The organism is Lysinibacillus sp. BSL11 (genome assembly GCF_052928325.1).
Genome location: NZ_JAVGCX010000011.1, coordinates 115343 through 173013 on the forward strand (window position 1 = coordinate 115343; position 57671 = coordinate 173013).

Consider the following 57671-nt stretch of genomic DNA (forward strand, 5'->3'; position numbering starts at 1 on the left):
CGTTTCACTTTAAGATTCGAAGCTTTCAGAAGCAAGGACCGATTGTGTTAACAGCAACGATCGTTATTGGCGGATTGTTAACAGCACTACAACCTTTTTTAAAAAATCTTTCTGCCACCCATTTCATTATGATTTGCTTTTTGCTTGCAGTTTTAAATCTTATTGCATTTTATAAGCAATGGGGTTTTGTAAAGTTAGAACGCTTAAGTGGTCAATTTGTATTTGATACAACTTTAACAATCTTTGGGGCAAAGATACCACTTTCTGCCTTTGTAGATACTGGAAATCAAGCTATTGAGCCATTATCAGGAAAGCCGGTTCATTTTGTTTCCTATACTGCTTTGAGACCACATTTACCTTCAGCGTTCCGGGAAGCATTAATGGAATGGCAAGAAACAGATCCGTACAATGTATCTATGTTTTCAGAAGATTATCAGCGTTATATACGATTTATTCATGTCAATACAGTACAACAGCAAACCGTTGTCCTTGGTTTTCGCTTTGATGAGTGGCATATAAAGGGGGAGCCTTCGCAAGTGAAAATGAATGAATATATCGTATTAACCAAAAAAGCTAAAAATTTTCCACATAGCACAGCAGCAATTTTACATTTTTCAGCGCTTTCAAATAACTCATAGAGGGGGAGAACTATTGCTTCTTAGGCTACTTGCTAGCTTGAAAAAATTATGGAGTAAGTTTCGGAGTCGTGAAACGTACTATATAGGGGGAAATGATTCATTGCCAGTGCCATTAAGTCGAGAAGAAGAAGTTACAGTCATTGCATCCTTTATGAATGGTGATTTACGAGCTAGAGACACACTAATTGAACGTAATTTACGTCTTGTTGTTTATATTGCTAGACGTTTTGATAATACGGGAACGCCAATCGAAGACTTAATCAGTATTGGCTCCATTGGTTTAATAAAGGCAATTGAGACGTTCAATACGGATAAAAATATTAAGCTTGCAACATACGCATCACGCTGTATTGAAAATGAAATTTTAATGCATTTACGAAAAACAAGTCGTATGAAGGGTGAAGTATCCTTAGATGAGCCACTAAATTCTGATGCAGATGGAAATGAATTATTACTGTCAGATATTTTAGGAACAGAAGAGCACATTATTTTAGATAATGTGGAGAAAAAAATTGAACGTCAGCATATGTTCCACGCTATTAATTTACTAGGTGCGCGTGAACGTTATATTATGGAATGTCGCTTTGGTCTCAATGGAAAAGTTGAAATGACACAAAAAGAAGTTGCAGATCATTTAGGCATATCGCAATCATATATTTCCCGTTTAGAAAAGAAAATTATTCAAGATTTACGTGAAAATTTAAATCAACCAATTTCTTAGAAAGGGAAATTTATCCTACCTAAAATTGGTCGCAGCTTTTGTGCATATTCTTGTTTCTCTCGGACAAACTGATGTCACGGTTTAGTCAGAGAATAACATCCGGAGGAATCGAATATGCGAACAAAAGTAGATCTTTGCGGCTTAGATACATCGACTTTGCCAATTCTAAAGCACGAGGAAATGAAGGAACTCTTCATCCGATTACAAGCTGGAGAAACAGAGATTAGAGAAGAGCTTGTGATGTGCAATTTAAGGTTAGTGCTTAGTATTGTCGGTAGATTTGCCTATAGAGGTGAACAGGCAGATGATTTATTTCAAGTAGGCTGTATTGGCCTCATGAAAGCCATTGATCATTTTGATTTAAAGCATAATGTACGATTTTCGACATATGCTGTACCAATGATTATTGGTGAAATTCGTCGCCATCTGCGTGATCATCATGCATTACGTGTATCTCGCTCTCTAAGAGATATAGCTTATAAGGCAATGCAGGCAAAAGAACAATGGATAACCGATAATTTGCGAGAACCAACGATTGAAGAAATTGCTGAGATGATTGACATGAAAAAGGAAGACGTTTTATTTGCTTTGGATGCCATTCAAGATCCAGTTTCGTTACAGGAACCCATTTATTCAGATGGCGGAGATGCTGTTTATATGATGGACCAATTACGTGATGATGATGTATCAGAGGATCAATGGGTTGCCTATGTGTCGGTAAAGGAAAGCTTGCAAAAGCTAGATGAACGTCAGCAAATGATCGTTGCCAAACGATTTTATTATGGAGAGACCCAAACTGAAATTGCCAAAGAACTTGGGATTTCTCAAGCACAAATTTCACGTCTTGAAAAAAATGCAATTGAAACAATGCAAAAAGATTACAAATAAAAAAATGCGCATCGTATAATTCGGTGCGCATTTTATCTTCATTCAATGAACAAATGATACATAAATATAAAGTAACAGCAAAGTTTGATGGTAGTAGAAATGATTATACGAAAATAAACAATAGAGGAGGTATGTCATTGCGTTTTTCGATGTTACAACAAAAAGAAGTCATAGAAGCAGGAAATGGACGATTTATAGGCTTTGTAATAGATGCTGAAGTATCAAAAGAAACAGGCTATGTGACAGCATTTTTGATTGCAGAGCCTCGCAAATATCTTGGTTTTTTTAAAGGTGAAGAGTCTGTGAGAAAAGTGTATATGAAGGATGTGCTTGTTGTTGGTAAGGATGTCATTTTAGTCAAAGCCCTTTCTTAAGACATCAGCTCATTAAAATTGTGAAATTGTATGCTGACATAGGTCAGGCTATTCATTGATAAATCAAGCATTGCTTGTTACAATAAAAGAAACTATTGTTGTAAAGTTGGGAAAAACAGTGACAAAAATCTTAACAAATTTAAACAAACTAAATGATTTAATAACAGCAGCAGAAAAAAAAGGGAATCGTGAGGGCGAAAAAGTCCAAATAATTGCCGTGACGAAGGAAGTTTCTGTTGAAAGAACACAAGAAGCAATTGAAGCAGGGCTCACTCATTTAGGAGAAAACAGACCTGAGGGCTTACATCGTAAAATTACTGAGATTCATGCTGATGTTCATTGGCATTACATTGGGTCGCTTCAAACACGTAAAGTAAAACAAGTGATTAACAGCATTGATTATTTACACTCCCTAGATCGTTTGAGTTTAGCAGAAGAAATTGAAAAAAGAGCAGAACAACCTGTTAAATGTTTTGTACAAGTAAATGTTTCTGGTGAAGAATCAAAACATGGTTTAACCATCGAAGAAGTCTTGCCTTTTGTAGAAGCATTAAAAGGTTTTACGAAGATTCAAGTTGTAGGTTTAATGACTATGGCACCAAACACCGAAAACGAAGCAATTATTCGCTCTGTTTTCAAGCAATTAAAACAATGTCAACAGCAAATAGCCGAGCAAGGATTCGCACACGCACCTTGTACCGAGTTATCAATGGGCATGTCTAATGACTTTGAAATTGCGGTAGAGGAAGGGGCTACTTTTGTTCGAGTCGGAACGGCTCTTGTTGGAAATGAAAGAGGGGAACAGGATGAGCATGAAAAATAAGATTAAAAACTTCTTTTACCTTGAAGAAGAATTAGAAGAAGAAATCACGCAAGCTCCTATTCAGCAACAACAACCCATACAACAACAGCAACCGATTCATTCAGTTAAGCCAAAAAAAATGATGAAAGAACGCAAAGCACCTATTCATGAAATCATGCCACAAAGCACAGCAACTCCTAATAACATAGTCAGTTTGCAGGCAGCTATGAGTTCTAAGGGAGCAAAAGTTGTTTTAATAGAGCCGAGAGTTTATGCAGAAGCACAAGATATCGCAGAGCATTTAAAAAATAAACGTGCAACAATTGTCAATTTGCAACGTATCGAAAGAGAACAAGGTAAACGCATTATTGATTTTTTAAGTGGCACAGTCTATGCTCTTGCTGGAGATATTCAACGTATCGGTAAAGATATCTTCCTTTGTACGCCAGATAATGTAGAAGTGACTGGTGAAATTACAAACTTTATTTTAGACGATAATTAATAGCGAGGATTGTAGTTTATATGACTTTTTTTATTATACTTGGTTATGTATCATTAGCATTTAAGATTTATTCATTCATGCTAATTGCATATATCTTAATGTCTTGGGTGCCTGCCGCTCAAAATTCAGCCATTGGTCGCATGCTTGAAAAAGTTTGTGAGCCATATTTAGGGATTTTTAGGAAATTCATTCCTCCTCTTGGTATGATTGATATTTCCCCAATTGTGGCCATCTTTATGCTGAATTTTATAGAAAGAGGGCTTTATATAGTCATTCAGAAATTATATTTTATGTTCGCTTAGAAATAAATCCTCACGTTTTGGTGGGGATTTTTTATTTATTTTAATTTTCTCCGCTACTAAAGCGACTAATAAAAAATTTTAAAACAATGACGTCCAAACGTCATTAATTGGGAATACTAAGTTTCCAACTAACAAAGCAAAATGGAACTAGTGAAAGAGGAGACAACAAGATGGAACACTTAATCCAGCATTTTCGAAAAGATGAACAGCCCTTTATTGAACAGGTAATAAGCTGGCAGCGTGAGGTTGAAGATCGTTATGCGCCTAAGCTGACAGATTTTCTTGATCCAAGACAGCGTTTTATTGTGACATCGATTATCGGGCAAGATGATACCCTACAAACTGCATGCACAGGTTTATTTGAAGAGGCAGAGAGGCAGCGTATGCTTATTTTTCCTTCTTATTATGAAGCGATAGAAGAAGACTTTCAGTTAGTGGCATTTACGATTCAATATCCAGTGAAATTTGTCCAATTACGACATCCTGATGTTTTAGGTGCGTTGCTTTCATTAGGCTTAAACCGTGGCAAATTTGGTGATATTCGTGTAAATGATCAGCAGGTGCAATTCGTTGTAGCTCAAGAGGTAGCAGAATATGTTCGGTTACATTTAACAGGTATTGGTAAAGTTAAGGTGCATATTGAGTCTTTAAAAGAAGCGGATTCCCTTATTGTAAATGAGGAAGAATGGTTGGAGGAATCCCATACAGTATCTTCCATGCGCTTAGATGTAATTATTGCAACTGTATTAAATGTATCACGCCAAAAAGCGCAAACTTTAATTACTGGGAAAAAGGTTCGTGTAAATTGGACAGAAAGAGATACAGTTGCTTTTGAATTACAAGAAGGAGATATTTTATCGATACGTGGAAGTGGTCGGGTGAAAATTATTATGACTGAAGGCCGAACTAAAAAAGATAAAATCCGTCTTCAAGTCGGTCGATTGGCCCAAAAAAGCTGAAAGTGAAGTAAATTTCATTAATTTTTACTGCTAAGTTGTCGGAACAATTGTATAATAGGAATTACGAATGTACATGTAAAGGAGAGAAGGATTGTATGCCATTATCACCTATTGATATACATAATAAGGAGTTTACAAAAGCCTTCAGAGGCTATGCTGAAGATGAAGTAAATGAATTTTTAGATCAGATTATTAAAGACTATGAAATTCTGCTTCGTGAAAAAAAGAGGTTGATAAGCAATTAGAGATGGCTTTAGAACAAGCGAGACATTTCAACTCCTTAGAAGAAACTTTGCAGAAATCTATTGTCGTTGCACAAGAAGCGGCTGATGAAGTGAGAAGAAATTCTCAAAAAGAAGCAAAGCTCATCGTAAAAGAAGCTGAAAAAAATGCTGATCGAATTGTCAATGAAGCGTTGACGAAGGCTCGTAAGGTGACGATTGAAATTGATGAGCTTAAAAAGCAATCTAAGGTATTTCGTAATCGTTTCAAGATGCTCGTAGAAGCACAGTTGGATTTACTTAATGCAGATGACTGGGATCATTTGCTGCAATATGATATTGATTTAACAGAAATTCAAGCATCTGTTGATGAAGCACAGGATTCTGAGGATATTTAACTTTTCTTTTTAATTGTTACAATTGACAAATGAAACTTGACGCGATTGTTTGAATTTCATATACTTTGTAATAGTAATTATTTTGAACAGATATGCATAAAAGCAGAGACGAAGACAGTATTTGTTAGGCGTTGTTAAGCGATTTGGGGACAGTGAGAGCCCAAACATACAACTAGCATTGAACATCACTTCTGAGCTAAATAACTGAAAAAAGTAGGTTATTTCGTGATGCACGACGTTAAACGTGCTTTTAAGAGGTAGTGCAATTTTTTGTACTACAATTAGGGTGGTACCGCGAGTAGAAGCTTCTCGTCCCTTAGTGGGATTGAGGGCTTTTTTTGTTTGTTTCCGAATCGTTTTAGATAATTTTGCCAATAACTGTCTTATGAGAATAATGTCTACCTGTTTGTGTAAAATAAAGGAGGAATTTTAATGGTTGAATACAAAGATACTTTATTAATGCCAAAAACAGATTTCCCAATGCGTGGAAATTTACCGGCGAATGAGCCAAAAATGCAAGAAAAATGGAATGGCATGGATATTAACAAATTACAGATGGAACGTACGGAAGGTCGACCAGAATATGTTCTACATGATGGTCCTCCCTATGCAAATGGTGATATCCATATCGGCCATGCTCTAAATAAAGTATTGAAGGATATGATTACACGTCATCGTTCAATGACTGGCTACCATGTCAATTATATTCCAGGTTGGGATACACATGGTTTACCAATTGAGCAAGCATTGACTAACAAAGGTGTAAAACGTAAAGAAATGTCAGTAGCAGCATTCCGCCAGCTTTGTGAAGAGTATGCTTATGAGCAAATTGACAATCAACGTGCCCAATTCCGCCGTCTAGGCATTCGAGGTGATTGGGAAAATCCATATATTACGTTAAAGCCTGAGTTTGAAGCACGTCAAATTGAAGTATTCGGTAAAATGGCGGAAAAAGGATATATCTATAAAGGGTTAAAACCGGTTTATTGGTCTCCATCTTCTGAATCTGCTTTGGCGGAAGCTGAAATTGAATATAAGGACATCAAATCCCCATCCATTTATGTAAGCTTTGCTATCAAGGATGCGAAGGGCATTGTTCCAGCAGATGCTAAATTTATCATTTGGACAACAACACCATGGACATTACCAGCAAACTTAGGGATTTCTTTGAATCCTGAATTTATCTATGTAGTAGTTGCTGTGGCTACTAAAAAATTCATCATTGCCAAAGAGTTATTAGAGTCAGTAGCAACTACGCTTGGATGGGAAGACTATGAGGTTGTACAAGAAGTAAAAGGTGAGGCATTAGATCGTATTGTAGCACAACATCCATTCTATGATCGTGAATCGCTTATCATGGTAGGTGAACACGTAACTGCTGAAGCGGGTACAGGTTGTGTTCATACAGCACCAGGGCACGGTGAAGACGATTATCATATTGGTAAACAGTATGGTTTAGGTATTCTTAGCCCTCTTGATAATAGTGGCTGTTATACAGATGAAGCACCTGGCTTTGAAGGCGTGTTTTATAATGATGCAAATAAACTTGTTACAGAAAAACTAAAAGAAGTAGGAGCTTTAGAAAAGCTTGATTTCTTTACGCACTCCTATCCGCATGACTGGCGTACGAAAAAGCCTGTTATTTACCGTGCGACACCACAATGGTTTGCATCTGTTGAAGCATTCCGTGGGGAGTTATTAGAGGCTGTAAAAGCAACAGCATTTACACCAGCTTGGGGAGAAACTCGTCTTTATAATATGATTCGTGATCGTGGAGACTGGGTAATTTCACGTCAACGTGCGTGGGGTGTGCCGATTCCGATTTTCTATGCTGAAAATGGTGAACCTATTATTACGCCTGAAACAATTAGTCATGTCTCAGCATTATTCCGTGAGAATGGATCAAATATTTGGTTCCAAAAAACAGCAAAAGAGTTATTACCAGAAGGCTTTACACATCCAGGTAGCCCGAACGGCGAATTTACAAAAGAAAATGATATTATGGATGTATGGTTTGATTCCGGTTCATCACACCAAGGTGTACTAGTAGAGCGTGGTATGAAATATCCAGCTGATCTCTATTTAGAGGGCTCTGACCAACATCGTGGTTGGTTTAATTCATCTCTTATTACATCTGTAGCTATTAACGGCTATGCACCATACAAAGGACTTTTAACACATGGTTTTGTTCTTGATGGTGAAGGACGTAAAATGAGTAAATCTTTAGGGAATGTGATTATTCCACAAAAAGTAATGGATCAGTATGGAGCAGACATACTTCGTTTATGGGTTGCTTCTGTTGACTATACAGCAGATGTGCGCATCTCTATGGATATGTTAAAGCAAGTATCTGAAGTGTATCGTAAAATTCGTAATACTTTCCGTTTCTTACACGGCAATATTGCTGATTTCGATCCTAAGAAAGATCGTGTAAGTTATGCTGAGCTTCGTGAAATGGATCAATATGTGTTTATGCGCTTACAGGATGTCTTAAAAACTGTGCGTGCTGCCTATGATCGCTATGATTTTGCTGCTGTCTATCATGTAGTCAATAATTTTGTTGCTGTAGAGTTATCTTCATTCTATCTTGATATTGCCAAAGATGTAGTCTATATCGAGGGTCATGACAATAAGGATCGTCGTGCGATGCAAACAGTTATTTATGATACATTGATGACATTGGTAAAAATCATGACACCAATTATCCCACATACAACGGATGAAATGTGGTCTTATCTACATGCTCAAGGTATTGTAGAAGAAGTTTCTGTGCAATTAACAGATTTCCCAGAGGTAGATGATCAAGCGAATTTTGACAGCCTACGTACAAAATGGGAAAAAATTATTGATGTACGCGATGATATTTTAAAAGCATTAGAGGAATCACGTAATGCGAAAACAATTGGTAAATCACTTGAAGCAAAAGTCACTGTCTATGCGAAAGAAGATGTTGTCGTATTATTGAAAGATGCCAACATTGATTTTGCACAACTTTCCATCGTTTCAGCTTTTGAGGTAGCTACCATCGAAGAGGCACCTGCTGAAGCTTTAACACTTGAGCATGTTTCCATTGTTGTTGAGAAAGCTACAGGTGAGAAATGTGAGCGTTGCTGGTCAATTTCTGAAACAGTTGGTTCAAATGAAGCACAACCTACAGTATGTGCTCGCTGTGCAGAGGTTGTAGAAAAGTATTACGTTTAATCTATAAATAACAAGAATCTGCATTTTAATGTAGAGGATGTGCAAGTCTCCTTGATGGAGGCTTGCTTTTTTCATGGAAGTTTTGCAGATTCTTTTCTATTATTTAAATAAAATTTCTGTCGTATTGCGATAGTCTGTTGGAGAGATACCTACATATTTTTTAAATGTTAAACTATAGTAATTTGGTGTATTGAAGCCACAGATGGAGGAGATTTTTTCTATGGTGTAGTCGTACTTACGTAAAAAAGGTAAGGTTTTGATAATGCGTGTATAAGCAACATAGTCAACAAAATTGCGACCTGTTTCTTTTTTAAATAGTCTACTAAAATGAGTTGGGCTAAAGTTAATATATTTTGCAACATCACGAATGGTCAGTTGTTCGTCGTAATGTTCTTCAATATACTGAATAGCTTTTTGAAGCTGCTCATGCTTTGTTAAATCTTCGTAATATCTGATGTGTATATTATGGATAGGTGGTTTTCTACGGGCTTTTCTAGCCTGGCTATAGGATTCCTTCACTTGCATAGCATCCTGAAATACACCCCCAACCCCCATAAAAAGATGAATAGAACAATCCCTTTTTAGGGTCTCGATAACCTCTAATAAACAGGCTTCACCCTCAGTCCAATGTTTGAAAGAGTTGTACTCACTAGGAATTCGCATAAGAAGTAATAAATAGCGTTCAAAATGTAAAAAGGATAATGAGGCTTTCTCAGCAAAGTGCTGACGAAAAACAGTTGTAATACTACTACTTGCATCCTGTGGGACAGCTTTCTTATTAGCCCCATCAATATAGCCTTGAATTAAAAATACAATATTAGGTATACAGCTTGTAGATAAAAATGAAGCAGATTGTATTATTTCTTGTTCATTGTCAATTTCTCCACGGATCAGGCGTTTTAAAAATGCTTCCCTAAATGGAGAGGTATGTTGTTGGGATACTTGTTGTGATAGCTCAAGCATTGTAAGTGTACTCGCCTTTTTTTCCTGATAGGACGTATACAGCTTTTTTACGATTCGTAAAAATTTTGATTTTTGTAATGGTTTTATGAGAAGTGCAGGTAAAGCTAATTCAATTGCTATACCAGTCGAGTAGGTAAGGTGTTCTGTAACAAACGGGACAATAATACTATTAGGATAATTTCTTTTTAATCGATTAATCTTTACCCAATCAAATAACCGATTGACTTCATAGACAATAATGACCTCATCTTCTGGCTTTGGCACTTTGCATTCCTCTAAAGCGTTTGGTAAAACCCCTTTTAACCATTCACTCATTTGCTGCTTGTCAAATGAGCTTTCCATATACCATACCACCTTTAAAATGCTATCAGCCCCCTACGAATAAAAAGATAAAAATATTTTAACTTAAAATAGCAATTTTTTGTACTAATACAGCAATATTTTATATCTATATTGAAGTGGAAATAGAATAGAATAATTGTAGTGAATAATAATTTGAAATTTCAGACAATTATTCATTTATCAGAAAAGGGGGAGTTAGCTTATGGCAGAAGTAGGCAGTCATGATTATGACTATGTAGAAGCAGGAACAATTGATGTGAAAGATCTACCACCTTTAGATGCAACAACAAACAAAATTATGAAAGATGAATTTACAACAGGTTTAGGTTTATCGATATTTTACTTTATTTTGATTTTTAGTATCCCTGTTATGAATTGGTTTGCGCCAGCATTTGCGTTTAAGAAGATGTGGGGTGGTATGACAGTTACATGGTTTGTGACAACGATTGTAATGATGGCTATGGCATTTATTATTGCATATGTTCATACGGCCATGTACGAGAAACGTCTAAAAAAATACGATATAGCAAATAAGTAGTTGGAATAAAGGGGGAAATGTTGAATGATGGAAGCTCTATTAGAACCAAAGATGTTAATGACCATTGCTTTAATGGGAACAATTGTATACATTACGTATTTAACAAAAAGAAATGCAACAGCATCGGATTTCTTTGTAGGTGGCCGAAGTTTCGGATGGTTTACAAATGGTTCTGCCATTGGTGGGGATTACTTAAGTGCAGCAACATTCCTAGGCATCGCAGGGTTAACATTTCAACTTGGATATGATGGTGCTTATTATGCTTTTTGCTTCTCCATTGGGTTAACATTATTAGCGATTTTTGTGGCAGGTCCTTTAAGACGCTTTGGTGCATTTACCGTTGCAGATTTTTTAGGTTATCGTTTTCATAGTAGACGAGCACGACTTGTAGCGGTAGCGGTGGTTTTAGCAATTTCTGGATTTTATGCAGCTCCCCAATTATTAGGTGCTGCACAAATTTTAAGTATGTTTTTCGGTACTTCTTATGAATTCGGCATTATATTTACTTGTGTTGTTATGATTTTTTATGTAGGTATTGGTGGTATGAAAGGAACAACCATCAACCAAGCATTAGAGTTGTGGATTCGTCTTGGTGCGTTTATCGTGATGTTAATTGCAGCAGTTTATGGCGGTTTACATTATGATAAAATTTTAGCAGCCATCCATTCATTTAGTGGTCCAATCACAGGCACTTCACCATATGCTTTAGATGGCAATGATATCAATTTTGATGGTGCTGCTTGGACAGGCACGGGCTTCTATTTCCCCACGTTCTGGCAAACAATTAGTATGACGATTGGGTTAGCGCTAGGAACAATTGGACTTCCACATATATTATTGCGCTTTTATACAAATCCAAGTGCTAAAGCAGCCCGTAAATCTGCACTCATGGCCATTGGGATTGCAAGTGCGTTCTTCTTGTTAGCTGTTTATTTAGGTGTTGTAGGTCGATCTATTTTCATTTCCGGGACAGCTAGTGAGGAAGTTATGCGTGATTTAGTGCTAGGTGGTAATAATATGGTTATTCCTACTACAGCCCTTGCACTAGGGGGCAAATGGCTACTAGGATTAGTTATAGCGGGAGCATTTGCAGCGATCTTCTCCAATCTTTCAGGGTTGTTTATTACAAGCTCAGGTGCACTAGCTCATGATTTATATGCCAATATCATGAAAAAGGATATTACACAAAAACAACGAGTGATTGCTGGGAAAGTGGCTATTGTATTATTAGGTATTTTATATGGAGCATTGGGTTTACTTGTAAAGGATGCATCCATTGGCCATTTAGTGGCGCTCGCTTTTACTGTCGCTGCAAGTACATTTACACCAATATTCATTTTAGGTATTTGGTGGAGAGGCATGACAGAAAAAGGAGCCATTGCAGGATTATTAATAGGACTTGGCGTGTCTATGTGGATGATCTTTTTACCAGGAACATTACCAAGCTTCTTGCAGTTTAAAATTCCAGGTATTGTGACAGTGCCTGTGGGCTTCTTATCTGTTATTATCGTGTCATTAATAGATCGCAAAGTTCCTGCAGATGTTAATGACTTCATGAAGCGAGTACATTCAAAAGAATCTGAAACTGTCTAATCAATAAGTTATGGCTATTTCTATTGCTTAAACGTAATAGGGATAGCCTTTTTATATTTCTTGGAGAGATTTAGAATCAGCCATATTTAGATATGATATTAGTTATTGTGAATGGTACTGTTATGGTAGAATAGGTAAGATGTTGAGTGAACGGAGGAATGTCTGTGTATAAATATTATGGATTAGCTGCTTTTGTCGTTTTACTGGATCAATGGACAAAATGGCTGATTGTGAAAAATATGGAATATGCTGAACGCATTGCTGTATGGGACCCATGGTTTGGTATTTTGTCTCATCGAAATAGAGGGGCAGCATGGGGGATGCTAGAGGGGCAAATGTGGCTGTTTAGTATTGTCACAGTTGCTGTTATCTGTGCGATTGTCTATTTTTATCATAAAGAAGCAAAGGGAAAGCCTGTTTTTCAAGTTGGCTTAATGCTCTTGCTTGGTGGTGCAGTAGGTAACTTTATTGACCGTCTATTTAGAGGAGAAGTGGTCGATTTTGTAGATGTTTTAATTCCAATTATTAATTATGATTTCCCTATTTTTAATGTGGCAGATGCTGCATTAACAATAGCAGTTGTCGTGCTGATGATTGGCTTAATTATGGAAGATAAAAAAGAGAAGAAACAGGTGAAACAATGACGCAAGTAACATATACAATCGAAGAACAGCAGCAAGGAGAGCGCATTGATAAAGCACTTTCCAGCTTACAATCTGAGTGGTCACGTACGCAAATTGGGAACTGGATTAGTGATGGAGTCATTAAAGTAAACGGTGATGCTGTAAAGGCAAAATATAAGGTTAAAGCTGGTGACATCATCGCTATTGATGTACCAGAAGTGGAAGAATTGGATGTTGTCCCGGAAAATTTAGATTTAGATATTGTTTATGAGGATGCAGATGTTCTTGTTGTGAATAAACCAAAGGGTATGGTGGTACATCCAGCACCGGGCCATATGGGAGGTACACTAGTAAATGGGTTAATGTATCATTGTAAAGACTTATCGGGGATTAATGGTGTACTACGACCTGGGATTGTCCATCGTATCGACAAAGATACATCGGGCTTATTGATGGTTGCTAAAAATGATACGGCTCATGAATCATTAGTCAATCAATTAGTGAATAAAACAGTTACTCGTAAATATATTGCTCTTGTCCACGGGCATATTGCACATGATAAGGGGACAATTGATGCACCAATTGGACGTGACCAAAAAGATCGCCAAAAACAGGCAGTTGTCGATAATGGTAAACATGCTGTCACACACTTCCAAGTTGTTGAACGTTTTGGTGACTATACGCTCGTGGAATGTCGTTTAGAAACAGGACGTACACACCAAATTCGTGTGCATATGAATTATATTGGTTTCCCACTTGTTGGAGATCCAAAATATGGCCCGAAAAAGACAATCGACTTTGGGGGACAAGTGTTACATGCAGCGACTTTAGGATTCGATCATCCTTCATCTGGAGAATATTTGGAGTTTGAAACACCACTTCCAGCTGATTATGAACAATTATTAAATGATTTACGAAATAGGCATTGACGTATACGAAAAGAAAGTCTATACTAACGACAGTGAATGAACAACATAACTAAATATTCACCTTTAATGGCAGTCCAGAGAGGCTGAGAAGGGACATGTGATAGTGTTGTAGAAATTTGTGCTGCAAATTTTTCCAACATGCTTTTTCGACACGTATACAACCCTCTCAGGCTATTCGCCTCGAGAGGTTTTTTTATGGACACATGGCCGATAATAGATTGAAGAGAGGAGGATACGAATATGGCACAAAATGAATTATTAGATGGCCCATCAATGACACGAGCATTAACACGTATAGCCCATGAAATTATTGAACGTAATAAAGGAATCGATGAATGTATTTTAGTTGGCATTAAAACACGAGGTGCCTTTCTAGCCAGACGTTTGGCGCAGCGAATTGAAAAAATTGAAGGTAAACCGATTCGTACAGGGGAACTTGATATTACACTTTACCGAGATGATTTAACAACGAAACATGAAAACGAACAAGCACATGTAGAACAAGTTGATATCGAGTATCAAGTGAAAAATCAAAAAATCATCTTAGTGGATGATGTACTTTATACAGGTCGAACAGTACGTGCAGCTCTAGATGCTGTAATGGATTTAGGAAGACCTGCACAAATTCAACTAGCTGTTCTAGTAGATAGAGGACATCGAGAGCTACCAATTAGAGCAGACTATGTGGGAAAAAACGTTCCAACTTCTGGCTCTGAGCGCATTGTTGTCAATTTACAAGAAGTAGACGGAGAAGATTGCGTCATTATTTACAAAGAAGACGAACAATAAAGTGAGGAAACAGTATGTCAAATGCAGTTTTAGATATTAAGGATAAACCGACTCCGCTCCAGCTAGTGACATTAAGTTTCCAGCATATGTTTGCGATGTTTGGTTCAACGATTTTAGTACCGCAGTTAGTTGGTCTTAGTCCAGCGATTGCCCTTTTAACAAGCGGAATTGCTACATTATTCTTCCTATTAATTACGAAATTTCAGGTACCAGCTTATTTAGGATCATCCTTCGCCTTTATTGCACCAATCTTACTTGCTGCAGGTGGTTTAAATGAAGACGGTTCAAGTGTAAATCCAGGCAATGCCATGATCGGTGCTATGGCTGTCGGCATTACGTACGGAATTGTATCCTTAATCATTTGGAAAAGTGGTTATAAGTGGATTATGAAAATCTTGCCACCGATTGTTGTAGGTCCAGTAATTATGGTAATTGGGCTTGGACTTTCTGGTACGGCTGTGAATATGGCGATGAACGTCAATGGAGAGTATAGCTTTTTACACTTCTCAGCTGCTTTAGTTACGGTCTTTACAGCTATCATCTTTACGATTTTCTTTAAAGGAATTTTAAGCACTATGCCAATTTTGATGGGCCTAATTGTAGGATACATTTACTCCATGCTGATCGACATAGTAGACTATACACCGATTGCCAAAGCAAAATTCTTCGCAATGCCTGATTTCTTAATACCAGGTGTGCATTATGAGTTTGAAATAACAACAAAAATTCTACTTATCATGGTACCAATCGTAATTGTAACAATTTCGGAACATATTGGTCATCAACTGGTATTAGGAAAAGTAGTAGATCGGGATTATATTAAAGAGCCAGGACTACACCGTTCGCTACTAGGTGACGGACTTGGCACATTTGTTAGTGCTTTAATCGGAGGTCCTCCGAAAACAACGTATGGTGAAAATATTGGTGTACTAGCCATTACTAGAGTATACAGTATTTACGTTATTGCAGGTGCAGCAGTGGTTGCTATCTTACTATCATTCTTCGGGAAAGCAATGGCAGTAATTGCAACGATTCCAACCGCAGTACTTGGTGGAGTTTCCATATTACTCTTCGGAATTATCGCAGCAAGTGGCTTACGTATGCTAGTAGATAATCATATTGATTTTGGTAACAGTCGTAACCTAGTAATTGCTTCAGTGATTTTAGTCATTGGTATTGGCGGTGCCAAGTTTGTTATCTCAGAATCATTGAGTGTTGAAGGAATGGCACTAGCGGCGATTATTGGTGTGCTATTGAATGCGATTCTACCAGGTAAAAAAGAAGCTGATATACCCGTACAATACAATCAAAATAAAGATTCATAGTAGTACCTTTTAATGAATTGTCCAGAGAGGCAAAAAAAGGGAAGTTGTGGACAGGCTGAAGTAGGATATATGTCTTGCTGTAGTTTGTCACGCCTCCTCATGCCTCGTTGATGACATCAACGGGGCTTTTACTTTATATAAAGAGAACGTCATATATAGACGTTCACGATTCACAACCTAATGGAGGTCACATGATGAAGAACTTATTATCGATGGAACATTTAACAACAGAAGAGATTAACCAAATCCTAGATCTTGCGCAAGCATTTGAAAATGGTGAAACATCATCGTTATCTCGCACACACAAAGTGGCCAATTTATTTTTTGAACCAAGTACTCGCACAAAAACAAGCTTTGAAATGGCAGAATACAAAATTGGCTGTCATGTTATCCCTTTTGATGCAGGGTTTTCAAGTGTTACGAAAGGGGAAACGATGTACGATACTGTCAAAACGTTGGAAATGATTGGTTTAGATGCTGTCATCATTCGAGCGTCAGAAGATGAGTATTACAATGAGCTGCTGGATGGTATTAATGTAGCGATTATTAATGCAGGGGATGGTGCTGGGCAACACCCTTCACAATCCTTATTGGATCTTTATACCATCAAAAAGGAGTTTGGCTATTTCGAAGGGTTGAATGTCACTATTGCAGGAGATATCTCTCATAGTCGAGTAGCGAAATCAAATGCAACAGCATTACAAAATTTAGGGGCAAATGTTCATTTCCTTTGTCCAGAAGAATGGTCTGGCGGTTTTGAAGCGCATCATTCATGGGATAATCTGATCGAAATAAGTGATGTCATTATGTTACTACGTGTGCAACATGAACGTCATAAAGTAAATAAAAGCTTTTCAAAGGAAGGTTACCATCAAGAGTTTGGTTTAACAATTGAACGAGAAAAGCAAATGAAAGAATCAGCCATTATTATGCATCCAGCACCCGTCAATCGTGATGTTGAAATTGCCTCTGAGTTAGTTGAGTGTGATCGCTCTCGAATTTTTGAACAGGTGCGGAACGGTGTTTACACACGGATGGCTATTATGGAAACCATTTTAAAGGGGAGAGAATAACATGACAAAGGTACTTCAAAATGTACAAATGCTAGATGAACAAGGTGAATTGAAGACAGTCAATATTGCAATGGCAGACGGAAAGATTACGGCTATTGGTCAAGATGTGACTGTAGCGGGTGCAGAACTGATTGAAGGACATGGTTTAATCGTAGCGCCAGGCTTTATCGATGTTCATACACATTTACGAGAGCCAGGATTTGAGCATAAGGAAACCATTGCAACAGGCTCGGCTTCAGCAGCAAAAGGTGGCTTTACGACAATTTGCGCAATGCCTAATACAAAGCCAGTACCTGATTCGGTTGAAAACATGCAACTCATCAATGGGCTCATTCAGGACAGTGCGGTTATTCGAGTACTCCCATACGGTTCCCTAACAAAGGATATATCGGGTGAGGTTCGAACAAATATTGAAGAATTAAAAGCACATGGAGCAGTGGCATTCTCAGATGATGGTGTTGGTATCCAGCTAGCCTCAACGATGTATGAGCAAATGAAAGATGCGGCCCAGCACGATATGGTCGTTGTAGCGCATTGTGAGGACAACTCATTAATCTATGATGGTGTGATGCATGAAGGAAAGCGTAATAAAGAGCTAGGCCTCCCAGGAATACCTTCCATCTGTGAATCCGTACAAATTGCACGAGATGTACTACTTGCAGAAGCAGCAGGCGCTCGCTACCATGTTTGTCACGTATCAACGAAGGAATCTGTGCGTGCGGTAAGAGATGCAAAGGCTGCAGGAATCCGTGTCACAGCAGAAGTTTGTCCACATCATTTATTACTAGAAGAGATGGATATTCCATCTGATGATGCTAATTGGAAAATGAACCCACCATTACGCGCAGCTGATGATAAAGATTCTCTACATGCAGCACTACTTGATGGTACAATCGACTGCATTGCAACAGATCATGCGCCACACACAGTAGAAGAAAAATGCTGCGGTATGGTTGGCGCACCATTTGGTATTGTAGGTTTCGAAACAGCTTTCCCACTACTTTATACACAGTTTGTAGAAACAGGAAAGTGGACGTTAAAACAATTAATTGATTGGATGACAGTGAAAGCAGCTGAGATTTTTGATCTGCCATATGGCACATTAGAAGTGGGTGCTTCAGCTGATATGATTTTAATTGATATTCAAAAAGAACAAACGATTGATGCAGAAGGCTTTGTATCAAAAGGTCGTAATACACCATTCAACGGCTGGGTGGCAAAGGGTTGGCCCGTACTAACGATTTTTGAAGGCAATATCGTATATCAGGAGGCAGAGTAATGAAAAAACGTTTACTAGTTTTAGAAGATGGCACAGTATTTACAGGTACAGCATTTGGTAGCGAGCGCGCTTCACAAGGTGAGGTTGTATTCACAACAGGCATGACGGGTTATCAGGAAACGATTTCAGATCCTTCATTCTATGGACAAATTGTCACTTTAACTTATCCTTTAGTTGGTAATTACGGCATTAACCGTGATGACTTTGAATCGATTACGCCAGCAATTCGTGGATTTGTTGTACGTGAATTAGCTAAAAATCCTTCAAATTTCCGCTGTGATTTAACTTTAGATGACTATTTGACATCAAAGGATATCCCAGGAATTGAAGGGATTGATACACGAAAATTAACACGTATTATTCGTAGTAAAGGTTCAGTAAAAGCGATTTTGACAGCTGCTGATGAAGAAGTAAGTGTAGATGAAATAGTGGCACAATTACAAGCAACGCCAGCCATTACACACCATGTTCGTGAAGTATCACCAAAAGCGGCCTACCCATCTCCAGGACGTGGTAAACGAGTTGTCCTAATTGATTATGGAATGAAGCATGGGATTTTACGTGAATTAAACAAACGTGATTGTGATGTGCTAGTAGTACCATATAATACGTCAGCTGAGGAAATTTTAGCTTGGCATCCAGATGGTATCATGCTGTCGAATGGACCAGGAAATCCTGAAGATGTTCAAGAAGGCATTGAAACAGTACGTAACTTAATTGGAAAAGTGCCAATGTTCGGTATTTGTTTAGGCCATCAAATCTTTTCTTTAGCAAGTGGTGCGAAAGCCTTTAAATTACCATTTGGACACCGTGGTGGTAACCATCCAGTAAAAGATTTACGCACAGGTCGTACAGATTTAACATCTCAGAACCATGGCTATGCCATCGATATTGAATCATTAAAAGATACCGATTTAGAATTAACACATATCGCGTTAAATGATGGAACATGTGAAGGTGTGCGTCATAAAAAATATCCAATTTTCACAGTGCAATATCACCCAGAAGCATCACCAGGTCCAGAAGATTCAAACCACTTATTTGATGAATTCATCGAAATGATGGAAGTAGAAGCAGGGAAGGGGAAACAACATGCCTAAACGTACAGATATTGAAACTATTTTAGTAATCGGCTCAGGCCCAATTGTTATCGGACAAGCAGCAGAATTTGACTATGCAGGAACACAAGCATGTCTTTCATTAAAAGAAGAGGGCTACCGCGTTATTTTAATCAACTCAAACCCTGCTACAATCATGACAGATACAGAAATTGCAGACAAAGTCTATATTGAGCCAATTACTCTTGATTTTGTATCACGTATATTACGTAAAGAACGCCCAGACGCGATTTTACCAACACTTGGTGGTCAAACGGGCCTGAATATGGCGATCGAATTAGACAAATCAGGTATTCTAGATGAGCTTGGGATTGAAATCCTTGGTACTAAATTAGATGCCATCCATAAAGCAGAGGACCGTGATTTATTCCGTAATTTAATGTATGAGTTAGGAGCACCAGTTCCTGAATCTGATATTATTCATAACTTAGATGAAGCGAAAAGATTTGTTGCGAAAATTGGCTATCCTGTCATTGTTCGACCTGCCTTTACACTTGGCGGTACAGGGGGCGGTATTTGCTACAACGATCAAGACTTAGAAGAAATTGTGACATCAGGTTTAAAATATTCACCTGTAACGCAATGTCTATTAGAGAAATCAATCGCAGGCTATAAAGAAATTGAATACGAAGTAATGCGTGATGCAGCTGACAATGCCATCGTTGTATGTAACATGGAAAACGTTGACCCAGTAGGGATTCATACAGGTGACTCAATCGTTGTTGCACCAACGCAAACATTATCTGATCGTGAAAACCAAATGCTACGTAATATTTCACTCGATATTATTCGCGCATTAAAAATTGAAGGTGGCTGTAACGTACAGCTTGCACTTGATCCATATAGCTTTAATTACTATGTGATTGAAGTAAATCCACGTGTCTCTCGTTCATCTGCATTAGCATCAAAAGCAACAGGTTATCCAATTGCTAAGCTAGCCGCTAAAATTGCAGTAGGCTTAACGTTAGATGAAATTAAGAACCCTGTAACTGGCTCAACGTATGCTTGTTTTGAGCCTGCACTGGACTATATCGTAGCAAAAATTCCTCGCTGGCCATTCGATAAATTCGAATCTGCTAAACGTAATCTTGGTACGCAAATGAAAGCTACTGGTGAAGTAATGGCGTTAGGTCGTACTTTTGAGGAAGCTATGCTAAAAGCGGTTCGTTCTCTTGAGACAGGTCAAGTACACTTAGAGTTAAAACATGCTGAAGAAAATTCAGATTCTTGGATTGAAAAACGTATACGCAAGGCTGGGGATGAACGTCTATTCTTCATCGGTGAAGCTTTACGTCGAGGTGTAACAATTGAACAAATTCATGAATGGTCAGCAATCGATCTATTCTTCTTAAATAAATTTAAAAATATTGTGGATATGGAAAAAACGCTTGCTGACAATAAGAATGACCAAGACGTACTACGAACAGCTAAACGTTTAGGCTTTGCAGATAAGAAAATTGCTGAACTTTGGGAAACAACACCAGAAGAACTGTATGCTTATCGTAAAGAGCATGGTATTATGCCAGTCTATAAAATGGTGGATACATGTGCAGCAGAATTTGAATCAGAAACACCATATTTCTATGGCACATATGAAGACGAAAATGAATCGATTAAGTCAGAAAAACCTTCTGTGGTGGTACTTGGTTCAGGTCCAATCCGTATTGGCCAAGGGGTAGAATTTGACTACGCCACAGTACACTCAGTATGGGCGATTCAAGAAGCGGGTTATGAAGCGATCATCATTAACTCCAATCCAGAAACAGTGTCAACAGACTTCTCAATTTCCGATAAATTATACTTTGAACCATTAACAATTGAGGATGTTATGCATATTATCGACTTAGAACAACCAATTGGTGTAGTTGTTCAATTCGGTGGTCAAACCGCTATTAACCTTGCTGATAAATTAGCTGCTAATGGCGTGAAAATCTTAGGTACGTCTCTTGAGGATATTGATCGCGCAGAAAACCGAGATAAATTTGAGCAGGCGCTACGTGAATTAGATATTCCACAACCTCAAGGAGAAACAGCGGTTTCTACAGAGGAAGCTCTTGTCATTGGTGAGCGTCTAGGCTTCCCAGTGCTTGTTCGCCCTTCTTATGTACTTGGTGGACGTGCAATGGAAATTGTTTATAACCAAGAAGAATTACAGCACTATATGGAAAACGCGGTAGAGGCATCTCCAGATCATCCAGTATTAGTAGACCGTTACTTAACAGGACAGGAAATTGAAGTAGATGCTATCTGTGACGGTGAGAATGTGTTAATACCAGGAATTATGGAGCATATCGAGCGTGCAGGAGTTCACTCTGGTGACTCCATCTCTGTTTACCCACCGCAAAAATTAACACAGGCACAAAAAGATACATTAGTTGACTATACAACTCGTCTTGCGAAAGGGCTAGGCATCATCGGCTTAATGAATATCCAATATGTCATCTCACAAAACGAAGTATTTGTTATCGAGGTGAACCCACGTTCATCACGTACAGTACCATTCCTAAGTAAGATTACAAATATCCCAATGGCTAATATTGCAACAAAAGCAATCCTTGGCAAATCCATTGTAGAGCAAGGCTATCCAACAGGCCTAGCAGCTGAGCAAAGAGGCGTATTTGTAAAAGTACCAGTGTTCTCATTCGCTAAATTACGACGTGTAGACATTACATTAGGACCTGAAATGAAATCTACTGGTGAAGTAATGGGGAAAGATGCGACATTAGAAAAAGCTCTTTATAAAGGCTTAGTTGCAGCAGGTATGGAAATACGAACAGAAGGTACAGTATTATTCACTGTGTCTGATAAAGATAAGGAAGAAGCGATTGCATTAGCAAAACGCTTCTCAACAGTAGGCTATCGCATTGTAGCAACTGAAGGTACAGCAAAAGCATTTGAAGCAGCAGGCGTACGAACTGATGTAGTAGGCAAGATTGGGGCGAAAGGACAAACATTGATTGACCTTATCCAAAATGGGGAAGCTCAGCTTGTTGTCAACACTTTAACAAAAGGCAAGCAACCAGCTCGTGACGGCTTCCGAATTCGTCGTGAGTCTGTAGAAAATGGTGTACCTTGTCTAACATCTTTAGATACAGCAGAAGCAATGGTACGTGTTATCGAATCTATGACATTTACAGCAGAACAAATGCCAAAAGCGGAGGTAGTACACTAATATGATACGTCAAGAGAAAATGACGGTCGTCTCTCAAAAGCAAATTGCGACAAACATTTTCGAGCTGACACTTCATGGTGAACTGGTTCAGGAGATGACTCCTGGCCAGTTTGTCCATGTAAAGGTGTCGGATTCACTGGAGCCGCTTTTACGTCGACCAATTAGTATTGCAAATATTGATAAAGACAACAATGAGTTTACAATGATCTATCGTGCTGAGGGGCGTGGTACGAAAGTTCTGGCAACAAATCGAGAAGGTCAGCTGGTCAACGTACTTGGACCAATTGGGAATGGTTTCCCAGTAGAAGCGGTGCAAGAGGGAGGTACTGCACTACTAGTTGGTGGTGGCATTGGCGTCCCTCCATTACATGAGCTAGCTAAGCAATTGAATGCTCGTGGTGTGAAAACAATCCACGTCTTAGGCTTCCAAACAAAAGACGTTTGCTTTTATGAGGGTGAATTTAGTGCACTTGGTGAAACGCATTATGTTACGGTGGATGGCTCGAAAGGTACAAAAGGCTTTGTAACAACGGTTTTAGAGTCGCATGCTCCTGAATTTGATGTTTTTTATTCCTGCGGACCCTTACCAATGTTAAGAGCATTAGAAGGCTTTTATCCTGAAAAAGAGGGCTATTTATCATTTGAAGAACGTATGGGCTGTGGTATTGGAGCTTGTTTTGCATGTGTATGCAAAACAACTGATCAGGTTGAAAAAGACTATGTTAAAGTTTGCTCTGATGGTCCAGTTTTCCCGAAAGGAACGGTGGCACTATGAGTCGTTTAACTATTCAAATACCAGGCTTAGATTTAAAAAATCCTATTATGCCAGCCTCAGGTTGCTTTGGCTTTGGTCGTGAATATGCACAGCTTTATGATTTATCTATACTAGGGGCTATCATGATTAAGGCAACAACGGTCGAAACGCGTGCAGGTAACCCTACGCCACGTGTTGCCGAAACAGCAGCGGGGATGTTAAATGCCATTGGTCTACAAAATCCAGGCATTGAAAAAGTGATGAATGAGGAATTAAAATTTTTAGAGGATTATAATGTGCCCATCATCGCCAATGTTGCTGGAACAGAGACAGCAGACTATGTAGAAGTAGCACGCCGTATTTCAACAGCTTCAAATGTTAAAGCGTTGGAGCTGAATATTTCGTGCCCTAATGTGAAATGTGGTGGTATTCAATTTGGAACAGATCCTGCCACTGCACGTGAGCTTGTCAAGGCTGTCAAGGCTGTGTCAGAAGTGCCAGTCTATGTGAAGTTATCACCAAACGTGACGAACATCGTTGATATTGCCCTAGCTGTTGAAGCAGGTGGAGCAGATGGTATTACCATGATTAATACATTGGTTGGTATGCGTTTAGATGAGCGTACAGGTAAGCCAGTCATAGCTAATGGCACAGGTGGTCTATCTGGTCCTGCTGTAAAACCTGTAGCAATACGAATGGTTTATGACGTGTACAAGGCTGTCAAAATTCCCATAATTGGTATGGGCGGTGTAACGGAAGCACAGGATGTCATTGATTTTATGTCCGCAGGTGCGTCAGCTGTTGCAGTAGGAACAGCTAACTTTGTTGACCATTTCGTTTGTCCGAACATTATTGAAGAATTACCAGCAAAGCTGGATGCAATAGGTGTAGAACATATAACAGAGATTATTGGAAGGAGCCATCGTTGATGAATACGAAACCTATACTAGCTCTTGATTTTCCAGGAGAAAAAGAAGTATTCGATTTTCTTAAAAAGTTCGACGAGCCTCTTTTTGTAAAAATTGGAATGGAATTATATATGCAAGAGGGACCTGATATCGTTCGCAAAGTAAAGGATTTAGGTCATGATATTTTCCTTGATTTAAAATTACATGATATCCCAAATACAGTAGGCTCTGCGATGAAAGGGTTAGCAAAATTAGGGGTAGATTTAGTTAATGTCCATGCGGCGGGCGGACGTCCTATGATGGAAGCAGCTCTAGAAGGACTTGAAGCAGGAACACCAACAGGCAAAGAACGTCCTGCACTAATAGCTGTTACGCAATTAACATCCACAACAGAAGAACAAATGCAAGCAGAACAAAAGATTGCTCTTTCATTGCAAGAGTCTGTCCTACACTACGCAGGGCTGACAAAGGAAGCAGGCTTACAAGGTGTTGTTTGCTCTGTCCATGAGGCTAAGGCGATTGCTGAGGTGTGTGGAGATGAGTTTCTACGTGTCACACCTGGGATTCGTTTAGCTGGAGGGGCTGCACACGATCAAAAACGTATAGCAACACCTGATGGGGCAAAGCGTGATGGTTCATCACTCATCGTTGTTGGCCGTGCTGTAACAGGTGCACAGGATCCAGTAGCAGCATATAAAATCGTAAGTGAATTATGGGAGGCATAAATTATGACATTACAAAATGAAATTGCACACGCTATGTTAAAAGTTGGAGCAGTAGAATTAAATCCTACAGAGCTATTTACATGGGCTTCTGGTATTAAATCACCTATATACTGTGATACACGTTTAACAATTTCCGATCCAGTTATTCGTAAACAATTAGCAAATGGTTTAGCCTCTGTCATCAAAGAAAACTTCGGAGCGACAGAAATTGTAGCAGGAACAGCTACAGCAGGTATCCCACATGCGGCGTGGGTAAGTGATATTTTAGAATTACCAATGGTTTATGTACGCTCTAAAGCGAAGGAGCATGGCCGTGGTAATCAAATTGAAGGAAAATATGCAGCAGGACAAAAAGTAGTGGTTGTGGAGGATATCGTCTCTACAGGTGGTTCTTCCATTACAGCAGTAGAAGCATTGCGTGCAGCAGGCTGTGAGGTACTTGGAGTTGTTTGTGTTTACACATATAATCTTCCACGCGCTGAACAAGCATTTGATGAGGCTGGCATCCAATACGTATCATTAACAAATTTTGATTATCTGATTGAAGCAGCAAATGAATCAGGCGCTATCAAAGAAGAAGATATTCCATTCTTAAAAGAGTGGCATGGAAAATTAAAAGCTGGAGAATTATAAAAGTAGTAATCTTAGTAGTAGTAAAACATAGAGTTACTGGAATATAAAAGAGCGCCAATGCATAGAAACAACTATCGATACTTTTGTTGATAGTTGTTTTTTTGTGTTTTTTCGACGTAGTCAAAGGAAAATAAACTTTATTAACTTTTAAGAGAAGTATGGCCAATAGATTAAAGAAATTGTAAAAATAATTTATTTTTTTAATGTAATATAAAACACTTTATTTGTTTAGTGCTTTAGTAAATAAAATTATTCATTAATAATAATTAGGAAAATTTAGTATCATTCTATGAATTAAATAAACAATAAAAATCCTTTTATAATCATGTTTTCCAAATAAAAGTAAATTTTGACGTAGCATGTGTGGATCAATTGAGTGGGTTATTATTATTTTAATAAAATAAAAAAATGATACTTTAGGCAAATAAAGTTGAAAATGAACAAATATTCAGTATGGTAAAACCTAAAGCATCCAATTTGAAATGGTATAGTTGTATGGATTATTTTGTATGTAATATTATGAGAATTGTAAAAATTCACTTGATTAAATGTATTATTTCCAGATAAAATAGCATTACGCCTAATTGTCAGAATATTATATACTGATCCAGTTACTATTACATTTGGAAAATAGGATCAATTTTATGTAATGAAGATGCTCTCTTTAAAATTTGATGTTTTTTTTAGCTAATATAATTTTGAAATAGGTTTAACATCTTATGATCTAATTTTTCGGAATATTGAATCTTATGAGGGAAGCCAAAAGCTAATTTCTTTTTACATCTTTTACTTAAAGAATACATTTTAGACATATGTTTCTGTTACTTACATAAAGGATGTAGTGATTTTTAGTAAAAAAATTAAAGGTGTGATATTAAATGAGCTTAATGTTAGAAGTGAAAAACCTTAAAACTGGTTTTGATATAGATGGGGATATCTATCATGCTGTTGATGATGTTTCTTTTTCAGTCAAATCAGGTCAAATTATTGGGGTAGTTGGGGAATCTGGATGTGGAAAAAGTGTCATGTCACTTTCAGTTATGCAGCTTCTTCCAAAAGGGATTGGCAAAATTACAGGCGGAGAAATTAAGTTTGAAGGAAAAAACATCGAAAATTATTCTAGCGATGACATGAATAAGATTAGAGGAAAAGATATCAGTATGATTTTCCAAGAACCCATGACATCATTAAATCCCGTTTTTACAATTGGTTCACAAATACAAGAGATTATCTTAAATCACTCTAAAATCTCAAAGACTGAGGCTAAAAGTAAAGCAATCGACTTATTAAAACAAGTCGGCATACCGAGAGCGGATCAAATTGTTGATGAGTATCCGCACCAATTATCTGGTGGTATGAGACAAAGGGTTATGATTGCCATTGCCATTGCTTGTCAACCTAAACTATTAATTGCAGATGAACCTACTACGGCACTTGATGTGACGGTACAAGCTCAAATCTTAGAGCTATTAAAGACAATTCAAGCAAAGAATGATATGTCGATCGTGCTTATTACACATGATTTAGGAGTCGTAGCCGAAATGTGTGATGAAGTAATTATCATGTACGCGGGGAAAATTGTAGAAAAAACAAATGTAGATAATTTGTTCCACAATCCTCAGCATCCGTATACAAAGCTATTAATGGCTTCTATACCAAGAATCGATGAAGAAGTTGAAAAATTAACGACCATTCAAGGGATTGTACCTTCGTTGAAAAATATGCCCCAAATAGGTTGCCGTTTTGTGGATAGGTGTCCTTCAGCTATGCCTGATTGTAGCAAGGTTACGCCGCAACTTTCCTTTATAGACGATGGACATGAGGTATCATGTTTACTTTATGAAAGTTGCGATACTAGAAAGGGTGTGAGCTGACAGCATGAATGAAACAATCGTAAAACAAGAAAAGAATAACTTATTAGAAATTATTGATTTGAAGACATATTACCCAATCAAAGGTGGCTTCTTAAGGCATACTGTCGGTCATGTAAAAGCAGTGGATAATATTTCTTTTACTATTAAAAATGGCGAGACATTAGGGTTAGTTGGAGAATCGGGTTGCGGAAAATCAACAACTGGACGGACCATTTTAAGATTATTAGACTCGACGGAAGGAAAAATTATCTTTGACGGTAAAGATATTACAAACTTGAGAGGGAAATCTTTAAGGGATATACGAAAAGATATTCAAATGGTATTTCAGGATCCATACGCCTCATTGAATCCGATGCAAATGGTAGGAAGCATTGTTGCAGAGCCTATTATGAATTTCAGTAACAAATCATTGAAATCATTAAAAGGCGAGGTAATGGAGCTATTAAGAAAAGTAGGCTTACCTGAAGATGCTTATTATAAATATGCTCATGAGTTCTCAGGTGGTCAGCGTCAGCGTATTGGAATTGCAAGGGCACTTGCACTTAGACCAAAGCTTATTATAGCAGACGAGCCTGTTTCAGCCTTAGATGTATCAGTACAATCACAAGTTCTTAATCTATTAAAAGAACTTCAGGATGAGTTTGATTTAACATTCCTGTTCATCGCACATGATTTAAGTGTGGTCAAGCATATGAGCGATCGAATTGGCGTAATGTATCTAGGAAATATTGTAGAAATAGCTGATAAGGAACATATTTACGATGAGCCATTACATCCTTATACACAAGCGTTGATCTCTGCAATACCCGTGCCAGATCCGAGAAAGAAAAATAGTCGCATTGTTTTAGAGGGAGATATACCGAGTCCTGCTAATCCACCATCAGGCTGTCCATTCCATCCTAGATGTCCGAAGGCAATGGCAGAATGTTCATTATCTAAGCCAGCTTTAAAGGAGGTGAAGTCGGGGCATAGTGTTGCTTGTCATTTATATTAAAAACTAAAAACGGAAAATAGTTATTGACAAAAATAAAATTACGGGGGAAAAAAATGAAAAAATCAGCATTATGGTCATTTATGCTAGTGCTAGTTATGGCGTTATTTTTAGCTGCATGTAATAATGACTCATCAAAAACAGAGAAGGAAAATGAAAAGGATACAAGTGGGGATACAACGACAACAACAGATGAACCTTCTACAGAGGGTGGCATCGTAACATATGGTACAGATGTTGCACCTGAAGGCGTATATGATCCTGCTTATTCAGGTAGTATTGTAGACAGCTATATTCAAAATTTCACAATGGAAGGTATTTATGATGTAAATGATGACTTAGAATATGTTCCAAACTTAGCATCATGGGAAATAAGTGAGGACAAATTAACGTATACGTTTACATTCCAGAAGGGTGTGAAATGGCATAATGGTGAAGAGTTAACAGCTGATGATTGGGTTTTTGCATTAGAAACTCTTGCACATCCTGACTATGCTGGACCTCGCTACAATTATGTAGAGGGAATTAAAGGTGCCAAAGCTAAAAAAGAAGGTAAGGCTGACAAAATCGAAGGTATTGAAGTAGTAGATCCATACACTGTAAAAATTACTTTTGAACAAGTTAAAATTAATAATTTAGAAAATCTATGGTCAAATCCAATGCCGAAGAAACATTATGAAGGTATTGCTGTTAAGGATTTAGAGGAATCAAAGCAAGTTCGTGAAAATCCTGTTGGCTTAGGGCCATTTAAGGTGAAAAAAGTTGTAGATGGAGAATATTCTGAATTAGAGCGTTTTGATGATTACTGGAAGGGCAAACCACAGCTTGATGGTGTTATTGTAAAAGTAATTGACCCATCATTAGCAACGGGCGCATTCCAAAATGGAGAAATTGACATTATGGATATTAGACCACAATCCGTAAAAGAATTAGAAGCATTAGGCAATGTACGTATTGAAGAAACTAATGGTGTGGGCTATTCATACATCGGACTTCGTTTTGGTCATCGTGATAAAGCTACATTAAAAAATGTGGCAGATTTTGATAAATTTAATGCAAAAGAATTACGTCAAGCATTATTATATGCAATTAACCGTCCAGCAATGATCGATGCTTTCTTAGAAGGTAAAGCAACAGTTGCCAACACTGTGATTCCAACTACTTTCTGGACTGCTGCACCAGAGTCAGAATTAAATCAATATGAATTCAACCCAGAAAAGGCAAAAGAGCTATTAGCATCTGCAGGTTATGTAGATAAAGATGGTGATGGCTTCGTAGAAGATCCAAAGGGACAACCATTTAAAATTTCTTTTGGTCACTATGCAGGTTCAGCAGCATTTGAAGGACGTGCACAAGCAATTGTTCAATCTTGGAATGATATTGGTGTAAAAACAGAATTAGCGACAGGTAGTTTAATTGAGTTTAACTTATATAATGATATGAAAGATAATGATGATGCAGCATTAGAAGCATTCTTCGGTGCATGGAGCACAGGTGCTGATCCAGATCCATCAGGATTATGGGGGAATGACGCAGAGTGGAACTATGGTCGTTGGGTAGATCCTAAAAACCAAGAATTATTGGATAAAGGCTTAAGTGAAGAAGCATTTGACAAAGAAAAACGTATGGCAACATATGTTGAATGGCAAAAATACTTCAACGAAGAATTACCTGCCCTTCCTTTATGGGAAAACCTAGATTTATATGGTATAAATAATCGTTTACAAGGTGTTCATGTCAACGCTGTTGGCTTCCAAACGGATGTTTATAAATGGCATATTAAAGAATAAGCTATTGTGTACTTTAATTCTTGCTAACTAAGTCCTTGAAAAGAGGACTTAGTTAGTAAATTTATAGATAAGGAGACGTTACATGCTTCAATATACACTTCGACGACTACTTGGCATGATCCCATTGTTACTCCTTATTTCGTTGGTGGTATTCTTTTTAGCGAAAATGATGCCAGGAGATGCATTTGCTGGTGAAATTGATCCTTCTAATACGAATCCACAATATATCGAAGAAATGAGAGAAAAATTAGGCTATAACGATCCTATTATCCAGCAATACGGTAGATGGATTGTTAATTTTATGCAAGGGGATTTTGGTAAATCAACTGTTTATAAGAAACCAGCAGTAGAAATTATTGCGCAGCGTATACCTAATACCATATTTTTAGCTCTAACATCGTTAATTTTTACCTACATATTTGCATTTATCATGGGCATGTATGCTGGTAGAAAACCCTATACACTTGGGGATAATTTGATTGCAACGTATAATTATTTAGCTTTAGCCATTCCGTCATTTGTTGCGGGAATTGTAGCCATTTACTTTTTCTCGTTCAAGTTAGGTTGGTTCCCATTTAACGGATCTGTGGGCGTCGGGCTAGAGCCTGGAAATTTGGACTACTATATAAGTAGATTCCACCATGTTTTACTACCTGCGCTTATATTAGGATTGATGGGAACAGCATCCTATACACAATTTTTGCGGAATGACATTATTGAAAATAGTAGAAAAGATTTTGTAAGAACTGCGAGAGCAAAGGGAACAAAAGAATCGAAAATTTATAACAAACATATTTTACGAAATTCTATTATTCCTCTTATTACGTTCCTTGGGTTTGATATCGCAACTTTAATTAGCGGTGCGGTAATAACAGAAACAATCTTTACGTATCCTGGAATAGGTGCTCTCTTCCTTGAATCAGTTGGAAGAAGGGATTATGCAGTCATGATGTCGATCACAATGTTACTTTCGTTTTTAACACTTTTTGGAAATTTAATAGCGGATTTATTATATGGTGTAGTAGATCCACGTATTAGATTGGATTAAGGAGGGGGAAATATGACATTGGTAACGGATCAAGAAGTTTTAACGCCAAAATCGCCAAAGAAAAGCCCCTCGCCATGGGTAATTGCGAGACGAAAGTTCTTTAAAAATAAACTAGCCTTGATTAGCCTTATATTTTTACTGATTGTTATTATCTTATCGTTTCTAGCACCATATATTACAACTAAAGATATTGTCCGGGTGGATTTTACCCAAATAAGTAAACCACCCTCTAGTGAAAATTGGTTAGGAACAGATACAAATGGACGAGATGTGTTTACAAGAATGCTCTATGCTGGTAGATCCTCTTTAACAGTGGGATTAAGCTGTATGTTCTTTATTGTTTTAATTGGAACTACAGTCGGCGCAATTTCAGGGTACTTTGGTGGAAAAATAGATCAAATACTCATGAGATTTACAGATTTTATCTTAATGTTTCCATTTATGATTTTTGTAATTGTTTTAAATCAAATTCTAATTGGAAAAGTATCTGGTCTATGGACTTTGATTTTTGTTATCTCACTGTTAATGTGGGGATCAGTTGCAAGGATTGTACGAAGTAGGGTGCTTGCTGAAAAGGAAAATGAGTATATATTAGCAGCTCAATCAATAGGATGTAAATCATCAAAGATTATTATGAAGCATTTACTACCTAATGTTGCTTCGACGATTATTGTACAAGCAACATTGCTGATGGCTGTAACAATCGTCGCTGAATCTGGTTTAAGCTTTTTAGGGTTAGGCGTACCAGCAGATACACCAAGTTGGGGGAATATGCTGTCCGAAGCTAGAAACTCAGAGGTATTAAAGGAGAAGCTTTGGATGTGGGTGCCTCCTGCAACAGCTATTACACTAGTAATTTTGTCCATTAATTTTATCGGAGAAGGGTTAAAGGATGCATTAAATCCAAAATCTAGAAGGTAATTAAAAAATGGGTATTAAATAAATGACAAGAAAATAGGGCACCTTTAAATGTGATTACTTTTACATTTAAAGGTGCCGAATTTTATAAAGGATAATAGTTTAATACATAGTAATATTGATTGTCCTTACAAAGAAGATAGAGACCTGAAATAATGTTTTGAGACCAACTATTATGGTCTAATCACACAAGGCTTTGGACTGTGGCATGGACCTGGATAGGCAGATGCTGTGGTAGAACCAACACTAATTAATACGATTGTAAAACAACATGTAGCAAGAAGAAGTTTCATACTTTTTTTCATTGAATACACCCCTTTATTCGTGTTAACTCTATCATAATATATTCCTTAAAATATTTAAATTAATTTTACATAAATGGTATTTATTAACTAATTATTTTGTGTAAAATAAAAGAATGAAGGGAATTATAGTCTACTAAAAGGTAGTAAGTTTATCTAGGTTTAGTCTGATGGGGATATTGGGTAATAAAAGAAGTAAATTAAAAAAACTCCCATCACAGTTTTTATACTGTCGATAGGAGTTATAGCTTTTAGCGATTAGCAACCCAAGTTTTTACTAGATCAGCAGTACCATAAACATAATGCTGGTCACCTACTTCATGGTAGGTTGCACTTTCGTCAACCTCTGTATGCTTGTACTGAATACGTTGACGGCGCTTCTCTGACATTGGATCAGGAAGTGGGATAGCTGATAGTAAAGATTTTGTATACGGATGAACAGGGTTATTGTAGATATCGTCTGCTTTACCGATTTCCATGATTTTACCGCGGTACATTACAGCAATACGGTCACTGATGTATTTTACCATAGATAAGTCATGGGCAATGAAAAGATATGTTAAGCCACGTTCTTTTTGTAGTTGTTTTAGTAAGTTAACAACTTGCGCTTGAATAGATACGTCTAGCGCAGAGATTGGCTCATCCGCAATGATAAACTTAGGATCTAAACTTAGTGCACGGGCAATCCCAATACGTTGACGTTGACCACCAGAGAATTCGTGTGCGTAACGATTCGCGTGCTCTTTGTTTAAACCAACAGCTTCAAGTAACTCTTGGATTTTTGCACGACGTTCTTTTTTATCCTTGTAAAGGCCATGAATATCAAAGGCTTCACCAATGATCTCACCAGCTGTCATACGAGGGTTTAAAGAAGCATAAGGATCTTGGAAAATCATTTGCATTTGACGGTTAAATTTCTTTAACTCAGTTTTGGATTTTTTTCCATGGACATTTTCACCATCGAAAACAATCTCGCCACCTGTAATATCATATAATCGAATAATTGAACGACCAGTTGTTGACTTACCACAACCTGATTCACCCACAAGACCAAGTGTTTCACCTTCGTAGACATCGAAGCTGATACCATCTACAGCTTTGATAGGATTACTTGGCGAACCAAAATGCTGCTGTAAATTTTTGATTTCAAGAATTTTTTTCGCACCAGTTTTAGTCATTTTCTTGTGCCTCCTTTGCTAAATACCCTTCAATACGTTTAGCAACCGCATCTGGAAGAGGAATCTTTGGTGCATCAGGATGCAACAACCAAGTCTTTGCAAAATGTGTTTCACTTACTTGGAACATTGGTGGCTCTTGTTCATAATCAATCGCCATAGCATACTCGTTACGAGCTGCAAATGCATCACCCTTAGGTGGATTCGTAAGATCGGGTGGTGAGCCTGGAATCGTACGTAATAGCTCATCAGTATCATTATCTAAATCTGGCATTGAACCAAGTAGACCCCATGTGTAAGGATGCTTTGGATTATAGAAAATATCATTCACAGTACCATATTCAACGATTTGCCCAGCGTACATTACCGCTACACGGTCAGCGATATTCGCCACTACACCTAAATCGTGTGTAATGAAAATGATAGATGTTTTCGAGTTTTTCTGAATTTCTTTCATTAATTCTAAAATTTGCGCTTGAATTGTTACGTCTAGAGCTGTTGTCGGCTCATCTGCAATTAATAGCTTAGGATCAGCTGCAAGTGCAATGGCAATAACAACACGTTGACGCATACCACCAGAAAATTCATGTGGGTATTGGTTATAGCGTTTTTCAGGGAAGGGGATACCTACCTGTGTTAAAAGCTCAATCGCGCGTTTTTTCGCTTCGTCTTTAGAAACTTTTTTGTGTTGCAAAATGACTTCAGTAATTTGACGTCCGACCTTCATTGTTGGATTCAAACTTGTCATAGGATCTTGGAAAATCATTGCAATTTCATTTCCGCGTACTTTAGACATTTCTTTATCAGTTAATGGAACTAAATCACGGCCATTGAATAAAATTTGTCCTGACTCATAAATACCAGGTGGCTGGGGAATTAGTTTCATTAATGCATTACTTGTAACACTTTTACCAGAGCCTGATTCACCTACTATAGCGAGTGTTTCACCCTCCTTTAAATCAAAGTTAACACCACGTACAGCACGGACAAGCCCTGCGTAAGTTTTAAAATTAATTCTTAAATCTTTTACTTCTAGAATTGTTTTACTCATTTCGGCCACCTCCTTATTTACGTAGTTTTGGATCTAGAGCGTCACGTAAGCCGTCACCAACTGCGTTAAACGCAAAGATTGTCAGTGAGATAAATACTGCTGGGAAAATCAAGCGCCATGGAGCATTGGCAATAGCTTTATTACCATCAGAGGCCATTGTACCCCAAGAAGCTGTCGGAGCAGGCACCCCAAGACCAAGGTAGCTTAGGAATGATTCGGTGAAAATAGCAGATGGAATTGTTAACGTCATCGTTACTAAGATTGCACCAAGAGCATTCGGAACTAAGTGTTTAATAATTAAATGGCCTGTACTAGCACCTAATGTACGAGCAGCAAGAACATACTCTTGATTTTTAATAGATAGTACTTCACCACGAACGATACGTGCCATGTTAATCCATCCAGTGATGGACAGGGCAATAATCATAGGAATTAAACCAGGTTGCATAACAACTAAAAGTACGATTACTACTAGAAGGTAAGGTACAGCTGTTAAAACGTCAGCAATACGCATCATGATGTTATCAACGCGACCGCCTGCTAAGCCTGAAATACTTCCCCATAAAACACCGATGATTAAGTCAATAATCGCTGCAGCAATTCCGATAAATAGGGAAATACGAGCGCCTTCCCAAATACGAACGAAAATATCACGACCAAGGTCGTCCGTTCCAAACCAAAATTGTGCAGATGGTGGTGCATTGTAAACACCTAGCTGATCACTTGCTTTATATTGAGAAAGCATTGGTACGAATGTAGCCATTAAAATAACAATGATTAAAATGATTATCCCAATGATGGCTAATTTGTTATGAGAGAAACGGAGAAATACTTCTTTCCAAAAGGAGACTGATTTATCAGCTAATTTTTCCGTTGCTTCATGATTTCCACCAACAATTTTAAACTTATCTTTTTCAATTTGTTGCTGTGTCATTATTTTTTCGCTCCTTTCAGTTTAATACGCGGATCAATCACACTATATAGAATATCAACGATTAATACCGCAAATAAAAGGATGATGGAATAGAACACCGTCGTACCCATAATTACTGTATAGTCACGGTTTGTAATACTTTGAACAAAGTGCTTACCAAGTCCAGGAATAGCGAAAATTTGCTCAACAATGAAACTACCTGTTACAACACCAGCTGTTAATGGACCAAGGTATGTTACGACTGGCAGAAGGGCATTTCGTAATGTATGACGGAATACGATTGTCCATTTACCAATACCTTTTGCACGAGCCATTTTTACATAATCACTATTGTTTTGTTCAAGCATACTTGAACGTGTTAATTTTGCGATAAAGCCCATGTGTGAGAAAGCGATTGCAAGGGCTGGTAAAATACTATAAATAAAGCCCTTCCACCCACTAATAGGGAACCAGCCTAGCTTAAAGGCTAAGAAATACTGCATTAAACCTGCTAAGATAAATGAAGGTACTGATATACCGAGCACCGCAAAGGACGTTGCCAAATAATCCGGGAACCTATTATGATATAGCGCGGAAACTACGCCAATTAATACACCGAATCCAACTGCTAATAGCATAGCTTCAATCCCTAATGTTAATGAAACAGGGAAACTTTCAGAAATCATATCATTTGTAGAACGCGCTTTATATTTCATTGACTCACCGAAATTGAATGTGGCCGTATCGATTAAATAATCTTTATATTGAATATACCAAGGGTTATTTAATCCATACGTTTCGTTTAACTTCTCCTCAATTTGAGGTGGGAAATTACGTTCACTCGCGAAAGGACTACCAGGAGCGAGACGCATTAAGAAAAACGTAACCGTTACGATGACGAAAAGCGCGAGAAGTATATACATCAGCCTTTTCAAAATATATTTAATCACATAAAACTCCTCCTTCTATTTGTCAATTTTCAGACAAATATATGCCTTCGTATTTTAAAAAGAGCTGACTCGCGCCGAAGTGGCTACGAGGCAGCTCTTCGCTGTAGAGCTAAATAAGCGAATTATTGTTGATTATTTCTCTACTTTAACCTCTTTAAGAGAGATGTTACCAAGGATGTCTGCCTTCATGTTTTTCACATAATCTTGTACTACAGATAGGTTCGTGTAGTAGTAGATTGGAATAACTGGGAAATCATTCACAGCAACTTTTTCAGCTTGTTTTAAAAGCTCAAGACGTTTAGCAGGATCTGCTTCAACGTTAGATTGATCTAATAATTTTTTGTATTCTGCACTTTCCCAACCAGTATCGTTGTTACCATTTGCAGCAGTGTCATACATTTCTAAGAATGTATAAGCATCGTTGTAGTCACCAACCCAGCCCATACGGCCAACTTGGTAATCTAATTGGTTAAGTTTTTCTAAATATACTTGCCATTCAGAGTTATCTAGACCTACAGTGATACCTAGGTTTTTAGTCCAGCCCTCTTGAACGTATTGAGCGATAGCAGCGTGTGCTTCACTTGTGTTGTAAGAAAGGTTAATTTTGATATCTGCTGGGTTTGTAATTCCAAGTTCTTTCATACCAGCTTCAAGTGCTGCTTTAGCACCTTCGATATCGTTATCTTTGAAGTAACCACGGTCTTCTTCAAAGCCATGAACGGCGATAGGAACCATACCTAATGCAGGTTTTTGCTCACCTTTAGTAATGTTGTCGATTAAACCTTGACGATCAACTGCTAAAGCTAACGCTTTACGGATGTTAGCGTTTCCAGTGATTTTATCTTTTGTATTTAGCTTGTACCAGTAAACAGAAGCTTGGTCATTGATATTTAATGAACCATCAGCTTTAAATGCATCGATTGAATCAAGTGCCACAGATTGGAATGGTGCACCTAAGTAGTCAATTTCTCCAGCTTTGAAACTTGTTGCTGCAGTTGCTTCAGACTCAACCATACCGATATTAACAGTTTCTAAAGAAACTTTATCAGCATCCCAGTACTCTGGGTTTTTCTTTAATACGATTGTATCATTGTGTCTCCATTCAGCTAATGTGAAAGGACCGTTTGTTACATAGTTTTCACCAGCATCTGCATACCACTCATCATTACCTTCAACTACTTTTTGGTTTAATGGTGCATATGTTTTGAATGCTGTTAATTCTAAGAAGTAAGGTGTTGGGTTTTCTAAAGTTACTACTAATGTTTTTTCGTCTTGTGCTTTAACGCCTACATCATCAGCAGAACCTTCACCATTGTTGTATGCTGCAGCACCTTTAATTGGATAAAGGATTGAAGCATATTCAGAAAGATTGTCTGGGTTTAATGCCCATTTCCAAGCGTATTCGAAGTCACCAGCTACTACTGGATCTCCGTTTGACCATTTAGCATCACGTAATTTGAACGTGTATGTTTTTAAATCTTCACTAACTTCCCAGCTTTCAGCAGCAGCTGCAACCGGACGAGCGTCTGCATCAAGTGTTGTTAATCCTTCAAAAGTATTTGTAAGAATAACACCAGAAGTTGTATCTGTTGCTAATGCAGGATGAAGTGATGGCGGCTCAGAAGCTACTACAACATTTAATTCGCCACCTGATGAAGTTGTTTCTTCTGAAGAACCAGAATCTTTTCCTTCGTCTTTTGATTTGTCAGACGAATCTCCACCGAAGCCACATGCAGCAAGTACTAAAGAAAATACTGCAAGGACTGTTAGTAATAAAAACTTTTTGTTTTTATTCATGTGAATCCCCCTTATACAATTTTTAAGCCTTTTGTGAAGCTCCTATTTAATATACCAAAAAAATCATTGTGTACAAAATAAAAAAGATTCGAATTTATATAGTATTATCTGACATTTAGGAGAATAATAAATTTTTCCGATTTATCACACTAAAGAGGAGAAGTGTATATATATTAAAAATTTGATATTTACTTATTCTGAATATCAAAAATAAAGTAAAAATAAAAAAATGATTTACTATACGGAAAATTCCTATTTTTTTGATAATATTATGGATATTTGAAAAATGAATCAAAAGTCATAGATGTAATACCTTGAGGAATTTGTATAGATTTGTAGAAAATCTATGTAAAACTCAGTGAATTAGTTTCTTTTACAGGTAATTTCTTGTAATTTACTATCGCAAAACATGAATATTTTTATCTATTAATGATATATAAGAAACTTGTTTTGTATTTTTCTAGGATTATCCATTTGTGGGGAAGAAAAAGAAAAAAATGAGCATTTGTATGAAAAAAGGTACCCATACTAAGAAAAAATTGGATTTAGTGACAAGCTAGTTTATGAGATTAAGTTTTTTTGAAATAATTTTAGAGCTAGTTGAATATACATGCATTTATGCAGTTGGTTACTGTTTTATTCATCAGTCAAAAAATAAAGAGAATGCTTCAATTCGTCCTATATTCTTCCAAAGAGAACCCTTTTAATCATATTGTTTTTTTGAGGATGTCATTTGTCTTACTGAAGAGGATTGATAATGCAAATAATTACTAAAAATCTGTTTATTCATCAAATGAAAACGTTATCAATAGCTATTCAGAAGGATATTCTTCCACTTTTTAAGTGGTGTACTATGAAAAAAATATAAAAAAACAGTGCATCCCATCTATAAAATGCACTGTTTTCTATTTAAAGTTTAAATTGATTGATTTGATTCTGTAAATCTAAGGACTTTTCGCTTAGATCTGCGGCAACTTGGTTTACTTGTTGTACTGTTATAGATTGTTCTCTTGTTGCTGAAGCTACAATTTTTGTATTATCTGCGCTCGTTGAAGCACCGTGGGCGATTTCTGCAACGGACGCTGCAACCTGTTCAGCACTAGCTGAAATTTCTTCAGAGGTAGCTGATATATCTTCAATCTGATCCGTCATCGTATTAATTGCTTTCACAATTCCTTCAAAGGCTTGTCCAGCATGTCCGATGATTTTAACGCCCTCTGTGACAGAATGAAGTCCATCAAAGACTGCTTTTTCTACATTATGTGTATCCTGTTGAATATCTAGTGTTAAGGCAACGATTTGGTTGGCTGATTGTTTGGATTCCTCAGCTAACTTACGAACCTCATCTGCTACAACCGCAAATCCTTTACCATGCTCTCCAGCTCTAGCCGCTTCAATTGCTGCATTGAGTGCCAATAAATTTGTTTGATCTGTAATGGCTGTAATGACAGCTGTGATCTGACTAATCTCATCTGATTGCTTACTCAATTTTTGAACAAGATTATTAATCATTTGTGTTGATTCATGGATGACATTCATTTGTTGCTGAGCTTCTTCTACAGTCTCATTTCCATTTGTTGCTAATTCAGAAGTTGTTATAGCATTCTGATGTAGTTGCTGAGTTGCCTCAGCTATTCGTTGAACACCTACAGCTGTTTCATCCATTGCGTGTGCGCTTTCGTTAGCTGCTACTGTAGCTGTCACTGCAGCATCAGCTGTTTCATTAATCCGTATTGTTATTTCATCAGCAGTGGCAGTTATTTCTTCAGTGGAGGCAGAAAGTTCCTCTACTGAAGCTGTTAAATGCTCTGCATTGTCCTGTATATGCGTTAATAAATTTTTCAGATTACCCTTCATGGCATTAAAAGCTGTTGAAAGCTGACCAATTTCATCTTTTGATTGATAGGTAATATCTGGATGAATTAATTCACCATTAGCTACATGCTTGGCTGCCAGAACGACAGATTTTAAAGGGCGTGAGATTGTCCGTTGTATATAGAAAATAAGGAAAATACCTAGAGCGATACCAATAATGATTGCGATAATGGAAATGAGTTGGGAATTGAATACGGCCTGTTTAGATTCTTTTGTCACAATATCTAGTTGTTCCTTTTGATAGTTTCCAATTTTATCGGATACATCTTGTATACCTTTATTCGCTTGTTGTACTTCACCATTTACCTTTTGCAAAGCACCTTCTAGATTACCAGCTTCAAATAGAGCTATTGCTTCGGTTGCTGCCTTATTAAAAGTATCATTATAAATTTTTAATTCCTGTGCATATGTTTCCATTTCAGCTGAATTTGATTTTTCTATGATTTCTTCTACATGTGTGTCGAGCATACTTGCATATTTTGAGAAACTCTCTTTGTTAGCAGGTTTGTCTTCGATGATGATGGCACGAATGAAAAGTCCTTGCATAGCCATTTCGTATTGAATATCATCTGCTAATTCTACAAGGGCAACATGTCCTTCTAATGCATTTTCAATCTTTTTTTCAATGTTTGAAAATAACAGAAACATAATGAACAAAGAAATGATTAATGTGAGAATAATTGCAAAGAAACCAAAGCTTAATTTTTTACCTACAGACATATAGATACGCCCTTTCCTAAATGCTCTATAAAAATTTTTATACTTTAATTTAGCGTTTCTCAGTAGTAGAAGTCAATATTCGTTGAAGGAAACAGTGCAGATTATTCATGTGTTTTTAAATTGTTATTATAATAAGGAAGATTGTCTGTAAAAATCAATCAAGATAAGGTTGTTTTCATCGTTTTATAGTACGGATTACGTGTACTCGTTATAAAAAAGAAGAAACCGATACAATTTGTATCGGTTTCTTCCTTTATGACTGTTTCTTTAACTGTAAAATGACTGTCTCATCAGGGTCAATATACAGTGTCTTTTGTTCAAAATAGATGACGAAACCAGGTTTGGCACCATTTGGTTTTTTGACCTGTCTTATTTCGGTATAATCTACAGGCACAGAAGAGGATTCTCTGGCCTTAGAAAAATAGGCGGCTAGTGTGGCAGCTTCTCGCAACGTCGTTTCATCTGGTTCACTTGAATGAATGACAACATGTGATCCAGGAATATCTTTTGTGTGTAACCAAATATCAGTCCGCTTTGCTAGTTTAAATGTCAGCATGTCATTTTGTTTATTGTTTTTTCCAACAGAGATTATTACACCTGTAGAAGAAACATATCGTTCTGGTTCAGGTTTCGCTTGTTTTTTCTTTTTCTTCGCATGACGTAGTTTTAAGTAACCTTGCTCTGCTAGCTCTTCACGAATTTCCTCAATATCTCCAGGAGAAGCCTGCTGAACTTGCTGTGCTAGCATTTCGAAGTAAGAAATTTCATCAGTCGTTTTTTCTAGCTGCTCTTGAACCATGACCAAGGCATTTTTTGCCTTTGTGTACTTTGTATAATAGCTTTGGGCATTTTCAATCGGTGTTTTACGTTCGCTTACTGGAATCGTTATTTCTTCGCCAGTTTCACTATAGTAATTTGTGACAGTAACTTCCTTGACTCCTTTTTCAAAGGCATAGATATTAGCCATTAATAGCTCACCATATAGTTGGAATTGATCGAGCTTGGAGGCACGTTCATAATCCTTCATTAACTTTTTTGTTTTTAAAGCTAGTTTGTCAATCTCATTTTGTAGCCAGCGCTCTAAATCGCCTGCTTGTTGTTTTACACGATCTCGCTCTGCACGTGCAAAGAATACACGATCAAGAAGCTCATGGACATTAGGATAGATTGTTATATCCCCGTCATGCAAGTGCGTTAATTCGATAGGGGAAAAGTATACTTTCTGATTGAAGAGTACGTACATAGGCTTCATTCCACCGTTCGCAAAGGAGGTCATAAAATCCTTGAAACATGCTAGCGTATTTGAAGTCGTCTTCATTCGATACAATAATTCTTCTGCGTGGAGAGGTGAAAAACCAGCTAATTGTTGCACTATCTCTTTAGAGGTTTTTGCTTCAACAAAAAATGCTGTTAGCTCTTCATCTGTCACTGTTAAAGGATTCCATTTGTTTTGTGTGGGTGGCGCAATATACGGTTGCCCTGGTAGTACAGTCCGGAAGCTATTGACTGAAGGCGGTAGATGTTTTAGGCTGTCAATAATTTTTCCCTGCTCTTGATCAATCAACAGTAGATTACTATGTCTACCCATAATTTCAGCATGTATTTCTCTTACAATTGGATCTCCAATTTCATTTTTACTTTCAATTTCTACTATTATAATGCGATCAAAATCACGCTGTTTTATAGAAGCAATAAAACCACCCTCTATATGCTTACGCAAAAGCATACAAAACATTGGCGGCTCTGCTGGATTTTCAATCACTTGTTCAGTAAGGTGTACACGTGCATAAGAAGAGTGGATGGAAAACAGTAATTTATGATTCTTTCCGTTCGCTCGCACATGTAAAATAACCTCTTGTGCATTAGGTTGGTGTATTTTGGTAATCCGACCAGTGACTAGCTGTTGTAGGTCGGCAGTTATTGAATAAGTAAATAAGCCATCAAATGCCATATGAATTCCTCTTTCCAACGATATCAAGCATCTTGGTACTTTCGTATTTTTTTCTTAATGTATCTGCATTCACTATTTTTAAGCTTCTGCAAATACTCTTTTGGTATGTTTATCATAGCATTTTTTAGGTGAATATTAAAATATAGCTTCAATTGTGGTAGAATTAGCTTTTACTTTATCCAAATTTTTTTGGAGAGTCGTCATAATCGACAAAGCTTATGTTATAATAATCCCAGTATGCAAAGAAAGGTGTGACGAACCTTGGTGCGTAGTATGACTGGTTTTGGCAGAGGTGTCACAACAACTAGAGACTTTCAATTAACCGTGGAAATGCGCTCGGTCAACCATCGTTTTTTAGAAATTAATGCAAAATTTCCGAAAGAATGGCTTGAAGCTGAAATTTTTGCAAAGAAACTAATTTCTCAAGCTTTGTCACGCGGCAAAATTGATGTGATGGTATATGTGAAGGACTTAGAGAACGTAGAGCAATCTATTGAGATTAATTGGTCATTAATTGAAGCGTATCGTAAGGCAAAAGAGCAATTAGCAAGTAAAGTACCACTTGAAGAAAAATGGACGATGCAAGAACTTTTATCGTTAGAGCAGGCACTTGTACAGCAAAAACCCCAGCTTACACCAGAGGATTTGCTCAGTGCTGTTGAACAAGCGATTTCACAAGCGATTGAACAGCTCGTTCAAATGCGTGAGCGTGAAGGGCAAGAATTACAAGAGGTTGTTGTACAATATAAAGAACAGTTAATGGAGCAAGTCAATCAGATTCGTTTGTGTTCTTCGCTTGCTGTTGAAAAATATCGTACACGATTAATAGAGCGAATTAATGAAGTTGCAAATGGCACATTGCTAGAAGATCGTTTACTAGCGGAAGTAGCAATTTTTGCAGAACGAGTAGACATCTCCGAAGAATTAGACAGATTAGATAGTCACTTCAATCAACTGAAGGAAACATTACTTGAAAAGATTTCGGTTGGGCGTAAATTGGACTTCTTAATGCAGGAAATACATCGCGAGATTAATACGATTGGTTCAAAAAATCAATCTACAGAAGCAGCGGTTGCTGTTGTTCAGGCGAAAACAATTTTAGAAAAGATGCGTGAGCAAGTGCAAAACATCGAATAACTTGCACGTGTCTGTTATAAATTAAGGGAGATATAGAGAATAAATGATAAAAGAACGTGGATTATTAATTGTTCTGTCTGGCCCCTCTGGTGTAGGTAAAGGGACAGTGCGAAAAGAATTATTTTCTCAGCCGAATACGAATTATGAGTATTCCATCTCGATGACAACACGAAATCCTCGCGAAGGTGAAGTAGATGGTGTAGACTATTTTTTCAAGACGCGTCATGAATTTGAAGTGTTAATTGAACAAGGTGGCTTATTAGAGCACGCTGAATTTGTCGGTAACTATTATGGAACACCATTAGCTTATGTAAATGAAACACTTGATGCAGGTCGTGATGTATTTTTAGAAATCGAAGTGCAGGGTGCAGCACAAATTCGTAAAAAAGCACCAGATGCCTTATTTATTTTCTTAGCCCCTCCAAGTTTAACGGAATTAAAAGATCGTTTAGTTGGACGTGGGACAGAAACGGAGGATATCATTGCCAAACGAATCGCTACTGCAAGTGAAGAGCTTGAAATGATGAGCTTGTATGATTATGTTGTGGAAAATGATGAAGTGACGAATGCCTGTGATCGTATAAATGCGATTATTAAAGCCGAGCATTGTCGTAGAGAACGTGTTGAAAAAAGATATTTGTCAATGTTGAGAGGAGAATAAAACAATGCTATACCCATCAGTAGATGCTTTAAAAAAAGAAATCGATTCAAAATATTCATTAGTGAGCCTTGCTTCTAAACGTGCTCGCCAAATGCAAGAAGAGCAAGACACAGAACGCTTACACAAGTATGTTTCCCATAAATATGTAGGGAAAGCACTTGAAGAAGTAGCGGCAGGTGTACTTACGAAAGTATCACAGGATGAGTCAACTGTGTATGAGGACGAAATCTAACATCATGTAAAGTGCTTTACTATGTTTACATGCATGCTAGTCTAGTTAGCAGTAGATTTTGATTATACAGAATGCCGAAAGCTCCCAGGGAATCCTTCTTTGGGAGCTTATCATTTGAAAGGACGACACCTAGCATGAATAAAAATATTTTACTTTGTGTTTCAGGCGGGATTGCCGTATATAAGGCTGTGGCACTCGTAAGCAAGCTATCACAAGCAGGAGCCAATGTAAAAGTCATCATGACAGCCTCTGCTAGACAGTTTGTAAATCCATTAAGTTTTCAAGTGATGTCCAAAAATGATGTTTATTTTGACACATTTGATGAAAAAGATTCAAGTGTGATTGCTCATATAGACTTAGCAGACTGGGCTGATTTAATTTTAGTAGCGCCAGCTACAGCAAATATAATAGGCAAAATGGCCAATGGTATAGCAGATGATATGATCACAACAACCCTGCTTGCTACGACAGCACCCGTATGGATTGCACCAGCTATGAATGTACACATGTACGACCATCCTGCGGTAAAACGGAATTTGGATAGGCTATCAGCTGATGGCTACAAATTTATTGAGCCTTCCGAAGGATTTTTAGCATGTGGCTATGTCGGGAAGGGCCGTCTAGAGGAGCCAGAAAAAATCACTGCACTTGTTCAAGATTTTTTTTCGGGAAAAACAAAACCACTAACAGGTAAAACAGTCATAGTGACAGCAGGTGCCCTGCATGTACCATTGGATGAACAGCATGTAATTAGTTCACAGGCAAATGGAGCCATAGGACGAGCTTTAGCACATGAAGCAAGAATGCTAGGCGCACATGTGATTGAAATAGAAAATGCAAATTTGTTTGATGCTATTCAGCAATTGGAAGCTTATAAAATCCAATATCCTCAAGCAATATTGATCCATGCAGCAAATGTGCCGACTATAAAGGAAACGCCCATCATTTCAGTAGAAGGCATAAAAGCGATCACTTTCGGACAAAAAGTGCAAGGAACACCAATGCTTAATATACTTTCTGAGAGATGGATTGATTTTAGTGAAAAAGCGCAGCTTAACGGACAGTTTTTGGCTACAATTAACCCACAACTTTTTGCTCAGACATTATGGTCTTATATTATAAAGGGTGAGGAACAATGAGCTTTTTGATAGCAGAGGTCATTGTAGATGTCTCTACTTACCATGTAGATCGTCCATTTGATTATCAAGTACCTGTAGAATGGATTAGTGTTATCGAATTAGGAAGTCGTGTTAAAGTGCCATTTGGTCCAAGAAATGTCCTGGGTTTTGTTGTTGGATTGAAGAAAGAAACAGATGTACCGTTAAATAAACTAAAGGCAATCAATCAAATTTTAGATATGGAGCCAGTCCTGACAGAAGAAATGTTGCGAATGGCGAAGTGGTTGAAGAACGATACGATTTGCTATGAAATAGATGCCTTGCAAGTGATGTTACCATCTGCACTTCGAGCCAAGTATGAAAAAATGATTAAGCTACAACAAGATCAACAATTGCCACTAGAGGTACAGGCTATATTCGGGAAGCGTCAACGAGCAAATTTTAAAGAATTTGAGCGAGCAGGTTTACTACCCCTATTGAAACAATTGGTTGCAGATAACATTGTTACAATCGAATATGTTGTGAAGCAACAGGGAAATGTGAAAGAAATTCGAATGGTTCAAATAACAGCAGACCAACAACTTATTGAACGTGCCTTAGAGCAGTCATCCAGGGCAGTTAAACAACGGCTATTATTGCAATGGATGTGCCAACACTTAGGAGAGGTTTTTACTCCCCAACGAATTTGTGACGAAGCAGGGGTCTCTATATCAGTATTAGAGGCAGTAATTGACAAAGGAGCTGCTCAATTTATTCAAGAGGAAGTATTTCGTGATCCATTTACGAAGGAAGTTTCACGTACACAAGCCTTACAATTAACGGATGAGCAGCAGGTTGCTCTCCAAGCTATTACTACAGCTATGGACCAGCAAATGGCGCAAACCTTTTTATTACATGGTGTAACCGGGAGTGGTAAAACAGAGGTTTATTTGCAGGCTATTCAAAAGGTATTAGAAGAAGGAAAAGAAGCCATTATGTTGGTACCTGAAATCTCTTTAACGCCACAAATGACTGAACGATTCCGCAGTCGCTTTGGTGAGATGGTTGCTGTGATGCATAGTGGATTATCTGTAGGGGAGAAATATGATGAATGGCGTAAAATCCAACAAGGCAAAGTGAAGGTCGTAGTTGGAGCTCGTTCAGCTATTTTTGCTCCCTTTACGAATATAGGGCTTATTATATTGGATGAGGAACATGAATCAACTTATAAGCAAGAAGATTCACCGCGTTATCATGCAAGAGATGTAGCCATCTGGCGTAGCGAATTTTATAAATGTCCTATTATTTTAGGGAGTGCAACACCAGCATTAGAATCATTTGCAAGAGCTAAAAAGGGAGTATATAAGCTACTCTCATTAAAACACCGTGCTTTACATCAGGCTTTGCCGACTGTTTTTATTGCAGATATGCGTGAAGAGCTGAGACAAGGTAATCGTTCGATGTTTTCCCAATCATTGATTGAAGCAATCCGTTTAAGACTTGAGAAAAAAGAGCAAATGGTGCTGTTTTTAAACCGTCGTGGCTATTCTTCATTTGTACTCTGCCGAGATTGTGGAACAGTTGTCCAATGTCCAAATTGTGATATTTCATTAACCTATCATCGAACAACTGAAAAATTGAAATGTCATTATTGTGGTTACGAGGAACATGTTCCACAAATATGTCCGCAATGTCAAAGTGATCATATTCGTTATTTTGGGACAGGTACACAAAAGGTGGAAGAGGAACTGTATAAGTTGTTTCCTGAGGCAAGAGTATTACGTATGGATGTAGATACTACGAAGCATAAGGGGGCACATGAAGAAATATTGGAGACATTTGGGGCAGGGCAAGCAGATATTTTGCTGGGTACTCAAATGATTGCAAAGGGTCTAGATTTTCCAAATATTACGCTAGTCGGTGTACTTAGTGCCGATACATCCTTACATTTACCTGATTACCGAGCAGCAGAGCGAACATTTCAGCTATTAACACAGGTAAGTGGCCGGGCTGGGAGACATGACAAGCTAGGGGAAGTCATCATTCAAACGTATACACCTGAGCATTACGCAATTGAATTAGCTAAAACCCAAGAGTATGAACCATTTTATGAACGTGAGATGTTTTTACGTCGCAGATCCAACTATCCACCTTATTATTTTGTAGCTCTTATTCAATTATCCCATGAAGATGTCATGATGGCTGCTGAATATGCTGGTCGAGTGGCTGATTGGTTACGAGGAAACTTATCGAATCAAGTCGCAATAATAGGACCAACAACTGCGAGTATTGCTCGTCTCCAAAATAGATATCGTTATCAATGTTTGATAAAATATAAAATTGAACCAAATCTAATTCCTGTGTTACAACGTCTACTTGCCATGTATAGAGCAGAGTGGATTAAGCAAGGAATATTAATGACGGTAGATTTAGATCCATCTACTATATAGTTAGCATGTAATAGTAGCACGATTTCTAATAAAAGTATCAATTAGCTAGTGCACTAGCTTTAAAGCAGAAATGAGGAAATAATAATGGCTATAAAAAAAGTAATTGAAAACCCTGCAAAGGTACTATCAACACCGTGTGCTGAAGTGACAGAAATAAATGATGAAATAATTACGTTACTTGATGATTTATATGACACAATGGTGGAATATGATGGCGTTGGAATTGCGGCACCACAAATAGACGTAGGGTTACGGGTAGCAATTGTTGAACTAGGTGAAGAACGTGATATTTTAGAAATGATTAATCCAACTGTCGTTGAAACGGACGGAGCAGAAGTAGATATTGAAGGATGCCTGAGCTTTCCAGGTTTATATGGAGAAGTAGAACGTCCTAGTTATGTCAAAATTGAAGCATGTGATCGTGAAGGACGTGTTTATGAATTAGAGGCAGGTGGCTTTGATGCACGTGCGATCTTACATGAAATTGATCATTTAGATGGTGTGCTTTTCGATTCAAAAATCAAGCGTATTGTCACAGCAGAAGAACTAGAAGAAATGTACGCCGAAGAGGAGGAATAAAATGACATCTATCGTTTTTATGGGGACACCTGACTTCTCCGCACCTATTTTGCGTATGCTACATGATGAAGGATATGCTATTAAAGCAGTTGTAACACAACCAGATCGTCCAGTTGGGCGTAAACGAGTACTAACACCGCCGCCAGTAAAGGCAACAGCGTTGGAACTTGGCTTGCCAATTATTCAACCCGAAAAATTGCGTGGCTCCGAGGAGTTACAGCAGATTCTTGCTTTACAGCCTGATCTAGTGATAACAGCAGCATTTGGACAGATACTACCCAAAGAATTATTAGATGCACCAGCTCTAGGCTGCATTAATGTCCATGCATCACTATTACCAAAATATCGTGGAGGTGCTCCAATTCACCAAGCCGTCATGGATGGTGAAAAAGAAACAGGAGTAACGATCATGTATATGGCAGAAAAGCTTGATGCGGGAGATATTATCTCTCAAAAAGCAATCCCTATTGAAGAAGATGATCATACTGGTGGACTTTTTGATAAGCTAAGTATGGTTGGCTGTGAATTACTCAAGGAAACACTTCCTTCTATTATAAATGGTACAAATAATCGTACAGTTCAAGATGAAGAACAAGTTACCTTTGCAAGTAATATTTCAAGGGAACAAGAACGGATCGATTGGACAAATGATGCTATTACTTTATACAATCAAGTGCGCGGTCTTCATCCGTGGCCTGTTGCTTATACCACTTTTGAGTATGGTAATTTTAAAATTTGGTGGGCAACGATTGGCAAAAGTAAGCATGAGGTGAATCCAGGTACAGTTGTTGCCATTGATAAAGATCATTTTGAGGTAGCAGCTGGCAACGGGACAACTTTAGCATTATATGATGTGCAACCAGCTGGTAAAAAGCGCATGACCGCAGAGGAATATTTACGTGGGACAGGTTCTAAATTACAGATTGGGGACCAATTCAAATGAGTAAAAAAAGTGTAGTGATTTGGGATGGCAATGTACGAGATGCCGCATTGTCAATTCTATTAGCAGTTGATAAAAATCAGGCTTATAGCAACTTATTGCTAAATGAAACGATTAAACGGCATAAAATTGAAGCAAAAGATCGTGCTTTATTGACTGAAATAACGTATGGAACTTTACAGTATAAAATGACACTTGATTATTACTTAGAGCCATTTATTCGCGGTTCAATTGATCATTGGGTTCGCTGGTTATTAAGAATCTCGTTGTATCAAATCCATTATTTAACACGTATCCCTCCACACGCTGCAGTAAACGAAGCAGTAGAAATTGCCAAGCGTCGAGGGCATCGTGGAATCGCTTCTATGGTCAATGGCATATTAAGATCCGTGTTACGCAGTGGAGTCCCTTCAACAGATGACATAGCAGATCCAATTGAGCGTCTTTCTATAGAGACAAGTCATCCAATGTGGTTAGTTCAAAGATTTGTTGATAACTACGGTCTTGAAGTGGCGACTGAAATGTTGCATGAAAATAATAGACCACCTGTGCAGACTGTGCGTGTTAATACAACAAAAGCAACTGTACAACAAGCAATTGCCGAGTTAGAGGCAGAAGGATTAACGGCTATTCAAAGCGATGTTATACCAGAGTGCTTATACATTACAAACGGTCAACCAGCTCGTACAAAATCCTTCAAAGAAGGTATGATTACTATTCAGGATGAAAGTTCAATGATACCTGCTAATGTGCTAAATCCATCGCCAGGTATGCGTGTCTTGGATATGTGCGCGGCACCTGGTGGAAAAACAACACATATTGCCGAAATAATGAAAAATGAAGGGTCTATTTTAGCAACAGACCTTCATCCACATAAATTAGATTTAATCGACCATAATACAGAGCGTCTAGGGCTTGATATTGTTGAAACAGCCCCAATAGATGGACGGAAAGCACCAGAATTTTTACAAGCAGCGTCTTTTGATGCTATCTTAGTCGATGCACCATGTAGTGGACTAGGCGTTATGCGACGTAAGCCAGATATTAAATATACAAAGCGAGAAGAGGATTTAGAAAGTCTTCAAAAAATCCAATTAGCTTTACTTGATGCAGCAACGAAAGTTTTGAAAACAGATGGTAAGCTTGTATACAGTACGTGTACAGTAGACATACAAGAAAACGAAGGCACTGTGAAAGCCTTTTTAACAGCACATCCAGAAATGGAAGCTATACAACTAGAATCTTTACCAACAAAATTAGCGGAAAAGCAAGCTAATGGCATGCTTCAAGTCTTTCCACAAGACTTTGGCAGTGACGGTTTCTTTGTCGCCGCCTTTCGTAAAAAAGGAGAATCCAACTAATGGTGGATCAAGAGAAATTTAATGAACGTATTAACGATTTAGTCGAAGAAGCAGAAGAAAAGCCCGTTCGACGTGTGAAAAAAGAAAAGCCAAATTTAAAAGAATCCATTTATTCGTTACAACCTCATCAATTAGAAGAATGGCTAAAGGAAAATGGCGAAAAGCCTTTCCGTGCTGCTCAAATTTTTGACTGGCTGTATAATAAACGTGTAAAGACATTTGAAGAAATGTCAAACCTTTCAAAGGGATTACGCGAAAAACTAACTGCAAATTTTGCATTATCCACACTATCAACCATTATTAAACAAGAATCTAAAGATGGTACCATTAAATTTTTATTCCAATTACAAGATGGCTATTCAATAGAAACTGTGTTAATGCGCCATGAATATGGAAATTCTGTCTGTGTAACAACACAAGTAGGCTGCCGAATTGGCTGTACGTTTTGTGCATCCACTTTAGGTGGTTTGAAGCGACATTTATTAGCAGGAGAAATTGTGGAGCAAGTTGTCAAAGTACAGCAAACATTAGATGAATTGGGCGAGCGAGTATCTCATATTGTCATTATGGGTATTGGTGAACCTTTCGATAACTATGATGCAATGATGAATTTCTTAAAAGTGATCAATCATGAAAAAGGTTTAAATATCGGAGCACGTCATATCACGGTTTCAACATCGGGTATTGTACCTAAAATTTACCAATTTGCGGATGAACAATTACAAATTAACTTTGCTGTTTCTCTGCATGCGCCAAACCAAGAAGCACGTCAAAAGCTAATGCCAATTGCCCGTGCTTATAAATTGGAAGAATTAATGGATGCTGTGCGATACTATACAAAAAAAACAGGTCGACGAGTGAGTTTTGAGTATGGGCTGATGTCTGGTGAAAATGATTCAGTAGAAATAGCAGAGGAACTATCTGCTTTAATTAAAGGAATTAAATGTCATGTCAACTTAATTCCTGTAAACTATGTACCGGAACGTGATTATGTTCGTACATCTCGTAGTCAAATTTTTGCTTTTGAAAAAACATTAAAGAAAAATGGTATTAACGTAACGATCCGCCGAGAGCAAGGTTCAGATATCGCTGCTGCGTGTGGTCAATTACGTGCACAAGAGAGATCTGAAGAGACGAGGTGACCAGTATTGGAATACACAGTCGAAAGTGATATTGGTTTAAAACGATCCATTAATGAGGACCGTGCTGCATTCTTTAAACGTCCAGATGGGCTTGCACTAGCACTTGTAGCGGATGGCATGGGTGGTCATAATGCTGGTGATGTAGCAAGTGATATGGCAATTCAACAAATGGAATCCTTTTTTTTACAGGCAGACACACATCATTTTGTATCCACAACATCAAAAAAAGAATGGTTATTACAAACAGTTAAGCAATTGAATAAAACAATATATGACTATTCTTTATCACATGAAGACTGTAAAGGAATGGGCACGACATTTATTGCAGTGTTAATCGAAGAACAACATTGCTTCATTGCACATGTGGGTGACAGTCGTGTGTATTATTTCTTTGAAGATGGTGCACAACAAATAACAAGAGATCATTCATATGTGAACGTCTTGGTCGAAAATGGTGAGATAAGCGAAGAAGAGGCTTTGACACATCCAAAGAAAAATTTCATCTTAAAAGCGGTTGGGACAGAGGAAACAATCGAACCAGACTTTTATGAAGTAGATTTAGCATCAGAATCGTATTTACTCATTTGTTCAGATGGCTTAAGCAATAAACTAACTGTTTATGAAATGGCATCGATAATTACGTATCCAGACTCCATTAAGGAAAAGGGACGTAAACTTGTAGAATTAGCAAATGCCAGCGGGGGAGAAGACAATATCTCCCTCGTGCTATTAACAAAAAGGGATGAGGAGGTGTAAGAATGCTTGTAGGTAAAAGAATTAGTGACCGTTATAAAATTTTAGAACTCATTGGTGGCGGAGGTATGTCCAATGTTTATTTAGCACACGATATGATCTTAAATCGTGATGTAGCCATTAAAATATTACGCTATGATTTTTCCAATGAGGATGAATTACATCGACGTTTTCAACGTGAGGCACTGTCTGCTACAAGTCTTACACATCCGAATATTGTTAGTGTTTATGATGTAGGTGACGATGGAGATCTACACTATATTGTGATGGAATATGTTCAAGGAAAAACATTAAAGCAGTACATACAAGAATTTGCACCAATTTCTCCTGCTAGAAGTGTGCATATTATGAAGCAATTAACGTCTGCCATTGCCAATGCCCATGAAAACCATATTATCCACCGTGATATTAAACCGCAAAATATTTTAATGGATGCGGAAGGTAATGTGAAAGTTACGGATTTTGGTATTGCGATGACGTTAAGTGCTACATCATTTACTCAAACAAATTCTGTGCTTGGTACAGTGCATTATTTATCACCAGAGCAAGCTCGCGGCGGTACAGCTACAAACAAATCAGATATTTACGCACTCGGTATTGTGTTATATGAATTATTAACAGGTGAACTTCCGTTTTCTGGTGAATCTGCTGTTTCAATAGCACTTAAGCATTTACAAGCCGAAACGCCTTCTGTTCGAGCATTTGATGCAACGATTCCCCAAAGCTTGGAAAATGTAGTATTAAAGGCTACTGCCAAAGATGCATCCCATCGTTATACGACAGTGGAAGAAATGTATGAAGATTTGGAAACCGTACTATCACCATCTAGAATCAATGATCCCAAATTTGTCATACCTGTGGATAATGATGTAACGAAGGCTATTCCTATCATTAAAGAGCAGATGCATAAAAAAGACGAAGATTTAACTAAAACAAGAGTTATTGAACCAATTATGGAAGCTAAAGCTCCATCTCAACCGCAACCTAAAAAGCCTGTAGAAAAGCCAGTTCCTGTTAAGGCAAAGAAGAAAAATTGGCCCAAATATGTTGCAGGACTATTCATTGCAGCGATTGTCATTTTCTTATTCTTTATTTTTGCAAAAGATTTATTTAGCCCGAAAAAAGTGGCTATACCAGATGTAGCAAATTTAACAATAGAGGAAGCGACAAAAAAATTAGAAGCAGATGGATTTGTTGTTGGTGAAGAGCATCAGGAGCGAAATCATGAGGAAATAGAGAAGGGGAAGGTTATTGAAACGGACCCATCAAAAAATTCATTACGTGAAAAAGGCTCAGAGGTAGACTTAATCGTTAGTTTAGGTGTAGAGATGACGACAGTTGATAATTATGTAGGACAAAATTATAGTCAAGTTGAAGCTTTAATAAAAGGAAAGTATAAAGACGTAATAAAAGAGGATGTCCCTTCTAATGAGCCAGAAGGAAGAATCATTGAGCAAAGCATACCACCAAATTCTGAGGTAGTAGCGAAAGAAGAAACAATCACGTTTAAAGTTAGCCAAGGAGTTAGAATGGTAAGGGTTGAAAACGTTGTAAATTATACGAAAGCTGATATGGATGACTATGTGAAAAGAGCAGGTCTCAATTGGCGTATATCTCGTGAAGAACATCATGAAACCATCCCAGCTGGCAGTGTAATTTCGCAATTGACAAAAGCGGGTACTTTGGTAGAAGAAGGTTCTATGATATCGGTTGTAATTAGTAAAGGGCCAGCAAAACAGCCTGATAAACTACGTCTCATACCTGTAGTCATTGAGTATAAACCTACAGAAGAGGGAATAGCTCAAAATATTCGAATCGAAATTCAGGATAAAAATCATACATTGTCTGAACCTGTTGAAGTATTTGAAATTCTAAGTGATACGCCATACAATATTCAGCTTACAATTGAAGATGGCAAAGATGCAAGTTATAGAATAATTCGTGACTCAGAAATAATTTTAGAAGGCAAAGTTAATTATAATGATGTCGATTAAGGAGGAATTGGATGGCGCAAGGCCAAATAAGAAAAGCATTAAGTGGTTATTATTATGTATTTGATGGACATCAACTGATTCAATGTCGAGGACGCGGGGTATTTCGTAATCGTGGCGAATCCCCACTTGTTGGCGATATTGTAGAGTATACAATGGAAACTGAAGGCTCTGATGGGACTATACAAAAGATTTTAGAGCGTCAAAATGAATTAGTACGTCCGCCAATTGCGAATATTGATCAAGGCATTTTGGTGTTTTCTGTAAAAGAACCGAATTTCAATACCATTTTACTGGATCGTTTTTTAGTTGTGTTAGAATCCTTCCATGTACACCCGATTATTTGTTTAACAAAAATGGATTTGCTAGAAAATGATGAACGTGAGGAATTACAAAATTATATAGCAGATTATGAAAGCATGGGCTATACAGTTTTGCAAACATATAAAGATGAAGAAGAATTAGTTGAACGATTACGTCCTATTTTAAAGGGGAAAACCACTGTTTTAGCTGGCCAATCGGGCGTTGGGAAATCAACTTTACTTAATACGCTCATTCCTGAGTTGAACTTAAAAACGGGTATTATCTCCCAAAGCTTAGGACGGGGGAAACATACCACTCGTCATGTTGAACTGATAGAGGTCTGTGATGGTTTATTGGCAGATACGCCTGGGTTTAGTTCCTTTGATTTTGACGAAATTGAGAAAGAAGAATTAGGTGTATGTTTTCCTGAGATGGCTAGAGTGGCGGATGATTGTAAATTTAGAGGTTGCTTACACTTGAAAGAGCCAAAATGTGCAGTAAAGGCAGCGGTAGAAGCAGGGGAAATTCGAGACTACCGCTACAAGCATTATGAACAATTTATGCAAGAAATTATGGATCGAAAGCCGAGGTATTAATGATGATACAAATAGCACCATCAATTTTAGCAGCAAATTTTGCAAATTTAGGTGAAGAAGTAAAGGAAGTAGAGCAAGCAGGTGCACAACTTATTCATATTGATGTAATGGATGGTCACTTTGTACCGAATATCTCATTTGGTTCCATTGTATTGGATGCTATCCGTCCATTAACGAAGTTACCATTAGATGTGCATTTAATGATAGAAAATCCAGATCAGTATATCGAACAGTTCGCAAAAGCTGGAGCAGATTATATTACGGTACATGTAGAAGCATGCCGTCATTTACATCGAACAATTCAATTAATCCGTTCTTTTGGTGTAAAAGCGGGTGTTGTATTAAATCCACATACACCGATAGAATCAATTCAACACATTTTAGAAGATATTGATATGGTATTATTAATGACTGTTAATCCTGGATTCGGTGGACAAAAATTTATCCATTCTGTTGTACCTAAAATTGAAGCATTATCAACAATAATTAAGGAGCGGGGCTTAGATATTGCCATTGAAATTGATGGTGGTATTACTGCTGAAACAATTGTGCCATGTGCACAGGCTGGAGCGACAATTTTTGTAGCTGGGTCAGCCATCTATAGTAAAGAAGATCGAACAGCTGCTCTTCAAGAGATTTTATTAGCTGGCGAGGCAGCGATTAAAGGATGACGACAGTCGTTGTTTGTGCAGGTGGTCCAAAAAATGAGCTTTGTTCATTTTCATCGTTTCAGCAACAACAGGATGTTGTGTTTATCGGGGCTGATCGTGGCGCCCTATACTTAATTGAGCAGGGAATTACGCCCCATGCCATTGTAGGTGATTTTGATTCTTTAACAGATCAAGAATATCGACAAGTGATGGCACAAACCAATGATCAACAACGTTTCCAAGAAGAGAAAAATGAAACAGACACGGATTTAGCATTGCTGAAAGCCTATACGTTTGAACCACAAGAAATTATTTTGACAGGTGTGACGGGTGGGCGTTTAGATCATTACGAGGCAGCTGTCCGTTCTATTTATCGGTTACAAAAAGAGCATCCTCAAATTGAGTTAAAGATAATCAATCATACTAATATGTTGCAATTTTTACTACCAGGCACACATACAATTTATGCAGATGATCGATACCGTTACTTGTCTTTTTTTGCTCACGAGGAGCCTATTCAAGGTGTAACATTAAGACAAGTAAAATATGAAACAACGAATGAGGAAATTTCCTTAGGAACATCTCGATTTACAAGTAATGAAATAATAGGAACTTCAGGGTCTATATCTTTCTCGCAAGGCATATGTTTAATGA

At 37.7% G+C, this 57671-nt stretch carries 50 protein-coding genes, 1 pseudogene and 1 other annotated feature (2 of these 52 running past the window's edge); of the genes and pseudogenes, 43 read left to right on the top strand and 8 right to left on the bottom strand.

The window, feature by feature from the left end; all coding sequences use genetic code 11:
• From RCJ95_RS14590 to ileS, 10 genes and pseudogenes are all read left to right on the top strand, one after another.
• Positions 1-638 carry the 3' portion of a sigma-E processing peptidase SpoIIGA gene (locus tag RCJ95_RS14590; protein ID WP_221679751.1) on the top strand. 196 nt of this gene lie to the left of the window's left edge, so the window shows 638 of its 834 coding nt (coding positions 197-834); its start codon lies off the left edge, out of view; it ends in the stop codon at positions 636-638.
• A 13-nt stretch (positions 639-651) separates the two neighbouring features.
• Positions 652-1359 carry an RNA polymerase sporulation sigma factor SigE gene (sigE, locus tag RCJ95_RS14595; protein ID WP_009373518.1) on the top strand — a complete coding sequence of 236 codons (708 nt, stop codon included), beginning with the start codon at positions 652-654 and terminating at the stop codon, positions 1357-1359.
• Positions 1360-1473: 114 nt separating this feature from the next.
• Positions 1474-2247, top strand: a complete 774-nt coding sequence (gene sigG / locus RCJ95_RS14600) for an RNA polymerase sporulation sigma factor SigG (protein WP_004227313.1) — start codon at positions 1474-1476, stop codon at positions 2245-2247.
• A gap of 131 nt (positions 2248-2378) precedes the next feature.
• The gene (locus tag RCJ95_RS14605; RefSeq protein WP_225340754.1) at positions 2379-2621 is read left to right on the top strand and encodes a PRC-barrel domain-containing protein; all 243 of its coding nucleotides are present in this window, start codon (positions 2379-2381) and stop codon (positions 2619-2621) included.
• 118 nt (positions 2622-2739) lie between these two features.
• Positions 2740-3444 carry a YggS family pyridoxal phosphate-dependent enzyme gene (locus RCJ95_RS14610; RefSeq protein WP_306829647.1) on the top strand — a complete coding sequence of 235 codons (705 nt, stop codon included), beginning with the start codon at positions 2740-2742 and terminating at the stop codon, positions 3442-3444.
• Positions 3428-3925, top strand: coding sequence for a cell division protein SepF (locus tag RCJ95_RS14615; RefSeq protein ID WP_004227319.1), 498 nt, complete (start codon positions 3428-3430; stop codon positions 3923-3925). The genes RCJ95_RS14610 and RCJ95_RS14615 overlap by 17 nt, the downstream gene beginning before the upstream one ends.
• A gap of 20 nt (positions 3926-3945) precedes the next feature.
• Positions 3946-4227 (top strand): YggT family protein, encoded by a 282-nt coding sequence (locus tag RCJ95_RS14620; protein WP_221679756.1) that lies wholly within the window; start codon positions 3946-3948, stop codon positions 4225-4227.
• A 170-nt stretch (positions 4228-4397) separates the two neighbouring features.
• Entirely contained in the window at positions 4398-5186 is a 789-nt protein-coding gene (locus RCJ95_RS14625) for a YlmH family RNA-binding protein (RefSeq protein ID WP_221679758.1), read from the top strand.
• Positions 5187-5281: 95 nt separating this feature from the next.
• Positions 5282-5805, top strand: a pseudogene (locus tag RCJ95_RS14630) (DivIVA domain-containing protein).
• Between the two features lie 96 nt (positions 5806-5901).
• Positions 5902-6125, top strand: a binding site (T-box leader).
• Positions 6126-6237: 112 nt separating this feature from the next.
• Complete coding sequence (ileS, locus tag RCJ95_RS14635; protein ID WP_221679761.1) at positions 6238-9006, top strand: isoleucine--tRNA ligase; 2769 nt, start codon at positions 6238-6240, stop codon at positions 9004-9006.
• A 99-nt stretch (positions 9007-9105) separates the two neighbouring features.
• Here ileS and RCJ95_RS14640 read toward each other — a convergent pair whose 3' ends face one another.
• Complete coding sequence (locus RCJ95_RS14640; RefSeq protein ID WP_221679763.1) at positions 9106-10311, bottom strand: AraC family transcriptional regulator; 1206 nt, start codon at positions 10309-10311, stop codon at positions 9106-9108.
• Between the two features lie 202 nt (positions 10312-10513).
• On the opposite strand from RCJ95_RS14640, the gene RCJ95_RS14645 reads away from it, so the two are divergent.
• The 19 genes from RCJ95_RS14645 to opp4C all read left to right on the top strand — a co-directional run bounded on the left by RCJ95_RS14645 (position 10514) and on the right by opp4C (position 32394).
• Entirely contained in the window at positions 10514-10849 is a 336-nt protein-coding gene (locus RCJ95_RS14645) for a hypothetical protein (protein ID WP_004227342.1), read from the top strand.
• Positions 10850-10873: 24 nt separating this feature from the next.
• Positions 10874-12442: a sodium/solute symporter gene (locus RCJ95_RS14650; protein ID WP_004227344.1), complete on the top strand. Its 1569-nt coding sequence runs from the start codon at positions 10874-10876 to the stop codon at positions 12440-12442.
• Positions 12443-12606: 164 nt separating this feature from the next.
• On the top strand, positions 12607-13086 hold the full coding sequence (lspA, locus tag RCJ95_RS14655; protein ID WP_004227346.1) for a signal peptidase II: 480 nt from the start codon (positions 12607-12609) through the stop codon (positions 13084-13086).
• Positions 13083-13994: an RluA family pseudouridine synthase gene (locus RCJ95_RS14660; RefSeq protein WP_004227348.1), complete on the top strand. Its 912-nt coding sequence runs from the start codon at positions 13083-13085 to the stop codon at positions 13992-13994. Before lspA ends, RCJ95_RS14660 begins: the two co-directional genes overlap by 4 nt.
• Before the next feature lie 240 nt (positions 13995-14234).
• Positions 14235-14783: a bifunctional pyr operon transcriptional regulator/uracil phosphoribosyltransferase PyrR gene (gene pyrR / locus RCJ95_RS14665; protein WP_004227349.1), complete on the top strand. Its 549-nt coding sequence runs from the start codon at positions 14235-14237 to the stop codon at positions 14781-14783.
• Between the two features lie 14 nt (positions 14784-14797).
• On the top strand, positions 14798-16108 hold the full coding sequence (locus tag RCJ95_RS14670; RefSeq protein ID WP_221679768.1) for a uracil-xanthine permease family protein: 1311 nt from the start codon (positions 14798-14800) through the stop codon (positions 16106-16108).
• Between the two features lie 194 nt (positions 16109-16302).
• Positions 16303-17181, top strand: coding sequence for an aspartate carbamoyltransferase catalytic subunit (locus RCJ95_RS14675; RefSeq protein WP_131521614.1), 879 nt, complete (start codon positions 16303-16305; stop codon positions 17179-17181).
• Between the two features lies 1 nt (position 17182).
• Positions 17183-18460 carry a dihydroorotase gene (locus RCJ95_RS14680; protein ID WP_131521613.1) on the top strand — a complete coding sequence of 426 codons (1278 nt, stop codon included), beginning with the start codon at positions 17183-17185 and terminating at the stop codon, positions 18458-18460.
• Positions 18460-19560 carry a glutamine-hydrolyzing carbamoyl-phosphate synthase small subunit gene (carA, locus tag RCJ95_RS14685; RefSeq protein ID WP_369578391.1) on the top strand — a complete coding sequence of 367 codons (1101 nt, stop codon included), beginning with the start codon at positions 18460-18462 and terminating at the stop codon, positions 19558-19560. Before RCJ95_RS14680 ends, carA begins: the two co-directional genes overlap by 1 nt.
• Positions 19553-22750, top strand: a complete 3198-nt coding sequence (gene carB / locus RCJ95_RS14690; protein ID WP_312129154.1) for a carbamoyl-phosphate synthase large subunit — start codon at positions 19553-19555, stop codon at positions 22748-22750. Before carA ends, carB begins: the two co-directional genes overlap by 8 nt.
• Before the next feature lies 1 nt (position 22751).
• Positions 22752-23525, top strand: a complete 774-nt coding sequence (locus RCJ95_RS14695; RefSeq protein WP_446722435.1) for a dihydroorotate dehydrogenase electron transfer subunit — start codon at positions 22752-22754, stop codon at positions 23523-23525.
• The gene (locus RCJ95_RS14700; RefSeq protein WP_369578393.1) at positions 23522-24433 is read left to right on the top strand and encodes a dihydroorotate dehydrogenase; all 912 of its coding nucleotides are present in this window, start codon (positions 23522-23524) and stop codon (positions 24431-24433) included. Before RCJ95_RS14695 ends, RCJ95_RS14700 begins: the two co-directional genes overlap by 4 nt.
• Positions 24433-25137: an orotidine-5'-phosphate decarboxylase gene (gene pyrF, locus RCJ95_RS14705; RefSeq protein WP_312129158.1), complete on the top strand. Its 705-nt coding sequence runs from the start codon at positions 24433-24435 to the stop codon at positions 25135-25137. The genes RCJ95_RS14700 and pyrF overlap by 1 nt, the downstream gene beginning before the upstream one ends.
• 3 nt (positions 25138-25140) lie before the next feature.
• Positions 25141-25770: an orotate phosphoribosyltransferase gene (pyrE, locus tag RCJ95_RS14710; RefSeq protein ID WP_016994265.1), complete on the top strand. Its 630-nt coding sequence runs from the start codon at positions 25141-25143 to the stop codon at positions 25768-25770.
• 878 nt (positions 25771-26648) lie between these two features.
• Complete coding sequence (locus RCJ95_RS14715; protein ID WP_337976189.1) at positions 26649-27644, top strand: ABC transporter ATP-binding protein; 996 nt, start codon at positions 26649-26651, stop codon at positions 27642-27644.
• A 4-nt stretch (positions 27645-27648) separates the two neighbouring features.
• Positions 27649-28638 (top strand): ABC transporter ATP-binding protein, encoded by a 990-nt coding sequence (locus RCJ95_RS14720; RefSeq protein ID WP_320938940.1) that lies wholly within the window; start codon positions 27649-27651, stop codon positions 28636-28638.
• 53 nt (positions 28639-28691) lie between these two features.
• Positions 28692-30425, top strand: coding sequence for an oligopeptide ABC transporter substrate-binding protein (gene opp4A / locus RCJ95_RS14725; protein WP_320938939.1), 1734 nt, complete (start codon positions 28692-28694; stop codon positions 30423-30425).
• Between the two features lie 82 nt (positions 30426-30507).
• Positions 30508-31473 (top strand): oligopeptide ABC transporter permease, encoded by a 966-nt coding sequence (opp4B, locus tag RCJ95_RS14730; RefSeq protein WP_016994271.1) that lies wholly within the window; start codon positions 30508-30510, stop codon positions 31471-31473.
• Between the two features lie 12 nt (positions 31474-31485).
• Complete coding sequence (gene opp4C, locus RCJ95_RS14735; RefSeq protein ID WP_048395389.1) at positions 31486-32394, top strand: oligopeptide ABC transporter permease; 909 nt, start codon at positions 31486-31488, stop codon at positions 32392-32394.
• Between the two features lie 550 nt (positions 32395-32944).
• Here the strand turns inward: opp4C and RCJ95_RS14740 are convergent.
• The 7 genes from RCJ95_RS14740 to RCJ95_RS14770 form a co-directional block, all read right to left on the bottom strand.
• The gene (locus RCJ95_RS14740; RefSeq protein WP_221679779.1) at positions 32945-33871 is read right to left on the bottom strand and encodes an ABC transporter ATP-binding protein; all 927 of its coding nucleotides are present in this window, start codon (positions 33869-33871) and stop codon (positions 32945-32947) included.
• Positions 33864-34919: an ABC transporter ATP-binding protein gene (locus RCJ95_RS14745; RefSeq protein ID WP_221679782.1), complete on the bottom strand. Its 1056-nt coding sequence runs from the start codon at positions 34917-34919 to the stop codon at positions 33864-33866. Before RCJ95_RS14745 ends, RCJ95_RS14740 begins: the two co-directional genes overlap by 8 nt.
• A gap of 13 nt (positions 34920-34932) precedes the next feature.
• On the bottom strand, positions 34933-35853 hold the full coding sequence (locus RCJ95_RS14750; RefSeq protein ID WP_004227369.1) for an ABC transporter permease: 921 nt from the start codon (positions 35851-35853) through the stop codon (positions 34933-34935).
• Complete coding sequence (locus RCJ95_RS14755) at positions 35853-36782, bottom strand: ABC transporter permease (protein WP_004227372.1); 930 nt, start codon at positions 36780-36782, stop codon at positions 35853-35855. The genes RCJ95_RS14750 and RCJ95_RS14755 overlap by 1 nt, the downstream gene beginning before the upstream one ends.
• A gap of 132 nt (positions 36783-36914) precedes the next feature.
• A complete protein-coding gene (locus tag RCJ95_RS14760; RefSeq protein WP_004227373.1) occupies positions 36915-38579 on the bottom strand; it encodes a peptide ABC transporter substrate-binding protein in 1665 nt (554 codons plus the stop codon).
• A gap of 909 nt (positions 38580-39488) precedes the next feature.
• Positions 39489-41174, bottom strand: coding sequence for a methyl-accepting chemotaxis protein (locus RCJ95_RS14765; RefSeq protein ID WP_312129162.1), 1686 nt, complete (start codon positions 41172-41174; stop codon positions 39489-39491).
• Between the two features lie 253 nt (positions 41175-41427).
• Positions 41428-43125 carry an Rqc2 family fibronectin-binding protein gene (locus RCJ95_RS14770; RefSeq protein ID WP_313150235.1) on the bottom strand — a complete coding sequence of 566 codons (1698 nt, stop codon included), beginning with the start codon at positions 43123-43125 and terminating at the stop codon, positions 41428-41430.
• A 261-nt stretch (positions 43126-43386) separates the two neighbouring features.
• On the opposite strand from RCJ95_RS14770, the gene RCJ95_RS14775 reads away from it, so the two are divergent.
• The 14 genes from RCJ95_RS14775 to RCJ95_RS14840 all read left to right on the top strand — a co-directional run.
• Positions 43387-44262 carry a YicC/YloC family endoribonuclease gene (locus RCJ95_RS14775; protein ID WP_004227378.1) on the top strand — a complete coding sequence of 292 codons (876 nt, stop codon included), beginning with the start codon at positions 43387-43389 and terminating at the stop codon, positions 44260-44262.
• Between the two features lie 43 nt (positions 44263-44305).
• Positions 44306-44923, top strand: a complete 618-nt coding sequence (gmk, locus tag RCJ95_RS14780) for a guanylate kinase (protein ID WP_004227379.1) — start codon at positions 44306-44308, stop codon at positions 44921-44923.
• 4 nt (positions 44924-44927) lie between these two features.
• Positions 44928-45155: a DNA-directed RNA polymerase subunit omega gene (gene rpoZ, locus RCJ95_RS14785; RefSeq protein WP_004227380.1), complete on the top strand. Its 228-nt coding sequence runs from the start codon at positions 44928-44930 to the stop codon at positions 45153-45155.
• 134 nt (positions 45156-45289) lie between these two features.
• Positions 45290-46294 carry a bifunctional phosphopantothenoylcysteine decarboxylase/phosphopantothenate--cysteine ligase CoaBC gene (gene coaBC, locus RCJ95_RS14790; protein WP_221679788.1) on the top strand — a complete coding sequence of 335 codons (1005 nt, stop codon included), beginning with the start codon at positions 45290-45292 and terminating at the stop codon, positions 46292-46294.
• A complete protein-coding gene (gene priA / locus RCJ95_RS14795; protein WP_221679789.1) occupies positions 46291-48702 on the top strand; it encodes a primosomal protein N' in 2412 nt (803 codons plus the stop codon). Before coaBC ends, priA begins: the two co-directional genes overlap by 4 nt.
• A gap of 84 nt (positions 48703-48786) precedes the next feature.
• A complete protein-coding gene (gene def / locus RCJ95_RS14800; protein WP_004227388.1) occupies positions 48787-49281 on the top strand; it encodes a peptide deformylase in 495 nt (164 codons plus the stop codon).
• Between the two features lies 1 nt (position 49282).
• Complete coding sequence (gene fmt / locus RCJ95_RS14805; RefSeq protein ID WP_446722436.1) at positions 49283-50224, top strand: methionyl-tRNA formyltransferase; 942 nt, start codon at positions 49283-49285, stop codon at positions 50222-50224.
• The gene (rsmB, locus tag RCJ95_RS14810) at positions 50221-51582 is read left to right on the top strand and encodes a 16S rRNA (cytosine(967)-C(5))-methyltransferase RsmB (protein ID WP_221679791.1); all 1362 of its coding nucleotides are present in this window, start codon (positions 50221-50223) and stop codon (positions 51580-51582) included. Before fmt ends, rsmB begins: the two co-directional genes overlap by 4 nt.
• Entirely contained in the window at positions 51582-52724 is a 1143-nt protein-coding gene (gene rlmN, locus RCJ95_RS14815) for a 23S rRNA (adenine(2503)-C(2))-methyltransferase RlmN (RefSeq protein WP_202342358.1), read from the top strand. Before rsmB ends, rlmN begins: the two co-directional genes overlap by 1 nt.
• A gap of 6 nt (positions 52725-52730) precedes the next feature.
• Positions 52731-53480: a Stp1/IreP family PP2C-type Ser/Thr phosphatase gene (locus RCJ95_RS14820; RefSeq protein ID WP_221679792.1), complete on the top strand. Its 750-nt coding sequence runs from the start codon at positions 52731-52733 to the stop codon at positions 53478-53480.
• A gap of 2 nt (positions 53481-53482) precedes the next feature.
• Complete coding sequence (gene pknB / locus RCJ95_RS14825) at positions 53483-55471, top strand: Stk1 family PASTA domain-containing Ser/Thr kinase (RefSeq protein ID WP_221679793.1); 1989 nt, start codon at positions 53483-53485, stop codon at positions 55469-55471.
• Positions 55472-55482: 11 nt separating this feature from the next.
• Positions 55483-56367 (top strand): ribosome small subunit-dependent GTPase A, encoded by an 885-nt coding sequence (gene rsgA, locus RCJ95_RS14830; RefSeq protein WP_202342356.1) that lies wholly within the window; start codon positions 55483-55485, stop codon positions 56365-56367.
• Positions 56368-56369: 2 nt separating this feature from the next.
• Complete coding sequence (rpe, locus tag RCJ95_RS14835) at positions 56370-57038, top strand: ribulose-phosphate 3-epimerase (RefSeq protein WP_257522489.1); 669 nt, start codon at positions 56370-56372, stop codon at positions 57036-57038.
• A protein-coding gene (locus tag RCJ95_RS14840; protein WP_221679794.1) for a thiamine diphosphokinase crosses the window boundary here: on the top strand, positions 57035-57671 show its 5' portion. It continues 17 nt past the right edge of the window; 637 of the gene's 654 nt are visible here — the first part of the coding sequence; the start codon lies at positions 57035-57037; its stop codon lies beyond the right edge, outside the window. The genes rpe and RCJ95_RS14840 overlap by 4 nt, the downstream gene beginning before the upstream one ends.

What these genes read in the sequence shown, in the direction of transcription:
- sigG (WP_004227313.1), top strand. Translation starts at nt 1,474, where the DNA reads ATGCGAACAAAAGTAGATCTTTGCGGCTTAGATACATCGACTTTGCCA.
- RCJ95_RS14605 (WP_225340754.1), top strand. Translation starts at nt 2,379, where the DNA reads ATGTCATTGCGTTTTTCGATGTTACAACAAAAAGAAGTCATAGAAGCA.
- RCJ95_RS14615 (WP_004227319.1), top strand. Translation starts at nt 3,428, where the DNA reads ATGAGCATGAAAAATAAGATTAAAAACTTCTTTTACCTTGAAGAAGAA.
- RCJ95_RS14620 (WP_221679756.1), top strand. Translation starts at nt 3,946, where the DNA reads ATGACTTTTTTTATTATACTTGGTTATGTATCATTAGCATTTAAGATT.
- RCJ95_RS14625 (WP_221679758.1), top strand. Translation starts at nt 4,398, where the DNA reads ATGGAACACTTAATCCAGCATTTTCGAAAAGATGAACAGCCCTTTATT.
- ileS (WP_221679761.1), top strand. Translation starts at nt 6,238, where the DNA reads ATGGTTGAATACAAAGATACTTTATTAATGCCAAAAACAGATTTCCCA.
- RCJ95_RS14640 (WP_221679763.1), bottom strand. Translation starts at nt 10,311, where the DNA reads ATGGAAAGCTCATTTGACAAGCAGCAAATGAGTGAATGGTTAAAAGGG.
- RCJ95_RS14645 (WP_004227342.1), top strand. Translation starts at nt 10,514, where the DNA reads ATGGCAGAAGTAGGCAGTCATGATTATGACTATGTAGAAGCAGGAACA.
- RCJ95_RS14650 (WP_004227344.1), top strand. Translation starts at nt 10,874, where the DNA reads ATGATGGAAGCTCTATTAGAACCAAAGATGTTAATGACCATTGCTTTA.
- RCJ95_RS14660 (WP_004227348.1), top strand. Translation starts at nt 13,083, where the DNA reads ATGACGCAAGTAACATATACAATCGAAGAACAGCAGCAAGGAGAGCGC.
- pyrR (WP_004227349.1), top strand. Translation starts at nt 14,235, where the DNA reads ATGGCACAAAATGAATTATTAGATGGCCCATCAATGACACGAGCATTA.
- RCJ95_RS14670 (WP_221679768.1), top strand. Translation starts at nt 14,798, where the DNA reads ATGTCAAATGCAGTTTTAGATATTAAGGATAAACCGACTCCGCTCCAG.
- RCJ95_RS14675 (WP_131521614.1), top strand. Translation starts at nt 16,303, where the DNA reads ATGAAGAACTTATTATCGATGGAACATTTAACAACAGAAGAGATTAAC.
- RCJ95_RS14680 (WP_131521613.1), top strand. Translation starts at nt 17,183, where the DNA reads ATGACAAAGGTACTTCAAAATGTACAAATGCTAGATGAACAAGGTGAA.
- carA (WP_369578391.1), top strand. Translation starts at nt 18,460, where the DNA reads ATGAAAAAACGTTTACTAGTTTTAGAAGATGGCACAGTATTTACAGGT.
- carB (WP_312129154.1), top strand. Translation starts at nt 19,553, where the DNA reads ATGCCTAAACGTACAGATATTGAAACTATTTTAGTAATCGGCTCAGGC.
- RCJ95_RS14695 (WP_446722435.1), top strand. Translation starts at nt 22,752, where the DNA reads ATGATACGTCAAGAGAAAATGACGGTCGTCTCTCAAAAGCAAATTGCG.
- RCJ95_RS14700 (WP_369578393.1), top strand. Translation starts at nt 23,522, where the DNA reads ATGAGTCGTTTAACTATTCAAATACCAGGCTTAGATTTAAAAAATCCT.
- pyrF (WP_312129158.1), top strand. Translation starts at nt 24,433, where the DNA reads ATGAATACGAAACCTATACTAGCTCTTGATTTTCCAGGAGAAAAAGAA.
- pyrE (WP_016994265.1), top strand. Translation starts at nt 25,141, where the DNA reads ATGACATTACAAAATGAAATTGCACACGCTATGTTAAAAGTTGGAGCA.
- RCJ95_RS14715 (WP_337976189.1), top strand. Translation starts at nt 26,649, where the DNA reads ATGAGCTTAATGTTAGAAGTGAAAAACCTTAAAACTGGTTTTGATATA.
- RCJ95_RS14720 (WP_320938940.1), top strand. Translation starts at nt 27,649, where the DNA reads ATGAATGAAACAATCGTAAAACAAGAAAAGAATAACTTATTAGAAATT.
- opp4A (WP_320938939.1), top strand. Translation starts at nt 28,692, where the DNA reads ATGAAAAAATCAGCATTATGGTCATTTATGCTAGTGCTAGTTATGGCG.
- opp4B (WP_016994271.1), top strand. Translation starts at nt 30,508, where the DNA reads ATGCTTCAATATACACTTCGACGACTACTTGGCATGATCCCATTGTTA.
- opp4C (WP_048395389.1), top strand. Translation starts at nt 31,486, where the DNA reads ATGACATTGGTAACGGATCAAGAAGTTTTAACGCCAAAATCGCCAAAG.
- RCJ95_RS14740 (WP_221679779.1), bottom strand. Translation starts at nt 33,871, where the DNA reads ATGACTAAAACTGGTGCGAAAAAAATTCTTGAAATCAAAAATTTACAG.
- RCJ95_RS14745 (WP_221679782.1), bottom strand. Translation starts at nt 34,919, where the DNA reads ATGAGTAAAACAATTCTAGAAGTAAAAGATTTAAGAATTAATTTTAAA.
- RCJ95_RS14750 (WP_004227369.1), bottom strand. Translation starts at nt 35,853, where the DNA reads ATGACACAGCAACAAATTGAAAAAGATAAGTTTAAAATTGTTGGTGGA.
- RCJ95_RS14760 (WP_004227373.1), bottom strand. Translation starts at nt 38,579, where the DNA reads ATGAATAAAAACAAAAAGTTTTTATTACTAACAGTCCTTGCAGTATTT.
- RCJ95_RS14765 (WP_312129162.1), bottom strand. Translation starts at nt 41,174, where the DNA reads ATGTCTGTAGGTAAAAAATTAAGCTTTGGTTTCTTTGCAATTATTCTC.
- RCJ95_RS14770 (WP_313150235.1), bottom strand. Translation starts at nt 43,125, where the DNA reads ATGGCATTTGATGGCTTATTTACTTATTCAATAACTGCCGACCTACAA.
- gmk (WP_004227379.1), top strand. Translation starts at nt 44,306, where the DNA reads ATGATAAAAGAACGTGGATTATTAATTGTTCTGTCTGGCCCCTCTGGT.
- rpoZ (WP_004227380.1), top strand. Translation starts at nt 44,928, where the DNA reads ATGCTATACCCATCAGTAGATGCTTTAAAAAAAGAAATCGATTCAAAA.
- coaBC (WP_221679788.1), top strand. Translation starts at nt 45,290, where the DNA reads ATGAATAAAAATATTTTACTTTGTGTTTCAGGCGGGATTGCCGTATAT.
- priA (WP_221679789.1), top strand. Translation starts at nt 46,291, where the DNA reads ATGAGCTTTTTGATAGCAGAGGTCATTGTAGATGTCTCTACTTACCAT.
- def (WP_004227388.1), top strand. Translation starts at nt 48,787, where the DNA reads ATGGCTATAAAAAAAGTAATTGAAAACCCTGCAAAGGTACTATCAACA.
- fmt (WP_446722436.1), top strand. Translation starts at nt 49,283, where the DNA reads ATGACATCTATCGTTTTTATGGGGACACCTGACTTCTCCGCACCTATT.
- rsmB (WP_221679791.1), top strand. Translation starts at nt 50,221, where the DNA reads ATGAGTAAAAAAAGTGTAGTGATTTGGGATGGCAATGTACGAGATGCC.
- rlmN (WP_202342358.1), top strand. Translation starts at nt 51,582, where the DNA reads ATGGTGGATCAAGAGAAATTTAATGAACGTATTAACGATTTAGTCGAA.
- pknB (WP_221679793.1), top strand. Translation starts at nt 53,483, where the DNA reads ATGCTTGTAGGTAAAAGAATTAGTGACCGTTATAAAATTTTAGAACTC.
- rsgA (WP_202342356.1), top strand. Translation starts at nt 55,483, where the DNA reads ATGGCGCAAGGCCAAATAAGAAAAGCATTAAGTGGTTATTATTATGTA.
- rpe (WP_257522489.1), top strand. Translation starts at nt 56,370, where the DNA reads ATGATACAAATAGCACCATCAATTTTAGCAGCAAATTTTGCAAATTTA.